We start from the raw sequence: 57671 nt of genomic DNA, 5'->3' as shown, positions 1-57671 counted from the left end.
ATTATCGGTATACATTTCTGCCAACATATCCGCGGCATAGCTTGGTCGCATCTCTGCCAAATATTCCTTCATATGTTCATTATCTTCTTCAATCACGTCGAACATATCAGCTAATTCTTTTGGCGAAAGATACGTATAGATCAATTGACGATCATCTTCAGGGAGTGACTGGTAGAACTGCCCCTGCTCATAAATATGCATCTCCAAGAAATCATTTCTAAATTCTTGAATATTATTTGTCTTCAAATCCTGAGCCAACTGGGCAAATCTTTCCTCTAATTCTTGATTTTCGTCCAAACCAATCTCACCTCACCTTAATCTTTAAAACGTTTGATCACTGCTGCCATGTCTTCTGCTAGTGGCTGCTTAAATTCTAATAATTCTTGAGTAAAAGGATGATAAAAACGTAAATCATAACAATGGAGCGCCTGTCTTTGGATACCCAAATCCATGCGTCCCTCATACATATCATCACCTAACAAAGGACAACCTATTGCAGCAAAATGAACCCTAATTTGATGCGTACGCCCTGTATGAAGTTGAATATCAACTAACGCTGCATCTGAAAAAGCTTGATCAAGCCAATACTCTGTTTCCGCAGCTCGACCTTCTGGGGAAATCGTTCGTTTCAGTAACGAAGTATAGTCCCTCGCAATCGGCAATTCAATGCGTCCATGCGTTTGTAATTCATTCATTTTTCCGCTAACTAATGCTTGATATTTCTTCGTAAATTTCTTTTCTCGAAGTTGCGTATCCAACTTGGCATGAGCAAAACCATGTTTGGCAAATAGCATCAATCCAGATGTATCTCGATCCAATCTGGTTACTACGTGGATCACTTGGTTTTCATACGCTTGTTTTTTGTAATACGCTTTGACCCGATTCGCCATCGTACCATTAGGATGGTATTGTGCCGGAATCGAAGAAACACCCGCTGGTTTATTGACTACCAAAACATGTTCATCTTCGAAAACAATGTCGATTGGTGTCTCATCTAAAAGAACCGTTTCATGCTCTCCTTCAGCGGGAATCACAATGGTTACCTTATCATTGTCTGTCAGAGAAAACAAGACATTTTCGACTTGGTCATTGACTTTGATTTCGCCGCCTTGGAATTTTATTTTTGCTAATAAACCTTTAGATATCCCTTGTTCTTTCAAGAAATATTTTACTTGTTGCGGATGCTCCTTTTGATAAACCCATGTAAACTGCATACTATCCCTCACCAATAAAGGCATCCTTCACGCGATGCCAAAAATGCATATGTCGATAAGAAGCAAAATGGATGCGTTCTTTCGCAATTCGGTAATAAATTGAATGAATGTGTCCCTTTGCCACGTCCAATTGATCAACTGTCACCAAATAATCTTCTGTATTTTCTAACTTGATTTCAACCCACTCATCTTGCCCAATTACAATGGGGGAACCTAACGTCCGAAAAACACGATTATTCAAAGAGGCAATTTCTGTTAATTGAAAGGCATTAATACTAGGATGGATAACTGCTCCACCAATACTTTTATTGTACGCAGTAGAACCAGTCGGCGTTGAAACCGCCAATCCATCACCACGAAAACTTTCAAACAATTCATCTTTGATATACACATCAGCAACCATCGTCCGGTTCGCACGTTTGATTGTTGATTCATTCAATGCAAAAAAATGTTTATCTGGTTGATCATTTGTGTAACTAATTCGCACATCGAGTAACGGATAACTAACACTTTGTTCGCGCGTCGTCAATAAACTATCGACTAACTCTTCTAGTTCGTAATCGCGCCAGTCTGTATAAAAACCAAGATGCCCAGTATGCACACCTAAAAAGCGAACTTCATTCAACCGATGATTAAACCGATGAAAAGCCGAAAGTAACGTTCCATCCCCTCCAACCGAAATCACCAATTCTGGATTTTTTTCATTGATTTTGATACCAGCTTGCGTTAAAAGAGCAACCAACCGTTCGGTAACTTCTAATGTTTTTGCTTCATTATTATGAACAATGGCTACTTTCATTCGTTGCCTCCTTGCTTCTCATCTTCTTTATCCAGCAATGTTCGATAATAAACATCATCTGATTTTCCTCGACCATGAGAAAATAGGCGCTGTGCCTCTTGAATTTCTTCACGAATATTAGACATTTCTTCGTCTAATTGATAGGCAGCTTCTGCGGCACGTTGCAATCGTTCACTCATTTCTTCTGGAAAGACGCCTTGGTATTTATAATTTAGCGAATGTTCAATTGTTGCCCAAAAATTCATCGCTAATGTTCGAATTTGGATTTCAGCTAATATTTTCTTTTCGCCGCTAATCAACTGAACAGGATATTCGATTACTAAATGATAGGAACGATACCCACTCGCTTTTTTATTCGTAATGTAGTCTCTTTCTTGAATTACCTTCATGTCTTTACGGTTACGAATCACTTCCACAACTTGGTGGATATCTTCGACAAACTGGCACATAATACGTAACCCAGCAATATCGGACATTTCTTCTTCTAACCGTCCCATTGGAATATGTCGTAACTGAGATTTTGTTACAATGCTATCGACTGGTTTCACACGACCAGTTACAAATTCAATTGGCACATGTTGATTTTGTTCACGGAATTGTTTACGAATCCCACGTAACTTAACTTTCAATTCTGATACAGTTTGTTCATATGGTGCTAAAAATGTTTCCCAATCTCGTTCCATAACTCATACCTCTACTTTGCACTGACATTCATTGCCTATTTTACCATACAACCAAGAGTTTCCGTAATCGTTCACCCTTTCATTGACCAGAAAAGAAAATTTAGGCAAAATAAAGAAAAAGGGGCGAATAACATGGCAGAAAATTTAGAGATTGAATTCAAAACAATGCTTTCTCAATCAGAATATCAACAATTGATTACCCATTATCAATTGACAGCAACCGATTTTAAAACGCAAACAAACAGTTACTTTGACACACCTGATTTTCAATTAAAAGCAAAAAATTGTGGACTACGCATCCGAAGATATGAGGACTTGGCAGAATACACATTAAAAACGCCAACAACATCTGGACTTTTAGAAACAACTGATACACTAACCAAAGCTTGTGCTGACGACATCCTCCAATCAAATGTGCTACCAATCACAGGTCACGTCTTTGAAAAGTTAATTGATCTTGGCATTCACTCCTCTCAACTCATCAAAACTGGAGAGTTAACGACTAAACGTGCAGAGTTTCACATAAAGGAAGGCCTCTTAGCTATCGATCAAAGTTGGGCACAGAATTTACATGACTATGAATTAGAGCTCGAAGTACAGGACACGACTACTACAAGCGCTGATTTTTTGCAGTTTCTAAGTTCTTTCAACCTTCCTTATCGTCCGGCGAAAAATAAAATCCATCGAATGATTGAGGCAAAAAATTAGATTTCTTTCATTTTCACAAGGCGCATGAGTTCATTTTTTGCGCCTTTTCTGTTAAGTTATAGTCTGTGGATGAAAGTATTCACTAATTATATAGAATCTATTTTTGGGGGAGATTCATATGATCGAAATTTATCTTTTCGTGAACCCTTTGGGGAAATACTGTTTTAATATGGAACGGCAGCTGTTACAGTTCATCGAAGAAGAATATGGGACGACAAATCTAAAAAACAAAAAAGTTCAATTTCGTTTTTTACCTTTAGTTAACTTGCAGACAATCGGGGATGTCATGCAAACACGAGGCATTGATCGTCAAGATTTAGAAGAACGTAACAATTTATTTTCAACAATCTACTCTGCATCACTTGATTGTAAAGCTGCACAGTTTCAAGGAAAGAAAAAAGGACGTCAATTTTTGATTAAATTGCAAGAAGCTGTAGGCTGTAAAGATATTCCTTATTCACAAGCTTTATCTGAGGAACTTTTTGCGTCTATTGGTGGAGATTTAGCAATGTTCAAAGAAGACCGTCAATCTGAATTTGTAAAAGAAGCTTTTTTCTCTGATCAGAAAATCGCTCGAGAGATGGGGATTACCAAACATCCTTCCGCGGTTGTTTATAACTACGCATATGATTGTGATTTCGGCGTTTTAGTCGAAGGGACAAATACTGTTCACCGTATTCAAGAACTTTGTAAAGTAACTGATGAATCCTATCAAATTTTTACTGGTCAACAATTACATACAACTGGTTCAAAATTTACAACTGGCGCAAGCCACTTATCTTTACTTTCAAATTAACTTTTATTCAAAACAAATAAGATCTATTTAACATCCAAGACAGATTGAATATTCTGTTTTGGATGTTTTTTATTTCACTAAAAATAAAGAGCCTCGACAAAAGTCGAGACTCTTTATTCAGCTTTATAAACTCTTTCCTATTTCTGCACACGAAAAATTCGTTTTCTCATTTGAAACATTTCTTTACCCTCTTGATTTTTATAACTCATCAATCAATGCTTCTAATTCATCCAAACGTTTTTCAAACATCGCCATTGCATCTTCAATATAAGCTGCTTGCGTCATATCAACACCTGCTTTTTTCATTACTTCCACTGGATAATCGCTGTTTCCTGCTTTCAAATAAGCTAGGTAGTTACCTAACGCATCTGGTTCTTTCGCCCAGATTTTCTTCGCTAATGCAGACGCTGCAGAAAATCCTGTCGCATATTGGAAAACATAGTAATTATAATAGAAATGTGGAATCCGTGACCATTCATATTTGATTTCTGGATCTTCTTCTACTGCTGGTCCGTAATATTTTGCATTTAATTTTCCATAACTTTCACTTAAATATTCACTTGTTAATGGCACACCTTTTGCGTCTTCAACATACATAAAATGTTCAAATTCAGCAAATTGTGTTTGACGGAAAATTGTTCCTTTGAAACCATCCAAATAATGATTTAACACGTATGCACGCACACGAGGATCTGTTTCTGTTTCCAACAAATACTCAGTCAAAATATTTTCATTTGTTGTCGAAGCAATCTCTGCCAAGAAAATTGAATAATCTCCATAAACATAAGGTTGGTTTGAACGAGTAAAGAAACTATGCACGCTATGACCCATTTCATGAACTAAGGTAAATAATTGATCTAATGTATCATGCCAATTCAACAAAATGTATGGTTTCGTATCATAGCTTCCTGAAGAATACGCTCCGCTGCGTTTCCCTTTGTTTTCAACCACATCGATCCAACGATCAGCAAATGCTTCTTCAACAACTGCCATGTACTCTTCACCCATTGGCTGTAAAGCTTCTAAGGCTTTTGCTCTTGCATCCTCATAAGAAAACTTGATCGGCGCTTCCCCTAATACCGGAGTATACAAATCATACATGTGTAGTTCTTCAACATTTAATAAACGTTTACGCAATTCCATATAACGATGTAATAATGGCAAATGCTTATTCACTACTTCAACCAATGTATCATATACACTTTCAGGCACATGGTTGTTGCTTAAAGAAGCTTCACGAGCAGAATGATAATGACGTGCTTTCGCTTTAAAATTGTACCCTTTGATGTGTGCACTCAAAGTCGAAGCAAAAGTATTTCTAAATTGTTCATATACTTCATATAGTCCTTTAAATGCCGCTTCACGTACAGAACGGTCTGTACTTTCTAACAACTGACCATAGACCCCATGAGAAAGTTGGATTTTTTCGCCATTTTCTCCTGTGATAGTTGGAAAAACTAAATCAGCATTGTTCAATACGGAAAATGTACTACTTGATGCACCAAAAATTTCTCCAGCACCAGCTAAAAGTGCTTCTTGATCAGCCGATAAGACGTGCGCACGATTATCTACCATTTGCTGAACAAAATGGCGATAGATTTCTAATTTTGGCTCTTCTTCAAAGTAACTCCAAATCGTTTCATCTGATAATTGGAGAACTTCTGGTTCCAACCAAGAAACTGATTCACCCACTTTTGCCATTAAGCTACCCGCACGTGAATGCAAAGCTTGATATGTCGTGTTTGCAGTATCTTGATCATTCTTCAAATGAGCGTAAACGTACAACACTTCAATTTTACGATAAACATCTAAAACAAACTCAAGCGCATTCAAAAATGCGGTTGCGCCGTTAGCTAGCGTTCCCTTATACTTTTCTGCCTGTGTCAGTTCCTCAGATAGTTCTTGATATTTTTCGTCAAATTCTTGATCATTTGCAAAAATTTTCGTCAAATCCCAAGTTAAATTTTCAGATAGTTCTTCGCGATTCGGTAATTGGGTTGTTTCACTCATGAAATCGACTCCTTTTTCTTAATCTTTCTTCATCTTATCACAAATTTTCTCAGACAAAAGCTTCTTGCTTAAATTCGTCTAAATATTCTAACAAAAGTTTTTTAACTTTTTAGTTATCCACTTTCTTTTTCCATAGGTCACAACACTCTTCAAAAAATCGCCAATACATTTGTTCTTTCGAAATCAACGGAAACAACCACTCTGGGGCCACGTCTTCAAGCTTTTCACGCCAGCAAAGATAATGAAGCAGTCGTTTTTCCTGTAACGTTTCCTCAAATAGCACTCGATACACAAGCACGTTTGTCCCAAAGAAAAAGAAAAATGCACTTTGCTGATAGATCCATGAGGAAAGATAGAGAAGATGCTTTCCTCTCATATAACAAAACTCTTGAACTTGCAAAAGAGCATCTTGTTTCCGGCGCAATTGCCAATCAAGTTCCTGATAAATTTCTTTTTTAGCTCGACTAGCAACGATTTGTGTGTCACTAACCAACTGATTGGTCAGAATCTTAGTTAAAGAACAAGTATAAAATGACCACTCCATTACCCGATAACTGATTTCCTGAGCGACAGACAACGTCAACTCATGATAAAGATACAACTTTCCTGTGTGTCTATCCACCGCCCAAAAATGAACATGACGTTGCTCGTCATAGCGGCAAGCACCTTTCACTAATTGTGATAATTTGGGGCCTGCTAACAACTTTTTGTTAATCAAACTACTGCTAAGAATCCACCAAACGGTGAACTGCTTACGCTGATAATTCGTTGTCCGTTCAATAAATCGTGAATAAGCTAATGGTGAACATTGGATCTCAAATGCAAAATTTCCGCTAAGTAAATCTGGTCTTTGGGCTAATTCAGACAAATAAGGTTCTATTTCTACTTGTTCAGCGAATTTTTTTAACCATTGATAGAAGACTTCTTTCAGGAATACATGCTCCTCTGATTCTGCTTCGCTAAAAACTTGACATACACTACTTTTCTTATGTGCAAAATGTGCACGAACTTGCTTTCCTTGTTTTAAAATCACCGGCAACCGACAGCCTGGACAAAAATAAATTTCTTGTTTCACAGCTTGACTAGCAATGAATCTTTTTCCATATTGATTGATTGCACACAACATTGTACTCTCCCTTTTTTGTTTCTCAAAAAAAGTTACGCGATTTTCAATGATTTTTTTTTTGCAAAAAAAAGCCATTGTTGATATGCAATCAACAATGGCTTTTCCAATGACAATATTTAGTTGAAATAAAATCTAGTGCGTTCAATCGCATTTCGTTCCATTAAACATTTTCCATGCTCACTCAACGCGTCTGCAGTTCGATCACTCTTCTTAGAAAATTCAAGAATTCTCGCAATTTGATTTTCTACATCTGCTTGGTTAAGATTTTCGAGCCAAAAATGTACCGATAAATAATACTTTTCGTCAAACAAATATAAATCTGTCCAAGCAGACTCTAATCGCACATCTTGAGCCAACTGAATCATTTGTTCAAAATCATCAAACACAAAAATCGCACGACTCTCATCTGCTTTTACAGGCTCATCTTCCGCATCTTTGGGTTCATCATAATCATCCATCATTTGTTGGCGCAAGAACTCACTAACATCATCTGAGTCAATCGGACCATCGTGTGCTTGAATCATTTCTTCATCAGGCAAATTCTTACTAATAAATAATTCTAGCCCATCACCCTTTGGCAAAACTTGGAAAGTCACAGCTTCGCTTCCACGAAATTCTTCTTCGATATCGACTTCTTCTAAAATACTATAGAAGAAATTCTCTATCTCCTTGTGATTACCCAACAAATCTAAAAAAGAAACACCTCGTTCTTCTAAATCTTCATGACCAATCAATACGCGGATGGTATTTTCATTGATATGTTCCATTTCCATTTCGCAACACCTCACTTTGCCGCAACGGTTAATATAGCTTCATTGTAGCGAAAACCAGTTAAATGTAAAGAAAAACCTTACTTTACCAATAGAAAGTTAAAAAATTTTTCTTTATTGAAACAGCTACTGAAACAATCACCCTACGCTATTTTTTATAATTGTGTAATGATTTCTTATCTAATCACAAATAAATAACCATAATCCTTGAACTAAAAATATCAGCCAAATTTTTTATTATAACAAAAAACTTGGAAGACCATCTACAGACAGTCTTCCAAGTTTGATAATCTTTTATAATCCAGCCATTAACTGGGCCTGACGTAACTCTAATTGGCGAACATCGCGTGGTAAGAAACGGCGAATTTCATCTTCATTGAAGCCAACTTGCAAACGTTTGTCGTCAATCATAATTGGACGACGAAGCAATCCAGGGTTTTTTTGAACTAAGTCTAGTAGCTCTGGCAATGGTAGCTCATCTAAATCCATATTCAACTTTTGAAATACCTTTGATCGCGTTGAAATAATTTCTTCTGTACCATCTTCTGTCATTTGCAAAATAGCTTTTAATTCAGCGCTATTCAACGGTTCAGAGAAAATATTACGCTCAACAAATGGGATTTGATGCTCTTGCAGCCACGCACGAGCCTTTCTACAGGATGTACAACTTGGGGAAGTATATAGTGTTAACAACGTGCACCACTCCTTTTCGTGAAAATCATCACATTTTTGTAACAGAAGACTCATTTCATCTTCTATCTGTTTCTATTATACCTAATCGTAAATTAAATAGCTACCTTTTTTTTTATATTTTTTTTCAAAAATGAATGTTATCTAAGGTTTTTTTACAGTTAAAGCAAGGCTTTTCATTTTGACACACATTTGAAAATGAGAAAACTCCAATCATTTTGCAATTTTTTTGCAAAATTAAACAGCCTGAAAAACTGTACTATTTTAAAATCACTAAAGCAAAAAGAAATCGGATACATTAGATTAAATATGTTTTTTATTCCTACGAAATCAATTAAGCCTATTCAGCAGTCGATAAAAAAAGTTTAACATAACGCCTATTTCATCTGTACTAAATAACAACACTGTTAACATAAAAAACAAGTAATTAAAATTATTCTAAATTAAAAACAAAGATAGTGTTATTTAAAGTTTCCTGCAAAATTTTGCTACTGTATCAAAATTTGATTTCTAAACAATTTCTTTAGATTTAAAAGAAAAATTATCTCTCAAAAAAATCTCAAAAAAGCTTAATTGATTGTTCTAGTCATCTTTTTCTTTTTTTATATCATTTTTGGTGAAAAAAACTGAAATTTAAAAACGTTGCTACAACAACAACTAGAAAATACAGTAATAAAAACCTTTATTATCAACGTTTATCGAGATTTTTTTCTGATACAATGATGAAGGATTTGTGAAAAAACAAATGAAAATCGAAAGGCGTGTAAGATTTGATTAAAGCTGTTGTATTTGATGTTGACGATACAATGTATGACCAACAACAACCATTTAAAAATGCGGTGAATAAAGTGGTTCCGCTGGTTTCAGATGAAGATATGCATCCATTATATATTCGTTTCCGTCATCATAGTGATGAAAACTTCCCAAAAGTGATGGCTGGGGAATGGACATTAGAATATATGCGGGCACATCGGATTAGCCAGTCGCTAAAAGATTTAGACTATCCACATATTACTGAAGAAGATGGTTTGTTTTTCCAAAAAGTATATGAAGACGAACTAAACAATATTTGTCTACATGATGAGGTTCGCAAAACACTCGACTTTCTAAAAGAAAAACACGTACCTATGGGTATTATCACGAACGGTCCAACAGATCACCAATCAAAAAAATTAAGCCAACTACAATTAGCAAATTGGATTCCAACTAAAAATATGATTGTTTCTCAAGCAACTGGTTTTCAAAAACCTGAAAAAGAAATTTTCCAATTAGCAGCCGCAACATTTTCAATGGAACCAGCAGAAACACTCTACGTTGGTGACAACTATGACAATGACGTTCTTGGCGCGCATCGTGCAGATTGGCATTCTCTTTGGTTTAATCATCGTGGAAGGACGATTGATACAACACCTGTTTCAGACATCGAAATTAGTTCATTCGATCAATTACTTGAGACAATGGAATCTGTCTTTGCTTAATCAAGTTAAAAATACTCAGGACAAGTAGTTTGTCCTGAGTATTTTTGTTAGCAAAAAATTAGGCAAATTTTTTCTCAAAAAACGGATTAAATCCGCACTTTTTTTGAGTCCTACTCTTCCAATTCACCCACACTTAAAATCATGCGAATATCGTCTTCCGTTAGCTTCGTCAATTGTTCTTCGTTTCCTTGAATTACTTTTTGGAACAATTCTCGTTTTTCTTTTTGTAAAGAGTTCATTCGTTCTTCAATCGTTCCTTCAGCAATCATTCGCCAAACTTCCACCACGTTTTTCTGACCAATGCGGTGTGCCCGTCCGGCTGCTTGTTCTTCGATTGCGGGGTTCCACCACAAATCGTACAAGATAACGGTGTCTGCTCCTGTCAGATTTAGTCCGGTCCCACCAGCTTTCAATGAAATCAAAAAGACATCTCGCTCGCCGTCATTGAAAGCATCAACCATTGTTAAACGATCTTGTGGTTTTGTACTTCCACGTAAATAGAAAGTTGTCATTCCTAGCTCTGCCAGCTCTTCTTCCAAGATGCTCAACATCCCAGTAAATTGAGAGAAGAGTAATACACGTCGGTTGTTTTCTTTGGCAGCTACTAACATATCTTTCACTTGTTCTAATTTTCCTGACCCACCTTGATAATCATCAATAAACAAGCGTGGATCACAACAAATTTGGCGTAAGCGTGTTAAGCCAGCTAAAATTCCAATCCGATTTTTCTTAAATGCTTCTGCATCCATTGAAGCTACTTCTTCACGCATTTGGCGCAAATAAGCAAGATAAACCGTTTTTTGTTCTTCTGTTAAAGCAGAATATAAATTCATTTCCGTTTTTTCTGGCAAATCTTGAAGCACCGTTTGCTTATCTCTTCTCAAGACAAACGGACGAATCATTTGTGCAATCTCTTCTGTCGAAAGTTCTCTGAATTTCGTTCGATTTGGAAAGAAACCAGGCATGATTGTCGCAAATAATGACCATAGTTCTTCTAAATTATTTTCAATTGGTGTTCCGCTCAGTGCAAATCGTTGTGGAACTTGTAGTTCTCTCAAGGCTTGCGCCGTTTTCGTACTACTATTTTTTACCATTTGTGCCTCATCTAAAACCAAATATTGAATCGACATTTCTTGATAATCAGCAACGTCTTGTCGCAAACTTGCATAAGAAGTTACGCGAATATCAACGTCATTTTTAAGAAGTGTTTCCCGCTCTTTTTTATTTCCATTTATCACTTGAACACTTAAAGAAGGCGCAAATTTTCTGATTTCTGCTTGCCAATTATAAATCAGACTTGCAGGAGCAACAATCAGTGCAGATAACCCATTCTTTTCTTCTTTTTCTGAAAGTAAAAAAGCGATTGTTTGTAGCGTCTTACCTAACCCCATCTCATCAGCTAAAATTCCACCAAATTGATAATGACCGAGCATTTTTAACCACTGGAACCCTTGTCTTTGATAATCGCGCAATTTCGCATTCAGTCCCTCAGGTAACGCCACTTCATAGTTTTCTGGTTGGATCAGATCTTGTACCATTTTTTTGAAAGAATCGCTAAAGGTTGTTCGACTTCCTGATAATTGGCTTTGAACAATCAGGCCTTGATTTTTAGGTACATGGATTGTTCCTGCTTCCGAACGAATTGATTCTCTTAACTGACGCAAAACCTCACTTGTTTGTTGAAATTCTTCTGAGTCAAAAGATAAAACTTGTCCATTTTCCAACGTGTAGAACGCATCATTGCGCAACAAACTTTGTAGCACATGATCGATCTCTTTTTCCTGGATTCCTGTGACATCAAACCGGATATCTAACCATGAACCTGTTTCAGTCACTTCGATTTGCGGTTGGTGCTTTTGAGCATCTAAATACAATTCACGTAATTTTTTTCCAATTCGTACTTCACCGAACTGGCGAAAAACAGCTAATTCTGTTCTGAAAAATGCGTATAATTCTTCCCCCGCAGGCAACACCCGCTCATAACCTGTTTCATTTTCTTGATAGTGATACATCTTGAATAAGTCAATCACTCGTTGTTCTTGTGCTTGATCTCGTAAAATTTCACGAGATGAGTCTGATTGTACTTCATGCTTCTCATCAGTTGAATAAATGACATCTTCATAAATAAAATCAATTCGCGCTTGAATTTTCCCTTTGGATTTCCGGAAGAAAAACACGAATTCAACAGGAATATCTGCAACTTCCGATTCCACCTCTTCTGTCACTTCCACTTCTGCAATTTGGGTTAACAGAGGCAACAGTTCTTTAAAAAGTGAAGAAAGTTGTTGTTTTTCAAATCTGACTTGAGGTGTTTCAAAACGCTTCATTAGTTGTTGCCAGGTAAGATAGATGGTTTGCTGTTGTTTCGTTAAGGAATAGAACGTTCCTTGCATCATTCCCCATTGATAGTGAGTAAAAAATAAATCAAATGTATTTTCAGCACGTAATAGATACGCATCTTCTTCTTTAACTACTTTAAAATGCAGTGGCTTTTCTTGATCTGAAAATTCAATTCCCTGATACGTTTGTTGATCAATTATCACTTGTAAACGGGTTGTTTGATTCATCTGCTCCAACAAATATTTTGCTTGCTCTACGGGTAACATCAAATATCGCTTATCTAATTTTCCTTTGACTTGTAGACCGCTGACACCCAGTAGTTGTTGTGTTTGTGCCGTTCCAGCGAATAAGCTCAAAATCGTTTGATCTTCTCCTTGAAACGCGCGTTTATTCAATTCAAATTGATATTGTTTATTTACGGTGTAAGCTTCATTTTCGGTATAAGCTTGCAAAAAATCATAAATATTTTTGACAATATAGGTTTTCTTAGGTGCTTTTAAGTAGCCGATTCTCAAAGAAACTGCTAGTAGTGATAATTCTGGATGGTATTGATTTGTTTCAATCGCTTCAACTTGATACTCAACAATTAACGGCTGGATTGCACGCGTTGTTTGTTTCGTTTGTAAACGCGCAAACCCTTTGCTTAAAATCTCACCTTCACTAACTGTTCGAACTGGTTCAAGCATTGGCTGGTCTTTTCTCATCACTCGGGAAACATTTTTCGAACGTAGATATAATTCAACAGCCACCGTATGCTTACAATAATGATGCTCTTCCCAATAAGGACATTGGCAATAATCAACTTCCTTTGCTGTGCCATCTAAATCGACCATGTACAATTCGCTACCTAATACTTCAGCATGCCATACGGTATTTTCTTGATCAGGAACAACCGATAACACTCGACCTTCTTGCAAGTATTTGCGTCCGCGTTCAATCACTTTTTCCGGAATACTCCATTTCATCGTTATCAATCTCCCTTTATCCAAGATGATAGCGAACGGTACTTTGTCCACTACCTTTTGCATCAATTCTTATTTGTTGTAACACTCGTTCTTTTAGTTCTCTGACGTGACTGATGATTCCTATCATCCTTCCTTCGCTTTCAATCGTTTCCAAAGCTTCCATTGCCATTTCTAGTGCTTCCTCATCTAATGAGCCAAAACCTTCATCGATAAATAACGCCTCAACAGTAATTCCGCCTGACTGTGCCTGAATGACTTCGGCTAACGCTAATGCTAACGAGAGAGCAGCAATGAAACTTTCTCCTCCAGACAAGGTGTGCGCACTTCGCGTCATCCCAGCTTCGTCATCATACACGTTGATTTCCAATCCAGTTTTGCCACGATAGCTCCCAACTGAATCGGCTAACTCAAACTGATACCGATTTTTCGTTAGACGTTGTAAATGAGTATTGGCAACTTGGAGTACTTCTTGTAAGTACACTTGAAGTACATATCTTTCTAAACTGATTTTTTTCACGTTTTCCCCATTGATTGTTTGCGAAAGCTGTTGTAGCTGTGCCAACTCATCCAGTTGCTTTTGACTTGTTTGATAAAGTGCTGCAAATTCCGTCACAATCGCTTGATTATTTTCTTGTTGCTCTTGGATTTTATAAAGTGCCGTTTGCTGTTCTTCAATTACTTGCTTTCCTTGCGCAATCTGTTCAGCTAAATGGGTATCCTCTGGCACTTCAACTGACAAATCCACCGACTCTAGTTGTGCTAGTTTCGCCTTCGTAATCAATTGGTCTTCTTGATATGTTGCGACAATCGTTTTGTACTCCTCATATTCAACTTGTTGCTGAGCAAAAGACACTCCTTCATCTGCTGAATTAAAATACTCTTGTTCGGCTAACAAATCCTGAATTTTTGCTTCTGTTTTCATTTGTTTGACAGCCAATTTTGCTAATTGTTCTGTTACTTGACTAAGTTGCGCTTTCGTTAACTCAATGGATTGATTGAGTTTATCTCCGACTGCTTTTTCTTGAGCTAATTGTTTACTTTGCTCTTCTATCTGTTGAGCCAGCTGCTGGACAACTTCTTCCAGTGTATCAATTTCAACTGTTGCTAATTGTTTCTTCAATGTTTCCATTTGACCAATACTGTGCTGGTGTTTCGCCAATAAATCTGTCTGAATTTTTTGTTGTTCTTCAACTGCTTGGCGATTTTTTTCAAGTTTTACTTGCAGGGCTACTTGCTCAATCTTGGCTTTTGCCAACGTTTGCTCTTCTTGAATTATTTTTTGTTCAATTTTACTGAACAAATCTGATATTTGTTCACTGGTAACCGTTATGTTTGATGCATCCTCGGCCAAAGGAAAATCTTGTAATGATTCACTCAATACTTGTTCACAAGTTGTTACTTTTATCAATGAATCAGCTAACTCTTTTTCTTCTTTTGCCAATTGTTGTTCAAGTTTAGCTACGTACGCTTCATTTTGACCATGACGTTGGTTTAACGATTCTGCATAGGCTTCCGCATCTGCTAGCTCTTTTTCTAGCTGTTGTACAGCTTGTTGTTCAGGTACTTCATGACTGGTATTTTCTAGAGGATGTTCTACTGAACCGCAGACAGGACAAGGTTCCCCTGGCAAAAGTAATAATTGCAATCGAGCAATCTGCTGTTTCGCCCACTGACTTTTAAGTTGGGCAATCTTCACTTGATGTTTTTTTCGTTTCTCTTGAATTTCTGTGGCTTCACTACTTAACTGAGCGAGTTGTTTCTGGCTCTTTGTTTTTTGTTGGTCAAGTTTTTGTGTCACTTGTTGTGCACTTTCCCACTCTCTTTTTTGTTGCTGCAAGTTTGCGAATGCAAGCTGTTGCTTTGCTAGTTCTTCTTGTGTTGCTAGTAGTTGCGTTATTTCTTGTTGGCGTATATTCAATACCCCTTGTTGCTGTTGAAAGTCCTTTAACTGTTGTGTAGCGACGGCTAGTTCTTCATCGATCAACCGAAGTGATTTGCCTTGTTCGGTGTATTCTTTGACACGAGGAAGCAATGTTTTCTTTTCTTGATAGTCATCATTTAACCGTTCAATTGCTTTTTGCAAGTTTTGCCGTTCTTCGACTTTTTCTTTCCACTGCGTGAGTTCTTCTTGTAACTCGTCCAACAGCTCTTTCTGCTTTAATTCATCTTCAAGAAGCAATTTCCGTTCATTTTCGTATTCTTTGTTATGTGATACAGGATCAAGCAAACGTTGTCCAAACTCATAATAACGAATCCATTGTTTTTTTTCTGTTATTTCGTCTTGCATTTCAAGCAAATTCCCCATTTTTTCGAGTAACGTTTGCTTTTCTGCTCTTTGTTTTTGTACCGATTGGATTTGGTAATACTCTTTTTCTAGCTTTCCTTGAACAACTTGCTCTTTTTTCAACTGTTGTTGAACGAGTTGGATTTTCTCTGCTAACACTTGCTGTTCTTTTGTCCAACACTGCATCACTTCTTCAAAGCTCAGATCAGAAAAATCTCGTTCTTCTAGAGAAACAAAACGTTTTTGTAAAAGCAATAATTCTTGTTCTAAGTAATCAAGCGTTTTTTGTTGTTTCTTGGCTTTTTCTTTTAAAATTTCATTGAACTGTTGGAAAATCTGCGTACCAAATAAATTACGGAGTACTACTTCCTTTTCGCTACTAGATGAAATCAAAAAATTACGAAATTCCCCTTGCGGCAATAGTACGATTTGTGAAAATTGCTTAGCATCTAAGTGCAAGAGTTCTTTAATCAGCTCGTCGACTTCCCCGCGTTTCGTTAATTGACGCACTTCTTTTCCTGATTCGTTAAAAATTGTTAAGGAAACTTTCGCTGATTGCTTACGATTTCCGTCGCCTTTTAACTTAGCCAGCACTTGCTCAGGTTTGCGCGTGACTTCATAAGTTAGCTTCTGATGTTCAAACGAAAAAGTGACACTGGTTTCTTCTGCCGGTGTCGCAAATAATGAACGCATCTCTTTTCCCGAGCGCAGTCGCCCTGAAGTTTCTCCAAACAAAGCATAGGTCATCCCATCAAAGATTGTCGTCTTGCCTGCACCTGTTTTACCGCTAATCAAAAATAGTGGTGCTTCAGTCAAAAGCGAAAAATCAATGGTTTCATCAATAAAGGGACCAAAGTTTTTTAATCGTAATTTTTGTGGTTTCATCACTGATCATTCCATTTCCATTAGTTCTTGTAGAGTTTCTGTGAGCCACTTTTCTTGATGATCTGTCAGTGGTTCATCCGTTATTTCTTTAAAGAAAGTTGTCGCCATTGATTTCGGATCTTTCATTTCTACCGACTGTTTTGTCGTTATTGTATCCAGACGGCCGTTTACTCGTTCCACGCCTAAGATTCTTGGATATATTTTCCGCAACTGATTCATCATATTGGGGATGATTGTTCGGTCTGTTAAGTAGATTTGTGTGTAATTTTCCCGATTAACTGTTTGGTAAAAAGCTGGGCTCAATAGTTCTTTAAAATTTGCTTGTAGCTCTTGAATATCATGAAGAGGTGTCAATTCACGGAAAGTCAATTGTAGACGATCATTCAAATCAACTATCCAGACACCTTTTTTCTGATTGATTTCTGATAAAGAAAACTTCAACGGTGAGCCACTGTAGCGTGCATTTTCTTGGTGTAAAGCCGCTTGATTATGCAAATGACCCAATGCAACATAGTCAAAATCTTTCAGCAAGTCGCCAGACACTGCATCTAAACCACCGACTTCAATCTTTGTTTCTGAATCAGATTTTGAGCTTCCCGTTACAAAAAAGTGACTGACTAATACTTGTTTTTTATTTGGTTCAAATAGCGTCTGCATTTTTTCAACGACTAAAGTCATTGCTTGTTGAATCGTACGAATTTCATCGTCTTCAAAATATAAACGAGCAGCAATTGGTTCAAAGTAAGGTAACAAAAAGAACTGTGTGTCACCAAACGTAATCGGTTGAAACGCTTCAGCAAACTGAGTGCGCAAGAAAAAATCAGATTGACTAAACCAAGGTGTCCCTGTCGACAATCGAATGCTACTATCGTGATTGCCAGAAATTGCGAAAATCGGAAATTTTTCTTCTAAATTCCAATCAATCATCAACTGATTAAACAACTCGACTGCTTCCGTCGCTGGCACGCTTCGATCATACAAATCACCTGCGATGATGATTGCATCAACTTGTTCCTCTTTTGCTACATTCAAAATATCTGAAATAACTTGCTTTTGTTCTTCAAGCAAATCATAGCCTTGTAATTTTTTTCCAATATGCCAATCGGCTGTGTGCAAGAAACGCATATACTCACCTCAAAAAAATGTCCTTCTAATGATTATAACACTTCCCAGAAGGTCGTAACAGAAATGTTTCACATCTCCTATATCCATAAAAAAACAGAGACGAAACAAAAAACTACGAAAAAATCAAAATTGATTTTCTCGTAGCTTCTCATTTATTTTATTTCATATTTAAAATCAGGATTTACTTCTTTGTCTAATTGATCAAACGCACCTTGTGTTCGACGTTCGACTTCTTCCAAACCTTCCTTATCCATTTTCTTAATGTCAGATAAGTCAATTGGTTCTCCAAACCGAACCGTTACACGTTTGCGCTTAAACAGATCCCCCAATGTCAATGGTCCTTGGTAAACAGCCGGAACGATTTTCACTTTTGCCATTTTAGCAATCAACGCCATCCCACCTTTCAACTCTGTCGCATGGCGCGTACCACTTGGAAACATGATTAGACCCAAGTCTGTTGATTTCAATATTTTTACAGGTGTTTTGATTGCGCTTGGTCCTGGTTTATCGCGTTTGACCGGAAAAGCATTCGCATGTGTCAAAATAAATCGTAAAATCGAATTTTTGAACAACTCTTCTTTTGCCATAAAGCTAAATTTCTTTGGTGCTGCCCCAACAGCCAGGTACAATGGATCCCACCAAGTGCGATGTGGCGCAACTAATATGTAATTCTCGTCTTTAGGCAACAATTCTTTATTTTCATAATGGGCATTGCCGTTGACTATCGCTAAGACAACTCGAACAACCCCGCGCATAAATCGATAAAACATAGACTCTTCCTTTCTCTTTGCTGAACATAGATAGTATGCCTAAAAAAATCTTCCTTGGCAAGCAAACTTGGTTCTTTTTAACAAACATAGTATAATACAAACGATTATTTTATTCACTTTGGAGGGAAACCCATGCTTCACGAAGACGAACGAATTGACCAATTATACGCAGAAGATATTAAAATTATCCAAAGTGCGCAAGTTTTTTCCTTTTCACTTGATGCTGTTTTACTCGCAAATTTTGCGCGTGTGCCGAAAAGAGGACAAATCGTCGACCTATGTGCTGGAAACGGTGCAGTCGGTTTATTTTTAAGTAGAAAAACGAATGCACAGATTGATTTGATTGAACTACAGCCTCGCTTAGCCGATATGGCGAAAAGAAGCGTTGTGCTTAACCATTTAGAAGACCAAGTCACTGTTCATACCACCGATTTAAAAAATAGTTTAGCAGTTGTTCGTCATAATTCTTGTGATCTTGTTGTCTGTAATCCACCCTACTTCAAAGGATTGCCCACAAACAAAAAAAATCCAAATGAACACTTAGCCATTGCGAGACATGAGATTTATACAACACTCAATGACGTTATCCAAATCTCTAGTAAACTTTTAAAGACAAACGGGCGCTTTGCAATGGTTCATCGACCTGAACGCTTTTTAGAAATTTTAGATGTCATGCGTGAACACCAAATCATTCCAAAACGCATTCGCTTTGTCTACCCAAAAGCTGGAAAAGATGCCAATATTTTATTGATTGAAGGTATCAAAGAAGGAAAATTAGACGGGTTTAAGGTTTCTTCACCACTTATCACTTATGATGAAGATGGTCAGTATACGCCAGAATTACGTGGTATGCTTTATGGAGACTAAGCATTATTTTTATGTTCTCGCTTGTAAGGACGACACTTTTTATGGTGGATATACAACCAACCTTGAGCGAAGACTTGCCGAGCATAACAACGGGACAGGCGCCAAGTACACTCGCTTACGTAAGCGTCGCCCTTTACAAATGATTCATGCAGAATGTTTTGAAACTAGAAGTGCAGCAACCAAAGCAGAGTCTGCCTTTAAAAAATTAACTCGAAAACAAAAAGAACTTTATTTAGACACGCATCTTTCCGTTGATCTTCCCTAAGGTGTAATGGGAAACACTTATTCTTATTCCTATTTAGAACAAAAAAAGACTTGAGATGAACCTTCATCTCAAGTCTTTTTCTTATTGTGCTGTATCTAAATCTTCTGATGTATTTGCCATCGAGGATGAAGTTGCGCCATTAGTTAAATCTTCACTGTCCTGATTCGTTGCCTCGTCAGTTACTTCTGAATCTTTCGTTAACTCACTGCTTGAACTTTTACCACCTAATAACGCTTGGCTAACAAAGTGCGCATAATGGATCATTCCTTCAGGGTTTGGATGAACTTGATCGTCGTAGAACCATTCATCGTGATCTTTGCTGTAGTCATACCAATCAATCAGGGTCATATTATCATATTTTTTCGCCATTTTAGCTAGCATATCATTTACATCATTTTGCCAGCGTTTAGTTGGTACTCGAACATTTACCCAGTAAACTTTGCGATCACCTATCGTGTCCATCACACTATCAAATTGCGTTTCTGAAAATGCACCATTAGTTCCTAAACCAACCAACACGGTATCTTTCAAGAGCTCTTGTTTTTTCAGTTCTTCAAGATAAGGTTCGCTCGTATAAAGCTGGCGTCCGACGTCACCGTCCACAACTACTTTAGGATAAATTTCTTTTAAGTCCGTGGCTGCATCAAGCATAACCGAATCGCCAAAAGCTGTCAGTTCCAGTTTTTGTGCTTTCTTTCCTTGTGCCTTAGTCAAATCATATTTATCCAAAACACTCTGATCAAGTGTTCCAGAAGCTTTGCCATTTTCTTCTTTACTTTTTTCTGCTAATTTTTTATTCGCAGCAATTTTTTCTTGTAACTGTTGTTGATCCGCTGTCACAGCATTCTTTGGCGCAATCGTAAAGCCAACTAATGCAATGATGACAACTAGTAAACCTGGAACTAGCCACGGCTTTTCAAGACTAAGAATTGGTTTTTGGAACCAGCCCTTAACAACTGAAAATGTTTTGCTATAATCAAAACGTGCCAATGGTCGTTCAATATAGCGATAAGACAATTCACTAATCAACAGAATCAAAGTTACTTCAATTAACGTGTGCATCAAGACGTGGTCGCCAATATTAGAAACTTTTGCCTCATAAAAAATCATCACAGGAAATTGGTAAAGATAGATGCCATAACTTCGCTTACCAACCCAAGTAAAGATTGGGTTCGTTAACCACCTATTCCAGCTTGCGCCAGGATGAGCTGTCACCGCAACTAACACCACACACAACAAGCTAACTAACAACATCCCACCGTAATAAACAAAGTCCATATGGTCATTGAAGAAAAAGAATGCTGAAACCAATAAGACAAACGAAATCAATCCAGCGATATTCAATGTCTTCTTCGCTTGTTTAGGTATCTCTTTTTTCAATCGTGTGCTTGGCCAAACAAAAGCCAACGCACAGCCGAGCCAAATCGAAAATAGTCGTGTATCTGTTCCATAATAAACACGAGTTGGATCTGCGCCAGGTGAATACAAAATCATCATCAGGATAGCTGAAATTCCCGACATTCCCAATACGGTGTAAAAAATCCATTTTTTCTTTCGAACTAAAGTCATCAGTAAGACAAAGATAATTGGCCAAAACAGATAATTTTGTCCTTCAACTGCCAAAGACCAAATGTGAGTAAACGGTGATTCGTTGGCAAACCGATCAAAATAAGATAGCCCATTATTGATTTGCCACCAGTTATTCACATAAAACAAACTACTGATAACCGTGCCTCGCAAGTTATTTAACAAACCTCGCTGAAACAAAGTAATATACGCTGAAGCAGTAACTAATAAAAAGACTAAGCCCGGATAAAGTCGCTTCATCCTTCGAACATAAAACTGCCAAATATTTATTTTTCCATTTTGTTCCCATTCTTGTCGCAATAAATCGGTAATCAAATAACCAGATACCACAAAAAATATCGGTACGCCCAAATAACCACCTGTCATTACTCTTGGTAACAAATGATAGAGAATAACGCCCATTACGGCTAAAGAACGAATACCATCAAAGCCTGTGATATAGCGACTTTTTTTCAATCTTTTTTGTTTTTCCATTCAATCTTCCAACTTTTCATAAACTTTTTTCATTTGTAATATACGTTCATTATAAGAAAATAGCAAGACTTATTTAAACTTCTTGCCATCTTTTCTATCATCCCATAAAATTTGGCAAAAGAACAATGATTTCATCGACTTTAAGAAATTTTCAAAAGAAATAACGTAGCAACTTTTTTCACTTCCAGTCAAAAGTTAACGAGATAAGTTATTTTTTTGAAGTCATCAATAAGCAGATACAAAAAGAGGATAAAACGAACAGTCGTTTTATCCTCTTATTTTTTATTTTCTGATTAGACGCCATCTTCATAAAAACGTCCTAGAATTTGAACATTCTCTGCAATACTTACGAAAGCATCCGGGTCAGAGGCTTTCATTGCTTCTCTTAATAGCGGAAGTTCGTAACGTGTCACGATTGTCATCAAGACTGTTTGTTTGTCATGTTTGTACGCACCTTCTGCTTCATTGATAATCGTGATTCCTCGACGCATACATTTTTGGATTTCATTCACGACTTTTTCAGGATGTTTCGTCACAATCATAACCTGCATTTTCTTCTGCTTCGTGTAAAAAACATCTGTCACTTTCCCACTAACAAAAATCGACAACGTGCTATAAAACATATATTGCCAACCAAACAGAATTCCAGCAACAAACACAATCAATGCATTGAAATAAATCGAAATAGAACCAATGGATTTACCAGTTTTCTTTCGTATTGTGATACTGACAATATCTAATCCACCAGAAGACAGACCATTTCTAAGTACTAAACCAATCCCAGCACCCATCACTGCTCCACCAAATAATGCACAGATGATTGGATCTGTTGATAACACGGTTTCAGGTACGATGTGAATAAATAGCGAGGTCAAAGTAACCGTGATAAACGTGAAAATTGTAAATTTTTTACCGATTTTAAACCAGGCTAGGAAAAATAATGGAATGTTCAATAGATAAAGAGTTGTTGACACTGGTACTTCAAAACCAATCAACGTTTTGGATAAGGTTGTTAAAATTTGCGCCAGACCAGTAATTCCACTTGAATAAATATGACCTGGTTGATAAAAAAGATTTAACGCAATAGATGCAATTAATGCATAAACAATAGATACCGAAAGTTTGGTCGTATAGTCGTGATAGGCCCAATTTTCGAACGTTTTTTTCATGAAAAAGCCTCGCTTTACATAATTATGGCTCTATTATAAGGTTTTTTCTTATAAAAAAAAAGAGAAGATGGCAAAAGCTTAACACTTTTACCGTCTTCTCAGAATCATTTACAATTTAACTGATTTTTATTCTTCAATTTCAGTGACATCAATACTTAATTCTGCCAATTGAAGTGGAGAAACTAAGCTTGGTGCTTCACTCATGACATCAGCTGCTTTTCCGTTTTTAGGGAAAGCAATCACTTCACGAATATTTTCTTCACCTGCAAGTAGCATAGCAAAACGATCTAATCCTAAAGCAATTCCGCCATGTGGAGGGAAGCCGTAGTCCAACGCAGTTAATAAGAAACCAAATTGTTCTTCCATTTGTTCTTTCGTGAATCCAAGTGTTTCAAGAACTTTTTCTTGTAACTCACGAGTGTGAATCCGAATTGATCCACCACCAAGTTCATAACCATTTAAGACAATGTCGTAAGCTTCAGCATAAACTTTCGCTGGGTCTGTACCCAACAAGTCAACATCTTTGGCTTTTGGCATCGTAAATGGATGGTGCGCAGACACATAGCGACCTTCTTCTTCTGAGTATTCAAATTGTGGCCAATCAGTTACCCATAAGAAGTTGAATTTTGCTTCATCAATCAATCCCAATTCTTTGGCTAAGCGTGTACGAAGCGCACCTAATGACGCTGCGACAACTTCTACCTTATCTGCACAGAATAACAGTAAATCGCCAACTTGTGCATCCGTTGCTTGAATGATGTCTTCTCCCGCTTCACCCATGAATTTTGCGATTGGTCCTTTTAACCCATCTTCTTCCACTTTTAACCATGCAAGTCCTTTTGCTCCAAATTGACCAACATATTGACCTAAATGATCTAAATCTTTTCGAGAATAATTGCCAGCAGCACCTTTCGCATTCAATGCTTTCACTGCCCCACCGTTCTCTAAAGCCATTTGGAAGACTTTGAATTCGATTGATTTCACCGTTTCACTCAAGTCAATCAATTCCATTTCAAAACGTGTATCTGGTTTGTCACTACCGTAACGGCTCATCGCATCATCATAAGTCATTCTTGGGAATGGTAATGTTACCTCTAATCCACGAACGTCTTTCATAACTTTAGCAATCAAACCTTCAGTATAAGTTTGAATTTCTTCAGAAGTTAAAAATGTTGTTTCAATATCGACTTGGGTAAATTCCGGTTGGCGGTCGCCACGTAAGTCTTCATCTCGGAAGCAACGGACGATTTGGTAGTAACGATCAAATCCTGCATTCATCAATAACTGCTTAAATAATTGTGGTGATTGAGGCAACGCATAGAAATGACCTGCATGAACACGAGAAGGAACTAAATAGTCACGCGCGCCTTCAGGTGTTGATTTACCTAAATAAGGTGTTTCAATGTCTAGAAAATCATTGTCATCCAAATAACGACGAATAGCTTTAGTTGTTTCGTGACGCATTTTGATATTCTTTGTCATTTTTGGACGACGTAAATCTAAATAGCGATATTTCAAGCGAACTTCATCGCTGATTGTTTGGTCATCTTCAATTGAAAACGGAGGTGTTTTCGCTTGGTTTAAAATCGTAATTTCATTGGCAATAATTTCGACTTCACCTGTCGCCATTTTCGGATTGACTGCATTTTCGCCACGACGTTTGACGATACCAGTAACTTCAATCACATATTCACTTCGGCATTTATCAGCTACTGACCAAGCATCTTTTGAAATTTCTGGGTTGAAGACTACTTGTACAATTCCTTCACGGTCACGTAAGTCAATAAAAATCAATCCGCCTAAATCACGACGCTTTTGTACCCACCCTTTCAGTGTAACTGTTTGATCTAATTGTTCTTGGGAAACAAGTCCACAATAAATTGTCCTTTTTGCCATCGTTCTCTCTCCTTCTTACTCAAATAATGTCGTTGTCATTTCATCATACACTTCATCAAATCGTTGATAGATTTCTTGTAATGAAAAGCTTTTTTCTTTACGATCTGCCATTGACTTCACATTAATTGTTTGGTTATTTAATTCATCTTCCCCAAGCACTAGCACTAATTTGGCATTTGCTTTATCCGCTGTCTTGAACTGAGCTTTCGCTTTACGATTCATAACATCACGATCTGCAGAGAAGCCAAAGTTACGAATTGCTTGAACAACTTTTAGTGCTTCAAGATTTGTGGCTTCACCAATTCCAACTACGTAAGCATCTAATTCATTTAAGGCTGGAATAACTACTTCTTCTGCCTCCATAGTTAACAAGATACGTTCGATTCCCATTGCAAAACCAAATGCTGGTGTTTCTGGTCCACCAAGTTCTTCTACCAAGCGATCATAACGACCACCCGCACAAATCGTCGCTTGGGCACCCATTTTTGGCGCATCACTCATAATTTCAAAGATAGTATGTGTATAGTAATCTAGACCACGAACCATATTGCTATCAATCTCATAAGGAATTTCTAGTGCATCTAACATCGTTGTTACTGTTTCAAAATGTTTCTTAGCTGATTCACTTAAATAATCTAAAATCGAAGGTGCATCCACAACAAATTTTCGGTCTCGTTTATCTTTACTGTCAAGGACACGTAAAGGATTTTGGTGTAAACGGCGTTTTGAATCTTCACTTAATTCATTTTCAACTGGTTCTAAGTAGTCAATCAACGCTTGGCGATAAGCTTGGCGTGTTTCTTGATCTCCTAAAGAATTGATAACCAAGCGAATTTGTGTGATACCCAACTGTTTAAAGAAGTCTAGCGCCATTGCCATACTTTCAACGTCTGTTGCTGGATTATCTGAACCAAATGCCTCAACACCAATTTGGTGAAATTGACGCAAACGGCCTTTTTGTGGACGTTCATAGCGGAACATTGGCCCCATATAAAAAGTTTTGTAAGGTTTAGCAAACTCTGGTCCAAATAATTTGTGTTCTACAAACGAACGAACGATTGGCGCTGTTCCTTCTGGACGTAAAGTTACATGACGATCACCTTTGTCATAAAAATCATACATTTCTTTTGAAACGATATCTGTCGTATCTCCTACACTACGTGAGATAACTTCATAATGTTCAAAAATCGGCGTGCGCATTTCATTGTATTGATAATCTCTAAATAATAAGCGTGCTGTCTCTTCAATAAATTGCCATTTTTCTGATTCACCGGGTAAAATATCATTCGTTCCTTTTGGTCTTTGGAAGTTCATACATCTCTCTCCTTTTCTTTTATGTAACTAAGTGAAAATAAAAAAATTCACCCCTGTTCACAATGAACAAGGGTGAATGAAAGTCATACACGGTACCACCTAATTTTGAAAGATTTCTCTTTCCTCTCACGAATAACGCTCGTACGCGGGACGGCTTTGCACGCGTCCATCTCCAGAGTGTCTTTTCGGTAACCAACTCTTGAATCATTTTCAGCCTCGATGATTCTCTCTTTCTAAAAGTATCGGTAACTTACTCGCTCTTTCAGTGATTTTCTATATTACCTACAACTTACTAAAAACACATCTTAAAGTCAAGAATATTTGCCCTAAAAGTTGGACTATGCTCATTTCATTTTTCAAAAGACGATTTAGTTTTGCATTTTTTTTGTTTGTTTTAAACTAAAAGCAAAGGGAGGAATGCAACATGGCAGAAGTAAGAATCGGACATTCACAAGTATATGCAGAACAACTTGGTTTAGGAGCAAATGCCGTTGGCGGTCACAATTTATTTCCTCATTTAGAAGATGAAGTTGGGAAACAAATCATTCGAACAGCACTCGATAATGGAATCAACCTTCTTGATACGGCTTATGCCTATGGTTTTGGACGTTCTGAAGAACTAATTGGTGAAGTTTTAAAAGAAAAAGAATATGATCGTTCACGCGTAATCATTGCAACTAAGGCGGCTCATGACCCCAACAATTCTGGGAAATTCAATAATACACCCGAATTTTTGACACAGGCTGTTGAAGAGGCATTGAAAAGACTACAAACAAATTATATTGATATTTTTTATATTCATTTTCCAGATGAAACAACGCCAAAAAATGAAGCAATTGCTGCTTTGCATCAATTAAAAGAAGCAGGGAAAATTCGAGCAATCGGCGTTTCAAACTTTTCTTTAGCACAACTAAAAGAAGCGAATCAAGAAGGGTATGTGGATATCATCGAAGACCATTACAGCTTGATTCAACGAAAAGCAGAGACCGAACTTTTTCCTTACATCAAACAACATAAAATTAGTTTTGTTCCTTATTTCCCATTAGCTTCAGGTTTGTTGACTGGTAAATATCAGATTGGACAACCACTTTCATTTTCCAAAGGTGACCTTCGATTAAAACAGCCAAATTTTCAGGGCGAACGCTTTGAAAAAATCATTCGTACGGTTGAGCAGCTAAGACCACTTGCAGCGAACTATCAAACGAACATCGCTCAATTAGTCTTAGCTTGGTATATGAAAAATCCGGTTATCTCTTTCGTAATCCCGGGTGCAAAGAAACCAGAACAAGTTGCAATCAATGCTCAAGCTTTAGACATTCATTTGACAAATGAAGACTATCAAAAGATAGATCAATTATTTGCCGAATTTTAATTAGGACAATCTTATTTCTTTTTTCTTCACTAGCTAAGAGACTGGGATAAACCTAAAAAAACCAGTCGTTTTGAACACATTTCCAATTAAAGAAAGCCTAAAACCAACGTTTTCAAAAACGAATTTTAGGCTTTTTTTCTATTTAGACTTCCTTTTCTACCAGCACCTTTTTTGTATTCAACACTGACAAAATATGCCTTATTTCCCGTCGTACTTACCATCTTTGCTAAACAAAAAATAAACTACTGTTCCGAACCCGACTAGTGCAATAATGCTTCCGACAATTGGAACCCAATTAGCATATTCGCCTGCTAACATAAGTATTGCCCCGCCAATAAATAAAAAACCACCAGCTAATAAATTTTTCATCATTACTCCTCCTCTTTTTCATATTTCTCCATCAATATAACACGGAATCACAAAAAAATTGTCCTCACTGTATCGCAAAACTCAGGTCCAAGTTCCTGTGTAAGAAATTCGTGCAGAAAGTAAGTTTGGCGCAGCGATTGATTTCTATGTTGAAAAAGTAAATCCTCTTAACTGGACTTGATGTAACCCGATTGATTGCGAAACTTTACAACGTCCGGCTTTTTTTCATTCGATGTTCCAATAAGTTTCAGAAAAATACATTCACTCCTAACTTTATCAACGACTTTGGGTTGTACAAGAGTATTGTCCAACCCAAAGTACAAATGAAAAACAAAAATCGACATAGCATCTACCTGCCATGTCGATTTTCACCTAAACTATTTTCGTAGTTAAGGGAACCGTTATCTCTGGTTTTTTATTTGTTTTGGGAGTCGATTAAAATGGTTACGGGGCCGTCATTCACTAAAGACACATCCATATCTTCACCAAACTTCCCAGTTGAAACTGGAATACCACGTTGTTTCAAACCAGTATTAAATGCTTCGTACAATGGAATAGCTGTTTCTGGACGAGCAGCAGCAATAAAACTTGGTCGATTCCCTTTTTTAGTATCTGCAAATAACGTAAATTGTGAAATGCTTAGTATTTGACCACCAATATCTTCAATACTTGTGTTCATTTTTCCTTGTTCATCTTCAAAAATACGCATTTGTGCGATTTTTTTGACCAAATACTCCACATCGTTTTGAGTATCTGTTTCATGAATACCTAATAAAATTAATAGCCCTTGATTGATTTTACCAATTTCTTGACCATTAATCGTAACTGCCGCACGACTCACTCGTTGAATGACTGCTCGCATCAAATTCTCCCTCTCTTCACGTTTATCCGTTCATTCGACGTACACTATAGACATCTGGAACAGACTTGATTTTATCTACAATACTTTTTAAGTGTGTTAAGTTCTGAATCCCTACAGTTAAATGGATTGTTGCCATCTTATCTTTGTTTGTGCGAGCTTCCACACTATTAAGATTTTTTGTCATCGAATTAACTGTTTGTAAAACATCATTTAACAGTCCTGAACGATTGTATCCATAAATTTCTAGGTCAGCATCGTATTCTTTTTTTGAATTTGAAGTGTCTTCCCATTCTACCTCGATTAACCGTTCAGCAACATTTGGTTTATCTGGCTGAACATTAGGACAATCACGACGATGAATGGAAATTCCTCGACCTTTTGTAATATATCCAACGATATTGTCTCCTGGAACTGGATTACAACACCGACTGATGCGAATAAGCAAGTTTTCGACGCCTTGAATCACCACGCCGCCTTCATGACGAACCTTCATTTTTTCTGGTTCTTTTTTCGGTTGGTTCATCAATTCATTGGCTTCTTGTTTTTGTTGCTCGATTTTTTGTTCACGACGTTCTTTTTCAGTTAATCGATTTGCCATCGTTAACGGACTGATTTCACCATAACCTACAGCAGCATAAATATCATCTTCGTTATTGTAATTAAAACGATCCAATACTTCTTGCAATTTTTCTTTGGTCAAAATATCTTTTGGTAAGAAACCAAGATCAGAAATACATTTGGTAACTGATTCATGGCCTTTGACAATATTCTCTTCGCGATCTTGTGCTTTAAAGAAACGTTTGATTTTATTTTTTGCTTTACTTGTTGCAACAATTTTTAACCAGTCACGGCTTGGACCAAATGAATTAGGCGAAGTTAAGATTTCAATGATATCGCCATTTTTCAATTTGTAATCTAATTGAACCATTTTCCCGTTCACTTTTGCACCAGTTGTCTTATTTCCAATATCGGTATGGATACTGTAAGAGAAATCTAGTGGTCCTGATCCTTTAGGAAGCTCAGTTACATCTCCTTTTGGTGTAAAGACATACACTTTATCGCTGAAAATATCTCCTTTGACACCTTCCATAAAGTCAGATGCATCATAACTTTCGTCTTGCAATTCAATAATTTCATGGAACCAGCTTAATTGTTTCGTCATTCCATCAGGTTCTACTTTATCATTTTTTCCTTCTTTATAAGCCCAGTGTGCTGCTACCCCAAATTCCGCGATTTCATGCATTTCTTGCGTGCGAATTTGAATTTCAACAGGATTTCCCGCTGGACCAATCACTGTCGTATGCAAAGATTGATACATGTTAGCTTTTGGCATAGCAATATAATCTTTAAATCGCCCAGGCATTGGTTTCCATTTCGTATGGATCGCGCCTAAGACTGCATAACAATCTTTGATTGAATCAACGATGACTCGGATAGCCAGTAAATCATAGATTTCACTAAATTGTTTTTTCTGGTCTTTCATTTTTCGATAAATCGAATAGATATGCTTTGGACGGCCATATATTTCTGCATAGATACCTAGTTCTTCTGTTGCCAATCGAATATCTTCCACCGTAGCATTCACGTATTGCTCACGTTCTTCACGTTTTGATCGCATTAAATGAACGATTCGGTAATATTGTTTTGGATTCAGATAACGTAGAGCGGTATCTTCCAATTCCCATTTGATTCGGCTAATCCCCAAACGGTGTGCTAATGGTGCATAGATTTCTAGTGTTTCTTGTGCGATTCGACGTTGTTTGTCTTCACGTAAGTGCTTTAGCGTGCGCATATTATGAAGACGGTCTGCCAATTTCACCATGATTACACGTAAGTCTTGTGCCATTGCTAACAACATTTTACGATGATTCTCTGCCAATTGTTCTTCATGAGATTTATATTTGATTTTTCCCAATTTCGTCACGCCGTCAACCAGCATGGCTACATCATCACCAAATTCTTCTCGCAAATCATCCAAAGTTACTTCTGTATCTTCAACTACATCATGTAAAAATCCTGTTGCTACAGTGTGTGGATCCATTTTTAACTCAGCTAAGATTCCAGCAACTTGGATCGGATGAATAATATAAGGCTCCCCAGATTTTCTAAATTGTCCGTCATGTGCTGCTGTTGCATAGTCACATGCTTTTTGTACGAATGCAACATGATCCGGTCCCATATATTTGCTAACAAGCGCAATAACGCCAGGACCTGTTAAAATTTCTTCTTTTGACATACAAACCGATCCCCCTTTCGTTTCGATAGCAAAACAGGAGAGGTATCTGAAATCACAATTTCTAAATTACAGTTAACTGGTATAAAGAATTCGTTTTTCCACGAATGGTATTAAAAAATAACTCCGAAAAAACAACGCATCATCACACAAAAATCTAAAAATAATTTGTGGTGCCTTTTGTCAATTCCATCGGAGCTAGTTAATTTGTCCCAACCTCTTTTATTTTTTATCGGACTCTTGAACGGTTATTGCTACTATTATACAAATTGTCGTTTATTTTTTCAATTCTATCATGTTCAAATTTATTAAGAAAAGTTCAAATGACTTATGGCAATTCTTGTAAGGCCATTCGCAACTAATTTTTGCTTTTCTTGTGATGTAATCTGGTGCACGTTAATTGTTAATGCTAGCTTAGTCGCCGTATCCGATTTAAAAATTTCCGCTAGACGTAAAGCTTCTCGATAAGGCAAATCTTCTCCTAATGATAAGCGTGTCCACCCTAATGGTTTCATCGCACGCTCAAATTTCACCAGTGTCAGTTCCTTTACTTGACGTGTGTCTAAATAAAAGCTTAATTTCCCATTACTTAAAGCTAGAGAAAACAACGACTCGCGCAATTCTTTTACTCGAACTGGGTGTTCAAAAATATCTGCTAGGTTCACACAAACTTCGAGAAACCCCGCTCCTGCTTGATACGCATGTGCGGCTTCAAACACTTTTTTCTCCACTGTACTTGCTCCCAATGGAAAATCAATTACACTCCCAATTTGGATCGCTGAATCTGCTAAAAGATACTTTACTCGTGCAATTTGAGTAGGCAAAACAACGATTTCCGTTGCGCCTCCTGCAACTAACCGGTACACTGTTTCTTTTAACAAGTCATCACTCATTTGATGATCCAATAATCGTACGCGAATGGATGCTTTATTTTCCATCCTGTTCACCTAGTAATTCCCATTGATAGCTCGCGGCACTCAATAAATATAATGGCGCTGTTTCCGTTCGCAAAATCCTTGGGCCTAAGCCACAAATAACTGCACCTTCTGCCGATAGTTTTTCCACTTCAGCTGTCGTTAATCCACCTTCTGGCCCAAAAATTGCCAAAATACGTTGTCCTGAGCCCGATTTTTGTAAGGCTTGTGCTAAGTTAGCTAATTCTCCTTGCTTAGCTGACTCTTCGTAGGCAACTAACACCTTGTCGTAAGAAGAAATTTGTTGATAAAATTCGCTGGCTGTACTCAACAATTCTACTTGTGGTACTACTTGGCGATGTGCTTGTTCGGCAGCTTCTTGAGCAATTTTTGCTAAACGTTGTTGTCGTTTGTTTCGCTTCTTTTCATCCCATTTAACAACCGACGTTTTTGCCGGAAAGCCAAGAAATGCGTGTGCCCCAAGTTCCGTTCCTTTTTGCACAATCCAGTCTAGTTTTTCACCTTTTGGATAACCGCTTGCAATGGTAATCATACTTGGTAATTCCTTTTGCCCTTGTTCTTTCATTACCTCTTTTAATTCAACTTCATTTTCTGTGATAGCAGTAATTTCAGCGATGATTGCCACTTGGTCGCTAAAAGCTAAGTAAACACGATCTTCTGGCGTCATACGCATAACACGAGTTATATGATGATATGGCTCACCAACTAATACAAAACGGTCTTTTTGCTGGTATGGTTCTTCCAAAAAATAACGTTGCATTTAGTCCACCTCAGGTTTTTTCAAAATAATTGCATACCAATCTTTTTGTTGGAAAATTTGATCAGCTACAAATCCTTGCGCCTCCATAGCATCAATAACCATTTGTTTTTTATCTTCAATAATTCCAGAGACAACCAGAGTGCCTGTTTGCTTTAATAAACGCCAAGCATCAGGAATCATCAATAAAATAATATCAGCTAAAATATTAGCAACAATTACGTCACTCTCAATCTCGATTCCGTTCAATAAATCATTGGCAGCAACATGAACATCTTTTGCAATTTCATTCATGTCCATATTTTCCTTTGCTGAACGAACAGCTACATCGTCAAGATCGTACGCATAAACTTCCTTTGCACCTAAATATTTGGCAGCAATACTTAACACGCCTGAGCCTGTACCAACGTCTAGTACCGTCTCACCACCGCGTAAAACAGATTCCAATGCTTCCAAAGTCAGCAAGGTCGTTGGATGTGTTCCTGTTCCAAAAGCCATACCTGGATCTAATGTAATGATTTTTTCCATTGGATCTTGTGTCGTATAATTTTCCCAGCTCGGAGCAACAGTCAACATTCGCGTAATACGGACAGGATGATAGTACTTTTTCCAAGCCGTTGCCCAGTTACTTTCTTCTACTTCACTAACCGTTACAATATTTTTCCCAATGGCCAGGCCAAATTCAGGCAATTGTGTCACGCGGTCTTTGATAAAAGGTAGAATTTCTGGCAAGAAAATTGTTTCTGGAAAATATGCCATGACTAGCGCACCCTCAGTTAATGAGGTAAAATCAGCTTTATCTAAAATTTCACCATACTGATCTGATTTAAAATTTTCAACATCAAGCGCATCTTCGATAGCCACACCACTTGCTCCTGCTTCCATTAAAATATTGGCAACAGCTTCGACTGCCTCACTCGCTGTTTCTACTTTGACTTCGTTCCATTTCATCGCTATCGACTCCTTAATAACTAGGGTAAGGTAAATAAGTTGTTGTATTTTGTTCCTGTTGTTTCTTTTCAACTAACTGTGCTAGTTGTTGATTATCCCAGTGTAATTCAAAAATTGCATCTTCGTCGTCTGCATCTAAAAAGTCCAACAAATCACTTTGTCCCTGGTCTAGTACATCCTGTAAATAATCAATAATTGCATCTGCAACTGCTTTTTCTAACCCTTTTTTACCTTCATAAGGAATTACTGCTAAGTAGTCTTCTTCGTCAAATGAAGATTTTTGTGGGTTAAATAATAAAATACCATCCTCAAATTCAATAATTTCTTCTTCAGAAACAACACCTTGTGCATCGTCGATTTCTAAATGTGCTTTGTTTTCTGCAAACAAGCGAACAACTATCTCAATCGTATGATTTTTTGTATCCCAATCTAATGCAACATCATAAGCATCAATGTTTTTTTCAATGGACTCATCCAAATAACTCAGTAAATTATTTTTTTTCATCTTCGTTCCTCCATCCCCAATCGTTTTGATCAATCAGGCTCTTTTTTTGTAAAGAAATATATGGATTTCCCGAAACAATGTAGCGTAACGGCATATCCGTCCACTCACCCTTATTCGGAATACCAATTCTTGGCAAAGCAATAATTTGTTTTGGTTCTTTACGTTTCTCAAAATTCAAACGCAGCGTACTTTCACTATCCATAATTGATTGTCCATAAAGTTCTGGACCGATGGCTAAAGCTTTCACTAGCTTACCTGGACCGTTGCTAATGTCTGGCCCCTCTTTTCCTCCACGATTTTGACTCATCTGTTCAATCATAGCTGCTGGCTGAACTGCACGAATCATCACACCTTGGGGGATTCCCTCAGGTTGAGTAATGATATTCAAAATCCGATTTGTATGCATCGTATAGAGATAGATTGTTCCTGCTTTTTGATACATCGCCCGCACCCTTGGCGTATCTCGCATGCCATAACTGTGCGCAGCTCGGTCCTCTGGCCCAAGATAAGCTTCAGCATCAACGATGTAACCAGCTAATTTGCCCATCGGTGTTACATGTTCTAAATACATTCCCAATAAATTTTGCGCAATTTCCGGTGTTGTTTTATTTTCAAAAAAAGTTTCGATTTTCTTTTTTTCCGTCATTTTTTTCACCTACTTTATCATACACAATATTTTCGTTAGATGCTATGAAAACAAAACGTTTCCTTTGTGTTCTTTCCCCCAGTTTTTTTGCAAACTATGCTATAATAAACGAACGAAAAATTGAAAGGGAGGTCACTTCATGCAACAACCTTTAGCTTATCGAATGCGCCCTCGCACAATCGATGAAGTCGTTGGACAACAGCAACTAGTCGGTGAAGGAAAAATCATTCGCCGAATGGTTGACGCGCGAATGTTGTCATCAATGATTTTATATGGACCACCTGGAACTGGAAAGACCAGTATTGCTAGTGCCATTGCTGGTTCAACAAACTATGCTTTTCGTATGCTGAATGCTGCAACTGATTCAAAAAAAGATTTACAAATTGTGGCTGAAGAAGCCAAACTGAGCGGCACAGTCATTCTGTTACTCGATGAAGTCCATCGATTAGATAAGACAAAACAAGATTTTCTTTTGCCTCATCTTGAAAGTGGACGCATTATTTTAATTGGCGCTACGACCGAAAATCCTTATATCACAATTAATCCTGCGATTCGGAGTCGAACACAAATTTTTGAAGTCAAACCTTTAGATGAAACAGATATTCAATCAGCCATTCAAACAGCCTTACTTGATAAAGAACGTGGGCTTGGAGAACTACCGATTCAACTTGATGAGGATGCCTTACTTCATTTATCACGAGCAACAAACGGCGATTTACGAAGTGCTTTGAATGGTCTTGAACTAGCGGCTCGTTCAACCAAACCAATGGAAGATGGACGCATCCACCTCACCTTAGCAATCATTGAAGAATGTGTACAAAGAAAAGCATTGACTCATGATAAAAATGGCGATGCTCATTACGATGTCATCTCGGCTTTTCAAAAGTCGATTCGTGGAAGCGATGTGGATGCAGCACTTCATTACTTGGCACGTTTAGTGGAAGCCGGCGATCTTGCAAGTATTTGTCGACGTCTAATGGTTATTGGCTACGAGGATATCGGCTTAGGAAATCCTGCAGCAGCAGCTCGTACTGTTAATGCTGTTCTTGCAGCAGAACGTTTAGGATTACCCGAAGCACGAATTCCTTTGGCAGATGTCGTAGTTGACCTTTGTCTTTCCCCTAAATCCAATTCTGCTTATACTGCATTAGATGCTGCCATTGCAGATATTCGAGCTGGAAAAGCCGGAGAAGTACCAGACCATTTGCGAGATAGTCATTATCAGGGTGCGAAAGAATTGAAACGTGGACTTGATTACCAATACCCCCACAACTTTGAAAACGCTTGGGTCAATCAACAGTATCTACCAGATAAATTAAAAAATGAAACCTATTATCAGCCAAAAGAAACTGGAAAATATGAACAAGCCTTAAAGCAACAATATGAGCGAATCCAAAATTGGAAAAAGCATTCTTCTTAAAAATAAAACGGTTACTTTTTAAAGAGCGCTCCCGTTGCTCTTTTTAAATTCCTATGCTACTATAGAGATGGGAAATCTGTGATGTTCGAATTGTCCTCTTTGTGTGTTGACCGAACATTTTTATTGATATCTTGGGACCTGTCTTGTGTCACTGCTGGTAACATGCCTTATCATTTGGTAGTTCGAAGCTTCGACCGTGGGACCCACCTGCTAGAATTTGCGGGATCAATACTACAGGACAAACAACGGCATTAACGGAGATTACCCTTTGTTTAAGAATGAAGCAATTTGCTTTTAGCAAATTGCTTTTTCTGTTTTTATTCTGATTTTTTGGAGGACGTTTCATGATTCGTGTGTTGATATCTATTGCAACCATACTATTGGTATTTGTTAGCTATTATTTACTCAAAAAACAATCTATTTTCTTTGCTTTAATTGAACCATCCGAAAAAAACCAAGCCTTTTTACAGTTTTCTGGTGTCGTCTATGCCTTTCTTGGTGCTTTAGGCTTACTCGTAGTCTTTTTTAATCAGAGAATGCTCGCTTTCTTATTCCTAATCGTAGTTATTCTAGCTTCAACTGTCTTCAGTATTTCATTTGCTAAAAAAATATCTGCTACTAAGCAGTAAAATAATTTTCTTTTTTTGCAAAGTGCTTTACAATAAAGATAGTAAAAGAACTGATCTTTGAAGGGAGCGAACACTTATGTTACAACAATATAAAAAAATCATGGTCGCCGTTGATGGCTCTGCCGAAGCTGAGTTAGCTTTTAAAAAAGCGGTCAATGTTGCAAAACGTAATAACGGAGAACTTTTATTAGCACACGTTATTGATACTCGTGCATTTCAGACAGTTTCTTCATTTGATGGAATGCTAGCTGAACAAGCAACAGAAATGGCTAAACAAACACTAGCTGATTATGAAAAGAGCGCAAAAGAAGCTGGTTTAGAAAAAGTTTCAACTGTTGTGGAATATGGTTCACCAAAACCAATCATTGCCAAAGAGATTCCTGATGACAATGATATTGATTTGATTTTATTAGGTGCAACTGGGCTAAACGCTGTAGAACGTTTATTCATCGGTTCAGTTTCTGAATACGTTATTCGTAATGCAAATTGCGATGTCCTTGTGGTACGTACAGATTTAGAAAATCAATTACCAAAAGATGATGACAAGGAATAATCTAACTAAAAAAACCGTCAATCGTCGTGTACGATTGGCGGTTTTTTTCATTTTTAAAATATTTATCACAAGATGAGTTACACAAAGCAAGTCTATTTTGGTTTAAGAATTTTTATCGTAAGTGAACTACTTGATACTAGGATGATTATAGTCGTTATTATCAATAACTAAATCAGCAATTTCTCTTACATGATTTTGGTTAAGATGTCGTTGATAAACCGGAATATAACGCGTACGATATTTATCCATAATCCATTCACCGAATTTAGGCACATCCCTTTCTCTCCCTCGTCGCATAACCTCCTCCATTGACACCTCTAAAAAGATTTTATAATCAATAAATGAAAGTAACTTCTCTCTAAATAAAAGCGAGCCTTCTAAAAGCACAATTGTACGCTCACCAATAGTAATCATCCGATCATTAGCATATGTAGCTGACACCCAATCAAGACCCTTGATTGTCTTGTTAAGAACACCTTCTTGCTTCAAAGGAATCAAAAGTTCATCCAAAAGTTTTTGGCTGTTGAAAGCATGATAAAAGGCATCCACTTCGCTATTTTTTTCTTGAGACCATGTAATCGATGGAAGTGGCTTGTGAAAGTCATCGTAATGAATGACTTGTATATCGTAACCGTTCTTTCTAAGATGAGTGGCTAATTGTGCTGTAAAGTTCGTTTTCCCTGAAGCATAACTAACATCAATTCCTACAACACTTGGCGTCTTTAACTTTTTAATCTTCTCTTCAATCAAATCATAAATTGGATACGATAAGTTCACTCTCTTACTCCTTAGCTACTTCTATTATTTTTAATTTTATAAAACAACATTGCTGGATGGCAGACAGAAACTGATCTGTAGATAGTTAATACCTTTTTTGTCCTTCATTTTCATCTCTAGATTATGTAAAAAGAATGCTAAACTTAAATTAAGTTTAGCATCCCTTCTGTTTCAACATTTTATTATCCGCGTAAACGTTCCACGTCGCGAGCAATCATTAGTTCTTCATCCGTTGGAATAACTAACACTTTCACTTTGGATTCTGGTGTTGAAATTTCAACTTCTTCACCACGAATACTATTCAATTCGGGATCCACTTCACACCCAAACCAAGTCATTCCTTTAATGATCTCACTACGTACGTGTGCATCATTTTCACCGATTCCAGCGGTAAAGACAATTGCATCAACGCCATTCATAGTAGTTACATAACCACCAATGTATTTACGAATACGGTCAACAAAAATATCATAAGCTAAGCGGATATGATCTTTTTCGTAATTTTTCTCTAGATCACGCATGTCACTTGATAATCCTGTTAAGCCTAATAAACCAGATTCTTTGTTTAAAACTGTAATCATTTCATCGATTGTCAAATCTAATTTACCCATTAAGTATGGTAAAACAGCTGGATCTAAATCACCTGAACGAGTCCCCATTGTTACTCCTGCTAGCGGTGTGAATCCCATTGATGTATCTACTGATTTTCCACCATCAACAGCGGTAATAGAAACGCCATTACCCAAATGACAAGTAATGATTTTTAAGTCTTCAATTGGTTTATCTAATAGACTAGCTGCACGTTCTGAAACATATCGATGACTTGTACCATGGAAACCATATTTTCTTACTTTAAAGTCCTCATAGTAAGAAGTTGGTAAACTATACAAGTAGTTATGTTTTGGCATAGTTGCATGGAAAGATGTGTCAAATACTGCAACACTGATGATATCAGGCAAGATTTTTTTGAATGCCTTGATTCCCATCAAGTTTGCTGGGTTGTGTAATGGGGCAAATTCTGCCAATTCTGCAATTCGTTCCATTACTTCGTCAGTCACAACAACAGAGTCACTATAAGTTTCTCCACCATGAACGACACGGTGTCCAACACCTGTGATCTCGTCATAAGAACTCAAGATTGTTAATTCAATCAATTGATCCAATAACATTCTAACAGCTATGTCATGGTCAGCGATATCCAAAATTTGTTCGAACTTTTGATTGTCACCATATTTAATTGTAAAAATAGAGTCGCTTAAACCGATACGCTCAACGATTCCTTTGGCGATAACTGTTTCTTCAGGCATTTGATATAATTGCCATTTTAAACTTGAACTTCCAGCATTGATTGCAATTGTTTTAGACATAGTACTCTCCTTCTATTTTGAATGATTACAGAGCAGATGATTTCCAATCTTCAAATTCTTTAAAGAATTCTGTCACCTTTTCTGGTTCTTTAAGTGAAGCAAGTTTAACAAGCAATACTTCTTTGACTTGTTTCGCTTGCGGACCTTTTTTCTGTAAAATTAAAATACTTTTTTGTGATTCTTTTTTGCGGAATAATTCATCTGGCAACTGAACCATCCCTTGAAGATAGCCTTCTTCTTTAAACCATTTTTTGATCATTTCACTTTGATCAGTTTCTAGGAAGTTACTTGGAATCAAGAACAAACCAAAGCCATCTGGTTTTACATATTTCATTGATTGTTCTAACAATAAATGATGTGCATAACTATGACCTTCATCTGCGCTTGTCAAAAATTCACTCGCTTTTTGGTCGTTTGGATAATAACCAATTGGTAAATCACTAATAGCGACATCCACAGGGTCAACCAATAAATCCTGTAAACCATCTTGATGAAAGTACTGCACGTTTGCTTTTGTCAATTCACTTGTCGACGCAGCCACGGACAACAACGTATCATCAATATCTACACCAAATCCTTCAACTTGATAGTTGGCAATCTTCAAATTTAAAAGAACTGTTAGTAGTAAGTTACCCATTCCAGCCGAAATATCTAAAATTTTGACTGCTTCTTTTTTATTTGTGAACAACTGTTCAATCAAGAAAACAAATAGATAACCAATACTATCTGGTGTTAGCTGATGATTTGCTTGCAGTCGTTCTGTTTGACCACCTTTTAATAAAAGCAATTGTGACAGACGGCGCCACTCTTCTGGTTCAAAAGACAATTTTTGCAACTCTTTATAAAGAGCCTCAATTTGTTGGACAACTTCTGGTGTTGGCACGCCATCAACTACCCGAACTTGATAATCATCATTTAAATTTTCAGCATTCTCGACATAAGCCTCTAAAAAGGAAGTTCCCAATGCATTTTGTAGCAGCTGAATTGCTTCAAGGTTTTGATTAAACCCTTGCTCCATTTTTTCTGGTAACATGGTGCACCTCATTTCTAGATATATTATAACAATTTTTTCACCTGTTTAATTCTATCGGACAATCACAAAAATTTCAATCGTTTTCACAGTTTTTTTGTTTGTGAAACGGCAAACATTCTTTAGCTAAAACAGTGATATAACAGAAAAGAGGACGTTTTCATGATTATCCCTTCATTCTGTACTACTAACTGTATCATTCTGTATCGTTTCTGTAAAATAAAAGTCAAATGTATCAACTGTAATTTGAAATTTCATCTTTTCGTTTTCAATCTCATATTCAACTACTCCTGTAGTATAGATATATTTACCTCTCTGTGTTGTATTTTCAGCTTGTAAAAGTTCTGATAGACAAAGCTCCTTCATTGTTTGTGCTATGTAAAAAAACTTTGTTCGTTGATTAAAATCAATTGTTAATCGATAGCTATCAACCACTGCTGTTAATAAAAAGCCACAAAGCAAAAACAATAATAAAGTAGAAAATAAAATGTTTCCCTTAACCCTGTTTTTCTTTCGTTGGTCATGGCTTCGTCCATTTGCCATACCCTCGTTCTCCGTTTTCAAATTTAACTTCCAGTATGACTTCATTGCCCTTCTCCTCAAAACTAAACTCGCTCACATTCATGAGCATTGGTTGATGTCCGCCAGCAACTTGTCTTTTTCGAATAACTGATTGATATTGTTCAATAATATACGTTTTATTTTCTATCACATAGCAAAATTGTCTGCTTTGTATATCCAGTAATGTGCTACCCGCCACTTCATTTTCAAATTGCGTCAAAAAAATCAACCATTCTTTTTGATCCTTCCTTTGTAAATACTGATCTACCTGGTCTGCGCGTCGAATAATCAAGGTAATTGTTAGTATCACTCCACTAAAAACAAGAAAAGATATCAAACACTCAATCAGAGTAAAGCTTGGATACTTCTGAATTTTTTTCAATTTCCAATACGACCTTCCCCTTAACTTCAATCCCGACTTTTTGAATAGCACCTTGTTCTGCTTGAAAAACAATCTTACTTTTTATTGGTTGTTCTCGAGTAATATATTTTGCTCCCTCATGCAGCCGGTAATTTCGTGCCTCTTCATAAATAATGCGTGCAAGTTGAACTTCTCGATTACTCTTTTGTCCTTGCTCTAACAAAAAGGTCTGATGTGCACTGATGCCATAGACGATGATTAAGGTTAAACCCAATGCTGTCATTGTTTCCAATAATATGTAGCCAGACTTATTCGATTTTTTTCGTATAATGACCACTTCCTAACTGGAATTGATAAGTAATTGTTTGTTTTTTCTTCGGCCAGTAAAACTGATAAGTTTTTAGTGAACTGTTATTTCCCGTTCGACCAGCAAAAGTCACTGTCCCATGACGTTGAATTTTTAAATTTTCTGGTATTTTTAGATATGCCCAATCAAACGTGATGTATTTAGGTACACCAAAGTAAATTTTTTGTTGATCATCGGTTAGATGCATTCGAGTCGCTTGCTGACTGACAATCGCAATCTTTTGCGTTGCATAAATTCGTTTTTCAAACTGACTGAAAAATTGATGCACCACTATGTCTTTTTGCAAATGATCAAACGAAAAAATAGGAACTGCTACGAAGAACAACGTAATTAGAAAAACAACTAATGATTCTACTAAAGTAAACCCTGCGTATTTATTTCTTATTGTAGACATCTGCGTGTTCTTGCTTGATATAGCCCTCTGCAAGTAGCTCATCAATAGTTGGGACTTTTCCATCATTTTGTAAAGCATACAATTCTTTTTGTGTATCAACTAACTGAACCACTGCTGCTTGGCTTTCTTTATCCACATGATTTTTGTATTTTGAAAGATTGGGTACAAATAATAAAATCAACACACTGATAATTAACAAAACTATCAGCATTTCAATCAAAGTAAACGCATTCGCTTTTCTCGATAGATTTACCTTAAATTGCTCGTTCTTACTTACATTTTCTATCCTCATGAAATAACCTCCTCAAGATTTCCATATATTGGTAATAAAACCGCTGCATAAATCATTAATACTAAACAAGCAATCACTAAAAAGAGTACGGGTTGAATCCAACTTAACCATCGATTTAACCGTTCAAAAAAATGTTGTCGTGTGTAATTACTATAAAATAATAATTCTTTACCTAAATTTCCCTTTAACTCTCCTTGCTGAACGATTGTGCTGAACTCTTCGGTTAAAAAAGAGTATTTTTCAAATTGAGTTGCTAATGAAATTCCTTTTTCCAATTCATTTGCCATTTGTAAAGCTAACTGTTGCATCAAGCTTCCTGTTTTTGTCTCTTTTAAACAAAAAACGACTTGTTTCAACTCAAGACCTTCATTAAAAAGTTTCCCTAATTCCAACGAAAAATAAGCAGATTGATACAACGTATAAACTGGACCTAAAATTTTCAACTGACTAAGCCACTGACTCCGCCGCAATGAATTTCCCTTCCGATCAAAAAATCGAATAGCTCCATATAAAAGAATTAGCAACACCAAAATACCTAACACGTACCAGTGAAATGTTTGGATCAACTGAATTCCCCAATGATTTTGGGGAACCATCTCTGAAATTAACAACTGTGGTAAGACAATTTGACGCATACTAAACAAGATGCCAATCAAAAACAACGAAAGCAATGCAGGATAGCTTAATAATTTTTGCAACTCTTTGCGAAATGCACCCATTCGTTGAAATTGGTCGGCTATGCTTTCCAATGTAGTTATTAAATTCCCGTGAACTTCAGCCAATTCCACCTGTACAAGATAAGTTTTATTAAATCCACAGTAAGCTAGTATTTCCGTAAATGATCCACCAGAAATCACTATTTTTTGAGCTTGTTCTAGTAGTTCAACCGGAAATAATTTCAACTTAATTACTAACTGCAATGCTTCTTGCAAACTGAAGCCATTGCTCAGTAAATCAGCAATGATTTGAATAAACTGTTGTTGCTGTTTTTTATTCAATTTCTTCAAATGGATATGACCTCCAGTCGTTTCTTTCTGCCTGAAGATGACTTGTTTGCCAACATTTTTCTTTCACCACTTGAAAGATAGCTTCTTTATCACTTCGCTTAGTTGGTTCTTCCTGTATTTTTTCAAAAAACTGATAACTCCATAACACAGCAGAAGACTGTTCTTTATCTGGTAGTATTTCTTGATAAACAATCCCTTTTAAACAGCCTATTAATGCTTGCTGGTAACCCATCAACTCTTCGATTCTTGGCAGGATCCCTGCTAACTCTCTAGCATGAATCGTGGCAAACACCCGATGGCCAGTCAATGCCGCACGTAAAGTCATTTGGGCAGTTAACGCATCTCTTATCTCTCCAACAATCAATAGATCTGGTCGATGACGCAAAGAAAGTTTTAACAGTTCCTCATAGCTTTGGTGAATTTTCTCATTGACTTGTAGTTGTAAAAATGTCGCTTCTTCCAGCTCTACAGGATCTTCAACCGTAATGATTTGTTCTGCATTTTCTTGGGCTAAACGATACATTAAAGATGTTTTTCCTGATCCGACCGGACCACTAAAGAGATATAATCCTCTTTCCTTAGTATACCGGTGTAATGCTACTAGATCTTCTGTAGAAAAACAGCGAAAATGCTGGTCACTAAGTGGATAAAGCAAACGAATCACCAAGGTTTCTCGGTGCTGATAATCCCCAACAGACGAGAGCCTCAATCGAATTTTCTCATTGACACTTGAATGCTCGCTCCTATAAGTCAGTGCACCAGATTGTACTTTTCTTTTTTCACCAATATCCATTTGCCCTAAGTACTTGAATCTGGAAATCAACTGTTGGCCTATTTCTTTTGAAAAATTCTGCTTTAATGTTCGGTTTTTACCTTTACGTTCAAAAAGTTGATAATCTTCTGCTTTTGGCAAAATGTAAACATCTTCTATTCTTCTTTTGTAGGCATCTGCAATGATTTTATCTGATAATTTTTGAATGTCCATTATCCTCCCCTCCAATAAAAACATACGCTTTTATCAATTTTTTATCGTAGATTTTGATAATTTCATAAAAAATGTTGGCTAAATCCGAATTTGTGTTATACTATTAAAAATTTATCTTAGGAGGCGCCACCTTGGAATCATTACTAAAAAAACATCTTTTAGTTGCGAGCAAACAACAACCAGCAGATTTAGTTATCAAGAATGCCAAAATCGTCAATGTCTTTACCAGAAAAATTATGTCAGGTACTCTTGCTATCAGTGATGGGAAAATCATTGGAATTGGCGAATATGAAGGGAAACAAACTTACGATGCAAATCATCAATACTTAGTTCCAGGTTTTATTGATGGGCATGTTCATATTGAAAGCTCTCTGCTTTGTCCACAAGAATTTGCTAAAATTTCTGTGTTGCATGGTGTGACAACTGTTGTAACAGATCCTCATGAGATTGGAAACGTTGCTGGCAGTACCGGCTTGAAATTCATGCTGGAAGATGCTAAAAAAGCACCGATGAATATTTTTTTCATGCTCCCTTCTTGTGTTCCCGTTACACCTTTTGAAACAAATGGCGCTGTCCTAGATGCCGAAACCTTGGCGACCTTCTTAGAAGCGCCTGAAGTTCTTGGCCTTGCTGAAGTAATGAACTATCAAGCAGTCGCAAATGCTGAAACAGAAATTTTAGACAAACTTCAATTAATGCTTGATCATCACAAAAAAATTGATGGCCACGCAGCTGGAATTACTGGTGATGCGTTGAATGTTTATCCTGTTGCTGGTATTCGGACTGACCACGAAGCCACAACTGCTGAAGAAGCGAGAGAAAGACTTGATTTAGGGATGTACTTGATGATTCGTGAAGGGACTGTTGCAAAAGATTTAGCTGCTCTCTTTCCAGCCATTACCCCAGAAAATTCTCGACGTTGCTTTTTTGTTACTGATGATAAGTTAATTAATGATTTAGTGAGTGAAGGATCGATTGATTATATCGTCCGAAAGGTGATTGAATTAGGGATGGACCCATTGCAAGCAATCCAAATGGCAACACTAAATGCCGCGGAATGTTTCGGTTTATCCACGATTGGCGCTGTTGCGCCAAGTTATCAAGCCGACTTTTTCTTAACAGATAACCTTGAAACATTGCCAATTCGAGAAGTATTTCATAATGGTGAACAACTTGTGACCAATGGAAACTTTATCAGTGAAACAAGTGAACAACCAAAAAATTCTCTGATTGAGCACTTACCAAGCATGGCAGTTGCAGCTCTAACAAAAGATTCTTTAAACCTGCCTTTAAGTTCAAATGAAGCCCATATCATCGAGATTATTCCTAACAGCTTGATTACTAATGATTTACTTGCAGAAGTCACTGTTCAATCTGGGGTCTTTGTTCCTTCTATTGAAAAAGATTACCTGAAAATTGCTGTTATTGAACGACACAAAGAAACTGGAAATATTGGTCTGGGCATCGTCAAAGGTTTCGAACTAAAAGAGGGCGCCTTAGCAACTACGATTTCGCATGATTCTCATAATATTGTTGTCGTCGGAACAAACGATGAGGATATGCTTTTTGCTATAGAACAGCTAATCAAAAAAGGTGGTGGCATGATTGCTGTCAATCATCAACAGGAATTGGCAAGCTTACCACTTAAGATTGGCGGATTGATGTCTCAAAAACCTTTTTTAGAAGTGAATCAAGAATTAACTAGCTTAACAAATGCTGCCCATCAAATTGGTGCTAGTCAGCTCTTCGATCCCTTTTTGACCTTATCATTTTTAACATTATCTGTTATTCCTGAGTTAAAAATCACAGATATGGGACTTTTTTCCTTTTCAAAATTCCAACTTATTCCGCCATGCTAACAAAAAATGTCTGTAGCAGAAATAGTCCGCTTAGTAAATAAAAAAATTACCAGAACTTGTTTCTCAAATTTTTGCGTAATTTAAGTTTACTTGGAAGAAATTACTTCTTGAACATTACAGCTGAATATTATGGCACAACGCACTTAACCCCGAAAAATCACTCATAGCTGACAAAAATAGCGTTCCATATTTTTAGATTGTTGTGAATGATTTTGAAGAGTTGATTTAGGAATATTCCTTATTCGAAAAAAGGAGGTGTGACAAGACTTTTGTCACACCTCCTTTTAATTATTTTGTTTTATCTTTAAATTGCGCTTCCACTCGATAAATCCGTTGGCCACGAGAAGAAAATTTTTCTTCATACTCTGTCATAATATTTCCTTCAAATGTACTCTCATGTAAATCAAGCCAGACTTGTTTGATAATCATACCATACTGTGAAAAACTTGCTAAGGAATACTCAAACAATCCTTGATTATCTGTTTTGAAATGGATTTCACCAGCTGGTCGTAAAATTTGTTCATCCACCGCTAAAAAGGTTTTAAAAGTCAAACGACGTTTTTCATGACGCTTTTTTGGCCATGGATCAGAAAAGTTCAAATAAATCTGATCGACTTCACTGTCCGCAAAATACTCTGTCAGTGCTGAGCCATCAACATGAAGTAATTTCAAATTAGGTAGCGGCTCTTCAATCAATTTATCTAATGCCAGAGAAATAACACTGACTTGCATTTCCACGCCAATGTAATTGATTTCTGGATGTGCCTTTGCCATTCCATTGATGAATTGACCTTTTCCCATTCCAATTTCGATATGAATTGGATGATTGTTACCAAAGAGTTCAGCCCATTGACCTTTCCATTCAGTTGGATCACTAATAACAAACTCTGGGTGTGCCGCTAATAATTCTGTTGCACCAGGACGATTTCTAACACGCATAATTCATAATTCCTTTCTCAAATAAAAAAGGTTGGCCAAATCTCCAAAGAGTTTGGGCTCAACCTCAGCCACTAAAAATTCGTTTTAATTGTAAAATTTCTTCATTCATTCGTCGGTCATCTCCTCGAAGGCAATACCGAGTAATTTCTTGTAATAAATTCATCACCGCGTACCAGTGAAGTTTCTCGAGAACTTCATTCGTTGGGCGAATACCATAACTAATCAACCATTGATTCCAATTTGAAAGTGGAACATAATTTCCTAAAATCGTTCCAATATCAACTGCTGGGTCAGCGAACATGATTGAATCCCAATCAACTAAATATAAATAATTTTTACAGACTAGCCAATTACGATGGTTCACATCTCCATGAACAACAGCAAAATCTTTTTTATCTGTATGAGGAACCTGTTGACTCAAAAATTGATGCACAAGTTGGATAAACTGATTTTTTTTTAGTATTTCTGGGAGTTCTTGGTTGTATTTCTTCAACATCGTCTCAGGTGTGACAACGCGACCACCTATTCGATTCAACATTGTTTTTAATGATTCAGAATGATGTAAATGGTATAAAACATCAATAACATCGTTTCTTTGCCCAATTTCTGCGGTAGTCAATAAGCGACCATCTAACCACTCTTGAGCTGTTAATGTATCTCCGTTCCCTGTTCTTTTAGTCCAAACAAGTTTTGGAGTAATTCCTTCTCGAGATAACGCAGCAAGCATGGGGGTCGTATTACGCTTGATGAAGACCTTATCCTCATCACGCATGCCTATGTATGTTTTTCCTGTATCACCTTTGATGGGCCGTAACCGCCACTCTTGGTCTAACTGAAACTCCATCATGCTTTCTCCCATCCTCTTAAACTCTTTCATTTGCAGTAATTATTATTCTAGTCGCCCAGACACATAACGTCAAGCACATATACGTTCTTTTTCAGCATTTTTTCATTCAAAAAACCAACTTTTCTAAAAAAGAAAAATAGGGGCTAAGACAAAATTAGCTTAAATAGAAAAAACGCCTAAAATTCGTTTTTGAAAACGTTGATTTTAGGCGTTTTTTAAATTAAAAGATGCGTTAAAAATGACTGGATTTTTAGTTTTGTCTCAGTCTCATTTCGTCTTGGACAGTTCTTACTCTGCCAGTTTTTTCAGACGTGTAGGAACGTACATTTTTACGAACAGAAAAACAAAGATCAGATAAACCAAAATAGGAATCCAGCGTTCTATTCCAGACAAAACAAACGCTGCAATTACTCCAAAAATAAGAGCTGCTAAAACTAATATTCCCAACAATAATTGCTGAATAGCTGTTTTTTTCTGCGCCTCTTTTACAGGATACAATTGAACTAACACCATATAGCGAAATTGACTATACAATGGTAGCAATTGGAAACCAATCAAGTACAAGAATAATGCGCCAATAATCAGACTAAATGTTAAATCTGTTACCCCTACGATCAGTAAACTGCCAATCAATAGTAATCTCAAATATAGTCCACTAAAATCTGAACCACGGGCAAATCGTCTAGCATACAAGTAAAGATATGTTTTACTTTGATCCCCTTTAATTTTCTTCAATAGCGGATCTAGGTAACGACGTCGTTTTACCTTTGCTGAAATTTCTGGTACATCGGTAAATAAATTGATAAATTGATAAATTTGATGAAGGCGGCTTTCTTCCATTTGAATCATTTTTTCCCAATCAAGCTGTACTTCATTTTTTCGCCATAAATACCAATAATAAATACCTGCTTGTATCAAGGAACCAGCTAAACCTAACCAAATGGATGCATAAAAAGTAAGTAATAAAATGGCAAAAGCTGAAACATACCATCCCATTTTAAACCAACGTAACACTTGACTAGAAAATCGAAAAAGTTCTGCCCGTTTCACTTGTAGATGACCCGTTTTTAGGCTGATAAGTAAGACCAAATAGATTAGGTACATTGAAAATGGCTGACCGGTACTCACTACTATTAACGGCATTGCAAATCCACTAGCTAAAAATAAAACAACTGATGGAAATACACAAGAATAGCGAAACGCTTCACTTAAGTACGCTCGCATTGCTTTTTCTTTCGGCAATAAAAAAACAATATCTGCTGCCTCTGCAAAAGTAGCAATTTTTCCTACCGCCAAGCTAAGCAGCCAAAAAATTGAAACAATCAGTCCACCAAATACAAAAGAAGGAGTTAAATTCTTTAGCCAACTGGAATAATAAAAGCCAATTCCTCCCACCAAAAAAAGACAAACTAACACAAAATGATCATTGAAAACATAGCGCATATACTTTAGCATTTTTTTTTGGTGTCTAGCTAAACGTTTTCGAAAAAAATCATTCATGCTTCTTGCTCCTTCGTTAATGCGACATAAATCTCATCCAGTGATGAATCCGGAAGATTGAATGCTTGCCTTAGCTCTTGTAGTGTCCCTTGCGCTCGAACTTCACCATTATGTAAAACAATAAAGCGATCACAGTATTTTTCAGCAGTTGCCAAAATATGCGTTGACATCAAAATCGCAGAACCACTTTGTTTCATTTCAACCATCAATTCTAACAACGCATTGATTGCTAAAGGATCAAGTCCTAAAAAAGGTTCATCAATGATATATAGCGATGGTTCAATCAAAAAAGCACATAAAATCATGACTTTTTGCTTCATTCCTTTTGAAAAATTAGCAGGAAACCAGTCTAAACGTTTTTCCAAGCGAAACGTCTCTAATAATTTTTCTGCTCGTTTCAGCGCTACTTCCAGTGGAATATCATAAGCCATAGCAGTCACTTCAATATGTTCACGTAAAGTTAATTCTTCATATAATGAAGGTGTTTCTGGAATATAGCCAATTTGTTTCCGATAATTTTCACTATCACTTTTTAATGTTAGATCATCAATTTCAATTTTTCCTTTAGTTGCTTCTAACAACCCAATGATATGTTTGATCGTTGTACTTTTACCAGCACCATTTAAGCCAATCAAGCCAACCATTTCACCTGAATGTACTTCAAAACTTATATCTTTTAAAACAGGAAGATGTCCATATCCCCCCGTCACATGTTCAATCGTTAAACTCATTTCTTTTCCTCCAATGATCTTGTTTACTCGCTCTTTTATTATACCATGAAGAAAATGGCGACAATTTGTTTTTTTCCTTACAACCATCGGAACTTATGGTAAAGTTAACTTAGCCAAAATATTCTTAGCAGAAAGGATGTCTCGAATGGAAAACTGTATTTTTTGCAAAATTATCAACCAAGAAATTCCTAGCTATAAAATTTATGAGGATGACAAAGTGTATGCGTTTTTGGACTTATCACAAGCTACAAAGGGCCACACCTTAGTCGTACCCAAACGCCACGTTTCTGATATTTTTGATTACGACCAAGAACTAGCTGGTGCTGTCTTTTCACGTGTGCCGAAAATTGCTCGTGGTCTAGAAAAGGCATTTCCTGATATGAAAGGTTTAAATATTTTGAATAACAATCGCGAGTTGGCATACCAGTCAGTATTTCACTCGCATATCCATCTGGTACCACGCTACGCAAAAACAGATGATTTTTCAATTCATTTTGGTAATCATCAAGCAGATTACTCAGCAAGTGAATTGACAGCTATTCAGGAAATCATTGAAGCGCAGGTGAACGACATTGATTAAAAACTTTCTTAAAGGTCTCGTATTTGGTTCAGCTGTAGGTGCTGTAGGTGGACTTCTTTTTGCCCCAAGAAGTGGCAATGATACCCGCCAAAAATTAATTGACGAGTTAGATGAAGCTGCTGATTTAACGATGGATTTAAATAATAGTCTCAGCCACTTTAAAGAGGCATTGATTGAAACAAAAGAAACGGCATCTACCCTTATTCCAGAGTTTCAAGACTCTATTCAAAAAGATGTACTGGAATTTAAATTTCAAGCAGAACCAAGAATTGCTCAAATCCAAGAACAAGTAGAAAAAATTTCTGCAAACTTACCTGAACTTCCTGAAGAAAATCTTCATTAATTGAGTCAAAATACAACGATTATGCATTCTAAACTGTTTTTTTGTTATACTCTCGTAATGAATGTGATTAAAACATGAATTTTCTTTGAAACTATTCACTAGAAGCTTTTTTTTAGGAATTAGAATATGGTATAGTTGTAGATGTGAACAACTAAATATAAAAAAACAGGAGTGCAAAACTAAAATGAAAAGAAAAAAAATAATTTTAGCAGCGACTAGTGCCTTAGCTGTCCTAACGCTAGCTGCTTGTTCTGATGGTACAAACAAAGATATCGCTACAATGAAAGGTGGAACAATCACTGTTTCTGACTTTTATGACGAAGCAAAATTGGAATCATCTAACCAAACTTTAGTTCAACGAATGATTATTTACAAAGTATTCAATAACAAATATGGCGACAAAGTAACTGATAAAAAAGTTGATGCTGAATACAAAAAACAAGCAGAATCATTAGGTGATGGTTTTGAATCTCAATTGAAAGCTGCTGGTTACACAGAAGATTCTTACAAAGATTATATCCGTAACAACCTAGCTCTTGAAGCTGGCCTGAAAGCACATGTTGATATCACTAAAGATGACTTAAAAACTGCTTGGGAATCTTTCCATCCAGAAGTTGAAGCACAAATCATCAAACTTTCAAGTGAAGATGATGCAAAAAGTGTCAAAGAAAAAGCTGACAAAGGTGATGATTTCACTAAATTAGCAAAAGAAAACTCAACTGATACAACAACTAAAGATGACGGTGGCAAAATCAAATTTGATTCTGAAACAACAACTGTCCCTAACGAAGTGAAAGAAGCTGCTTTTAAATTAAAAGATGGAGAAATTTCTGACGTGATTTCTGCAACAAATGCTTCCACTTATGCAACTGATTACTACGTTGTAAAAATGGTTAAAACTTCTTCTAAAGGCGACGACATGGATAAATACAAAGATGAATTAAAAGAAATCGCCACTCAAACAAAATTGAACGATAGCGCATTTACAACAAAAGTTATCGGTGAAGTATTAAAAGAAGCTAATGTGAAAATCAAAGACGATGCTTTCGAAAGTGTCTTGAGCGCATTCACAACATCTTCTTCAGGTTCAGAAGCAACATCTGATTCTGAAAAATCAACAGACTCTTCATCTACAGAAAAATCAACTGAAGCAACTGATAGCTCAGAAACAGCAACTACAGACTCTTCAAAATAAATTTTGTAATTAAAAAAGAAGTAAAGCAGACTCGTGAAATTGAGTCGCTTTACTTCTTTTTTTATTGTTTAAACAAACTAGTTAAATCTCTTTTGGTACATAGAAACTGCGGTTATCCATACCAAAAATTCGATCTGTATATTTTCCAGGTTCCGTTTGACGAATAGAAGTCAACATCATTTGCATTGACGCATCAATATTATCAATTTGATGTAAAATTTCAGCTTCCATGATTCTTGGTCGCACAGGTGAACCATATTCCAATAACCCATGATGTGCTAGCACCATGTGTCTTAGCACTAAAACATCTTCATCTTCTTCACTGATTTTCAATGCAATACAAGCTTTAGTAATTTCTTCATCTACAAGGACTAAATGCCCTACCAAATTACCAGCTAACGTGTATTCTGTTGACATTGGACCAGATAACTCAATGACTTTACCCAAGTCATGTAAAATAATCCCAGCATATAGTAATGCGCGATTGATTTCTGGATATTCATCTGCAATTGCTTTTCCTAAGTGAAGCATCGTTAATGTATGATAAGCTAGACCACTAGCAAACGCATGATGATTTCTTTTTGCTGCTGGAAACTCAAAAAATTGTTTTTGATATTTATTTAATAAATACCGTACGATACGATTCCAGTGTGCATTCGTAATTTCAAACAATAATTGATTGATTTCTTCTTCCATTACTTCTTTTTTTATTGGCGCCCGTTCCATATAAAGACTAGGGTCACTAGGTTCATCAATTTTTGTTAAACGCATATGGATAATTTTCACTTGAGGATTTCCTTGATACATTTCTCTTTTACCACTCAAAAATACCACAGTTCCCGCAGTAAATTTGCTGATTTCTTCCTCAGAAGCATCCCAATATTTTCCATCAATCGTTCCAGAAGTATCTTGGAAAGTAAACGCAATAAATTTTTTACCGTTTTTTGCCATTCTTACATCAGCATTTTTTATTAAGACGAACAATTCAAACTGTTCATCAATGACTAATTCACGAATTTTTTTCATCTTATGCTCCTTCTAACCTTTTCACGGATTGTTGTAACTCTTGATAATAGCTTAACATTTCTTTGTCAGAAGAAAAACAAATTATCTGATACTTTTTACCAAACTCTGCTAAAAGTTTTGCTAAGTAATACTTTCTGTGCGAATCATAATGTAGCCATCCATCGTCAATAATTACTGGACAAAGTGCTCGATTTGCTTCCAAAGAAAGATAAGCAAACCGCATTGCCATGATTAATTGATCTTTGGTACCTGTAGACAGTTCATAAATAGGAAACTCTGTCTTTCCATCTGTGAGCGTCAGCAAGTCTTCTTTTAATAAAATCCTTTGATACTTGCCGTCAGTTAGTAATCCAAAATAATAAGTAGCCTCTTTTAACAACTGTGGCAATTGTCGCTCACTCATTTCAGTCGATAGATCGCCTAAAAAAGTGCCGGCAACTTCATATGCTCCCCACTGCACCATCAAGTGTTCTAATTCTGCCTTTTGACGGCTTTCTTCTTGATACAGTTCATCAAGTGTACCATCTTTTTGTAATTCCTCAACTTGAATGCTCAAGCGTTGTTGTTGTTCACTTGCAGCTTTTTCTTCTAGTTGTCGTTGTCGTTGCAATTGGTCTAAACGAATGATTTCTTGTTCTAAAAATACGCGTGTCATTTTTTCAGGAAATAATGGTGTTACTATTTTACTTAACTCAGCAAGTCTTTCTTTTTTTTGAATCGTTTCGTGGGCTTTTTGCAGAAATAGTGGCACCTCAGATGGATAAGCAAGCTGTGCCTCATTAAGTTGTTGCGTATACTCTTGTAGCCACGCTTTTTGTTTCTTCTTCAATTGATTAATTTCTTGCGTGAGTAAGGTATTTTGCTGGTAGCTACGAGCAAATTTCATTTGTTCCATTTCTTGAACAAATTGTGCCAGTAGGTCCATTTTTTCAGAAATGAGTTTATCTTGAACTGGTAGCCATTCTTGAACAACATCAAATTTTTGCTCTAGGAATAGTAACTTCTCTTGAATCTCTCTTTCTCTTTTTTGCTTTCGTTCATAAATAGCACAAAGACGTTGATAATCCGTAACTTCTTGACCATACTCCTTCATCAGCTCCACTGTATTCAATTGCTTTAGGGACCATTGAGTAGCCAAATACTGTACTTGTTGATCAAGCTGTTGTTGCATTCGTTGATTTTGTTTCCTATTTTCTTCAACTTCTGCGATTTGTGCAGAAGCGACATCCAATTGCCCCAGTTTTTCTTGCCACATTCCTTTGACTTCTAATGAATTACTTTTGCTATCTTTTTCTTTGTTAAGAAAGTAGCTTCCTACAAGCCCTGCTCCACCAAGTAATGAGATTATTTTCCAAGGGAAAGGCAATAACAAGCCTAGGACGATGAAAACTCCACCAGCAACCATATAAGGAATACTATTCCGCTTTTTTTTCTCCATCTGCTGGTTCTGTAAAAGAAAAGGGTACCGCGCTTCTAACTGGCTAATTTCTGCATCAATCAATTCCTGTTGTTCTTTTGCAATTTGTAGTCGAATTGTCAATTGTTGGTCTTCTTCTTTAAATTGTCTATTTTGTGAAAACAGTGTCTTCCATTCGGGGCTTTGCTGAAATTCTACTGGCTGATTTTGTCTTTGCCAACCCCAGCGCTGTTCTAAAATCTTTAACTCTGCTTCTGTTTCTCGTGTTTCTACCTGAAGTCTTTGCCATTCATTGACTAACTGCTCAACTTGAGTCTGTTCCTTTAAAAGAGCTTTTAATTCTGTTTCTTGTTCTAAGAAAAAATAGTATCGTGCTGATTGCTGATCCATGCCGCTATGTTTTTCTAACGTTGATTCTAGTTCTTCCAAACGTTCACTCATTTGTTGATACCTGCTAGAAAACTCTTGCAAATCTGTCAGCAACTGTTCACTTGGTAATTCATTAAGTGTATTTTCTTGTAATTCTTGCCATTCTTCATAAAGTGAAAAATTGATTTTTTGCTGATTTAGTTGCAATAATTTTTCATTGTTCTTTGATAATTCTTGTCTCAACTTATCTTGCTTTTTTTTTGCAGCCTGCTCTTGCATTACAAGTTGGCTAAAAAAATCTTCTTGTGCTTGTTTCTGATAAATTTTTTCTTGTAAACTTTTCCAACTATTTAATTTTTGATTAATAAGTAATTTTTGACCTTTTTTCTTATATAAATTTTGAGCTTGATTATAATACTCTTGTCGCTTTTGAAAAACTTGTGAACTTCCAGTAATACCTAGTGAAATCAGCATATCATGTAGTTCTTTTTCTCTAAGATGATCCAATTCTGATAACTGTTCTTGTTGAAAAGTGAAAACTTGCTGAAATAATTCTCTAGTCAATGGTGAAATCAGCTGTCCTAGGAGTATTTCACTTCCTGTTTGTTCACCAAAAACAACTTTTGCCTTTCCACGATTCTGTTGTTTATAGCGCTCGACCATAAATTCACCATGAACAGGATGTTCGAACCAGACACGACCACCATAAGCCGCTCCATCTTTTGGTGTATAGTCTTTCTTTTTTCTCCCTTTTGATGGAAAGCCAAAGAGGATTGCTTGAATAAACTGATAAACAGTTGATTTTCCTGCTTCGTTTTCGCCATAAATCAACTGATTACCTGAAGAAAAATCAAAACTCTTTTGGCGCCATTTTCCAAAAGCATTAATTTCAATCCGTAAAATTTTCATTCATTATCCTCCTTGAATTGAAAATCCTGATTGATTAATTCTTGTGCAGCAAGTAATGTCTCACTCTGATAATCAGGTAACTCATTCAATAATTTTGTTGCTTCTGGATGGCTATACAATTCACTCAAAATTTGTTTAAAATCTTGAGGAATTTGATAACTTTCAAATAATTGATACTTCAATTTTTTTGAAACAGTTACGGTTATTTGTTTCTGAACAGTATCCTTCATAAGAACAATACGCCATATAAATAAATTTGATGTATACTTTCTTAATTCTTCAATTAAATATTCTAATACTTCACCAGAATCAATTCGCTCCACAATATCCATTCCCAAATGTTCATAGTTAACAATCTCTAGCTCAATTAGATGAAATTTATTGTTAGAAATTTCCAGTTGTCGTTGAACCATGGGAAAAATCTCGTTAGTTGTTCGAACTTGCTCAAAAGAAATTTTTTGACGATGCCAATATACTTCAGCTACTTCTATAGGCGTTGTTTGATATTCACTTCGCTTCAATTCTACTAATGAAACAGACGTTGAAGTTTGTTCCTTTCTCGTGTGTCCTTGAGGTGCGCCAGAATATACGATTCTTCCATGATTGCTAACGATAGTTGGAACATGGATATGACCTAACGCCCAATAATCATAATTTTTTTCTTGCATTTGACTGGAACTAAATGGAGCATAGTTACCATGATCTTTTGTGCCCAATTCCCCGTGATACATTCCAACATGATAATCGACATTTGCTCGAGAGGGAAACTCTAGTACTTTTTCTTGTTGTATCCATGGATGACAATAGCTAAAAGCACTGATAGCAACTTTTTCACCCGAATTTAGTTTCAGCACTTTTGTTTTTACTTCTTCATCTACAAACAAATGAACATTTTCAGGAAATTCAAACCAATATCTTTCTTTCTGATAATAATCATGATTCCCAAAAATCATATATACAGGAATATTTATTCGGTTTAAACGTTCCATTTGTTCAAAAAAGTGTTTTTGTGTTTTAAGTGAAGGTTTGTTTTGATGAAAAGTATCTCCAGCAAACAGAACAAAGTCAACTTCATGGAACACTGCTTGATCTACAATATTTGCTAGAACAATCTGATTTGCCTGTATTAATTTTTCTTGAACACGTTTATCGAATGGAATGGGTCCTTCAAAAGATCTATCTATATGTAAATCAGCCGCGTGGATAAATTTCACTATCAAATTCCCTCCTTTTTTCTTTTATCATAACATTTTTATGTGTTTTTTTCACCCAAATACGAAAGTTTGTTCGCTTTTTTAATATAGAAATTTTATGAGAATACAAAAAAACAGATGAGCTTAATCACTCATCTGTTTTTTACCGTTGCGT

At 36.6% G+C, this 57671-nt stretch carries 54 protein-coding genes and 1 other RNA gene (1 of these 55 running past the window's edge); 14 read left to right on the top strand and 41 right to left on the bottom strand.

All coding sequences use genetic code 11. The features are described 5' to 3' along the window. The 4 genes in view from mgtE to yjbM are tightly spaced (at most 17 nt apart) and all read right to left on the bottom strand, a layout consistent with a single transcriptional unit that may run on beyond the window. Nucleotides 1-297: the 5' end (the start) of a magnesium transporter gene (mgtE, locus tag RV17_RS07800; RefSeq protein ID WP_071868928.1), read on the bottom strand. It extends 1065 nt beyond the left edge of the window; only the first 297 of its 1362 coding nucleotides appear in the window; its start codon is at nt 295-297; its stop codon lies beyond the left edge, outside the window. A 17-nt stretch (nt 298-314) separates the two neighbouring features. Then, the gene (locus RV17_RS07795) at nt 315-1214 is read right to left on the bottom strand and encodes an RluA family pseudouridine synthase (protein ID WP_067483005.1); all 900 of its coding nucleotides are present in this window, start codon (nt 1212-1214) and stop codon (nt 315-317) included. A gap of 1 nt (nt 1215) precedes the next feature. After that, on the bottom strand, nt 1216-2013 hold the full coding sequence (locus RV17_RS07790) for an NAD kinase (RefSeq protein WP_071868927.1): 798 nt from the start codon (nt 2011-2013) through the stop codon (nt 1216-1218). Continuing rightward, a complete protein-coding gene (gene yjbM, locus RV17_RS07785) occupies nt 2010-2696 on the bottom strand; it encodes a GTP diphosphokinase (RefSeq protein WP_067483009.1) in 687 nt (228 codons plus the stop codon). Before yjbM ends, RV17_RS07790 begins: the two co-directional genes overlap by 4 nt. 132 nt (nt 2697-2828) lie before the next feature. Here yjbM and RV17_RS07780 point away from each other — a divergent pair, with 132 nt between their 5' ends. Both RV17_RS07780 and RV17_RS07775 read left to right on the top strand, forming a co-directional pair. Continuing rightward, nucleotides 2829-3404 carry a CYTH domain-containing protein gene (locus RV17_RS07780; RefSeq protein WP_071868926.1) on the top strand — a complete coding sequence of 192 codons (576 nt, stop codon included), beginning with the start codon at nt 2829-2831 and terminating at the stop codon, nt 3402-3404. Nucleotides 3405-3522: 118 nt separating this feature from the next. Beyond that, nucleotides 3523-4200, top strand: coding sequence for a ClpXP adapter SpxH family protein (locus RV17_RS07775; protein WP_071868925.1), 678 nt, complete (start codon nt 3523-3525; stop codon nt 4198-4200). A 198-nt stretch (nt 4201-4398) separates the two neighbouring features. Here the strand turns inward: RV17_RS07775 and pepF are convergent, their stop codons facing one another. The 4 genes from pepF to spxA all read right to left on the bottom strand — a co-directional run bounded on the left by pepF (nt 4399) and on the right by spxA (nt 8799). Continuing rightward, complete coding sequence (pepF, locus tag RV17_RS07770; RefSeq protein ID WP_071868924.1) at nt 4399-6210, bottom strand: oligoendopeptidase F; 1812 nt, start codon at nt 6208-6210, stop codon at nt 4399-4401. Nucleotides 6211-6319: 109 nt separating this feature from the next. Further along, nucleotides 6320-7336: a competence protein CoiA gene (locus tag RV17_RS07765; protein ID WP_071868923.1), complete on the bottom strand. Its 1017-nt coding sequence runs from the start codon at nt 7334-7336 to the stop codon at nt 6320-6322. A 116-nt stretch (nt 7337-7452) separates the two neighbouring features. After that, complete coding sequence (locus tag RV17_RS07760; protein WP_071868922.1) at nt 7453-8109, bottom strand: adaptor protein MecA; 657 nt, start codon at nt 8107-8109, stop codon at nt 7453-7455. 291 nt (nt 8110-8400) lie between these two features. Beyond that, nucleotides 8401-8799: a transcriptional regulator SpxA gene (spxA, locus tag RV17_RS07755; protein WP_067483021.1), complete on the bottom strand. Its 399-nt coding sequence runs from the start codon at nt 8797-8799 to the stop codon at nt 8401-8403. A 767-nt stretch (nt 8800-9566) separates the two neighbouring features. Between spxA and RV17_RS07750 the strand changes: the two genes are divergently transcribed. Next, nucleotides 9567-10274: an HAD family hydrolase gene (locus RV17_RS07750; RefSeq protein WP_067483023.1), complete on the top strand. Its 708-nt coding sequence runs from the start codon at nt 9567-9569 to the stop codon at nt 10272-10274. 110 nt (nt 10275-10384) lie between these two features. On the opposite strand, the gene RV17_RS07745 is transcribed toward RV17_RS07750, so the two are convergent. The 4 genes from RV17_RS07745 to RV17_RS07730 all read right to left on the bottom strand — a co-directional run bounded on the left by RV17_RS07745 (nt 10385) and on the right by RV17_RS07730 (nt 18643). Then, the gene (locus tag RV17_RS07745) at nt 10385-13579 is read right to left on the bottom strand and encodes a DEAD/DEAH box helicase (protein ID WP_071868921.1); all 3195 of its coding nucleotides are present in this window, start codon (nt 13577-13579) and stop codon (nt 10385-10387) included. Nucleotides 13580-13595: 16 nt separating this feature from the next. Further along, complete coding sequence (locus RV17_RS07740; protein ID WP_071868920.1) at nt 13596-16748, bottom strand: AAA family ATPase; 3153 nt, start codon at nt 16746-16748, stop codon at nt 13596-13598. Nucleotides 16749-16754: 6 nt separating this feature from the next. Then, complete coding sequence (locus RV17_RS07735; RefSeq protein WP_067483029.1) at nt 16755-17873, bottom strand: exonuclease SbcCD subunit D; 1119 nt, start codon at nt 17871-17873, stop codon at nt 16755-16757. Between the two features lie 152 nt (nt 17874-18025). Next, nucleotides 18026-18643 carry a lysophospholipid acyltransferase family protein gene (locus RV17_RS07730; protein WP_067483031.1) on the bottom strand — a complete coding sequence of 206 codons (618 nt, stop codon included), beginning with the start codon at nt 18641-18643 and terminating at the stop codon, nt 18026-18028. 132 nt (nt 18644-18775) lie between these two features. Between RV17_RS07730 and RV17_RS07725 the strand changes: the two genes are divergently transcribed. Continuing rightward, nucleotides 18776-19510, top strand: a complete 735-nt coding sequence (locus RV17_RS07725) for a tRNA1(Val) (adenine(37)-N6)-methyltransferase (protein ID WP_071868919.1) — start codon at nt 18776-18778, stop codon at nt 19508-19510. Further along, a complete protein-coding gene (locus tag RV17_RS07720; RefSeq protein ID WP_067483035.1) occupies nt 19500-19775 on the top strand; it encodes a GIY-YIG nuclease family protein in 276 nt (91 codons plus the stop codon). The genes RV17_RS07725 and RV17_RS07720 overlap by 11 nt, the downstream gene beginning before the upstream one ends. A gap of 81 nt (nt 19776-19856) precedes the next feature. Here RV17_RS07720 and RV17_RS07715 read toward each other — a convergent pair whose 3' ends face one another. The 4 genes from RV17_RS07715 to hisS form a co-directional block, all read right to left on the bottom strand. Continuing rightward, nucleotides 19857-21836 (bottom strand): acyltransferase family protein, encoded by a 1980-nt coding sequence (locus RV17_RS07715; protein ID WP_071868918.1) that lies wholly within the window; start codon nt 21834-21836, stop codon nt 19857-19859. Between the two features lie 293 nt (nt 21837-22129). Continuing rightward, entirely contained in the window at nt 22130-23005 is an 876-nt protein-coding gene (locus RV17_RS07710) for a YitT family protein (protein ID WP_067483039.1), read from the bottom strand. Between the two features lie 126 nt (nt 23006-23131). Beyond that, nucleotides 23132-24901, bottom strand: a complete 1770-nt coding sequence (gene aspS, locus RV17_RS07705; protein WP_071868917.1) for an aspartate--tRNA ligase — start codon at nt 24899-24901, stop codon at nt 23132-23134. A 15-nt stretch (nt 24902-24916) separates the two neighbouring features. Next, entirely contained in the window at nt 24917-26215 is a 1299-nt protein-coding gene (hisS, locus tag RV17_RS07700) for a histidine--tRNA ligase (RefSeq protein ID WP_071868916.1), read from the bottom strand. 424 nt (nt 26216-26639) lie between these two features. Here hisS and RV17_RS07690 point away from each other — a divergent pair, with 424 nt between their 5' ends. Further along, nucleotides 26640-27587 (top strand): aldo/keto reductase, encoded by a 948-nt coding sequence (locus RV17_RS07690; RefSeq protein ID WP_071868914.1) that lies wholly within the window; start codon nt 26640-26642, stop codon nt 27585-27587. Between the two features lie 198 nt (nt 27588-27785). On the opposite strand, the gene RV17_RS13455 is transcribed toward RV17_RS07690, so the two are convergent. The 8 genes from RV17_RS13455 to RV17_RS07655 all read right to left on the bottom strand — a co-directional run bounded on the left by RV17_RS13455 (nt 27786) and on the right by RV17_RS07655 (nt 34845). Beyond that, complete coding sequence (locus RV17_RS13455; RefSeq protein ID WP_169819333.1) at nt 27786-27956, bottom strand: hypothetical protein; 171 nt, start codon at nt 27954-27956, stop codon at nt 27786-27788. A gap of 415 nt (nt 27957-28371) precedes the next feature. After that, nucleotides 28372-28818, bottom strand: a complete 447-nt coding sequence (gene dtd, locus RV17_RS07685) for a D-aminoacyl-tRNA deacylase (RefSeq protein WP_067483047.1) — start codon at nt 28816-28818, stop codon at nt 28372-28374. A 22-nt stretch (nt 28819-28840) separates the two neighbouring features. Further along, entirely contained in the window at nt 28841-31054 is a 2214-nt protein-coding gene (locus tag RV17_RS07680) for a RelA/SpoT family protein (RefSeq protein ID WP_067483049.1), read from the bottom strand. Between the two features lie 305 nt (nt 31055-31359). Beyond that, the gene (locus tag RV17_RS07675; RefSeq protein ID WP_071868913.1) at nt 31360-31989 is read right to left on the bottom strand and encodes a hypothetical protein; all 630 of its coding nucleotides are present in this window, start codon (nt 31987-31989) and stop codon (nt 31360-31362) included. Then, nucleotides 31979-32746, bottom strand: a complete 768-nt coding sequence (locus RV17_RS07670; protein WP_071868912.1) for a 16S rRNA (uracil(1498)-N(3))-methyltransferase — start codon at nt 32744-32746, stop codon at nt 31979-31981. Before RV17_RS07670 ends, RV17_RS07675 begins: the two co-directional genes overlap by 11 nt. After that, nucleotides 32747-33694: a 50S ribosomal protein L11 methyltransferase gene (gene prmA, locus RV17_RS07665; protein WP_071868911.1), complete on the bottom strand. Its 948-nt coding sequence runs from the start codon at nt 33692-33694 to the stop codon at nt 32747-32749. Between the two features lie 13 nt (nt 33695-33707). Then, a complete protein-coding gene (locus RV17_RS07660) occupies nt 33708-34199 on the bottom strand; it encodes a DUF3013 family protein (RefSeq protein WP_071868910.1) in 492 nt (163 codons plus the stop codon). After that, a complete protein-coding gene (locus tag RV17_RS07655; RefSeq protein WP_071868909.1) occupies nt 34186-34845 on the bottom strand; it encodes a DNA-3-methyladenine glycosylase in 660 nt (219 codons plus the stop codon). The genes RV17_RS07660 and RV17_RS07655 overlap by 14 nt, the downstream gene beginning before the upstream one ends. Nucleotides 34846-34984: 139 nt before the next feature. Between RV17_RS07655 and RV17_RS07650 the strand changes: the two genes are divergently transcribed. The 4 genes from RV17_RS07650 (at nt 34985) to RV17_RS07635 (ending at nt 37447) form a co-directional block, all read left to right on the top strand. Then, nucleotides 34985-36265, top strand: coding sequence for a replication-associated recombination protein A (locus tag RV17_RS07650; RefSeq protein ID WP_071868908.1), 1281 nt, complete (start codon nt 34985-34987; stop codon nt 36263-36265). A gap of 70 nt (nt 36266-36335) precedes the next feature. Then, a non-coding RNA gene (gene ssrS, locus RV17_RS07645) (6S RNA) lies at nt 36336-36530 on the top strand. 79 nt (nt 36531-36609) lie between these two features. Next, on the top strand, nt 36610-36894 hold the full coding sequence (locus tag RV17_RS07640; RefSeq protein WP_067483063.1) for a hypothetical protein: 285 nt from the start codon (nt 36610-36612) through the stop codon (nt 36892-36894). 76 nt (nt 36895-36970) lie between these two features. Beyond that, nucleotides 36971-37447, top strand: a complete 477-nt coding sequence (locus RV17_RS07635; RefSeq protein ID WP_067483065.1) for a universal stress protein — start codon at nt 36971-36973, stop codon at nt 37445-37447. Nucleotides 37448-37573: 126 nt separating this feature from the next. On the opposite strand, the gene RV17_RS07630 is transcribed toward RV17_RS07635, so the two are convergent. The 10 genes from RV17_RS07630 to comGA form a co-directional block, all read right to left on the bottom strand. Beyond that, nucleotides 37574-38224 carry a uridine kinase family protein gene (locus RV17_RS07630; protein WP_071868907.1) on the bottom strand — a complete coding sequence of 217 codons (651 nt, stop codon included), beginning with the start codon at nt 38222-38224 and terminating at the stop codon, nt 37574-37576. Nucleotides 38225-38406: 182 nt separating this feature from the next. Then, a complete protein-coding gene (locus RV17_RS07625; RefSeq protein WP_067483069.1) occupies nt 38407-39591 on the bottom strand; it encodes an acetate/propionate family kinase in 1185 nt (394 codons plus the stop codon). 25 nt (nt 39592-39616) lie between these two features. Then, nucleotides 39617-40624: a class I SAM-dependent methyltransferase gene (locus tag RV17_RS07620; RefSeq protein WP_067483071.1), complete on the bottom strand. Its 1008-nt coding sequence runs from the start codon at nt 40622-40624 to the stop codon at nt 39617-39619. A gap of 171 nt (nt 40625-40795) precedes the next feature. Beyond that, nucleotides 40796-41164: a competence type IV pilus minor pilin ComGG gene (comGG, locus tag RV17_RS07615; protein ID WP_067483073.1), complete on the bottom strand. Its 369-nt coding sequence runs from the start codon at nt 41162-41164 to the stop codon at nt 40796-40798. After that, nucleotides 41142-41492 (bottom strand): competence type IV pilus minor pilin ComGF, encoded by a 351-nt coding sequence (comGF, locus tag RV17_RS07610; RefSeq protein WP_258173288.1) that lies wholly within the window; start codon nt 41490-41492, stop codon nt 41142-41144. Before comGF ends, comGG begins: the two co-directional genes overlap by 23 nt. Before the next feature lie 31 nt (nt 41493-41523). Further along, nucleotides 41524-41826 carry a hypothetical protein gene (locus tag RV17_RS07605; RefSeq protein WP_067483077.1) on the bottom strand — a complete coding sequence of 101 codons (303 nt, stop codon included), beginning with the start codon at nt 41824-41826 and terminating at the stop codon, nt 41524-41526. 25 nt (nt 41827-41851) lie between these two features. After that, nucleotides 41852-42304 (bottom strand): competence type IV pilus minor pilin ComGD, encoded by a 453-nt coding sequence (gene comGD, locus RV17_RS07600; RefSeq protein ID WP_075491251.1) that lies wholly within the window; start codon nt 42302-42304, stop codon nt 41852-41854. Beyond that, on the bottom strand, nt 42285-42596 hold the full coding sequence (comGC, locus tag RV17_RS07595; RefSeq protein ID WP_071868905.1) for a competence type IV pilus major pilin ComGC: 312 nt from the start codon (nt 42594-42596) through the stop codon (nt 42285-42287). Before comGC ends, comGD begins: the two co-directional genes overlap by 20 nt. Continuing rightward, a complete protein-coding gene (comGB, locus tag RV17_RS07590; protein WP_071868904.1) occupies nt 42593-43642 on the bottom strand; it encodes a competence type IV pilus assembly protein ComGB in 1050 nt (349 codons plus the stop codon). The genes comGC and comGB overlap by 4 nt, the downstream gene beginning before the upstream one ends. Beyond that, nucleotides 43587-44588: a competence type IV pilus ATPase ComGA gene (gene comGA / locus RV17_RS07585; protein ID WP_071868903.1), complete on the bottom strand. Its 1002-nt coding sequence runs from the start codon at nt 44586-44588 to the stop codon at nt 43587-43589. Before comGA ends, comGB begins: the two co-directional genes overlap by 56 nt. A 131-nt stretch (nt 44589-44719) precedes the next feature. Between comGA and ade the strand changes: the two genes are divergently transcribed. Then, entirely contained in the window at nt 44720-46447 is a 1728-nt protein-coding gene (gene ade, locus RV17_RS07580) for an adenine deaminase (protein WP_071868902.1), read from the top strand. 288 nt (nt 46448-46735) lie between these two features. Here ade and trmB read toward each other — a convergent pair whose 3' ends face one another. From trmB to RV17_RS07560, 4 genes are all read right to left on the bottom strand, one after another. Next, nucleotides 46736-47386, bottom strand: a complete 651-nt coding sequence (gene trmB, locus RV17_RS07575; protein WP_067483086.1) for a tRNA (guanosine(46)-N7)-methyltransferase TrmB — start codon at nt 47384-47386, stop codon at nt 46736-46738. 64 nt (nt 47387-47450) lie between these two features. Further along, entirely contained in the window at nt 47451-48233 is a 783-nt protein-coding gene (locus RV17_RS07570) for a phosphotransferase family protein (protein WP_172843754.1), read from the bottom strand. A 288-nt stretch (nt 48234-48521) separates the two neighbouring features. Further along, nucleotides 48522-49733, bottom strand: a complete 1212-nt coding sequence (locus tag RV17_RS07565) for an ABC transporter permease (RefSeq protein ID WP_067483088.1) — start codon at nt 49731-49733, stop codon at nt 48522-48524. Further along, on the bottom strand, nt 49730-50464 hold the full coding sequence (locus tag RV17_RS07560; protein WP_071868901.1) for an ABC transporter ATP-binding protein: 735 nt from the start codon (nt 50462-50464) through the stop codon (nt 49730-49732). Before RV17_RS07560 ends, RV17_RS07565 begins: the two co-directional genes overlap by 4 nt. A 145-nt stretch (nt 50465-50609) precedes the next feature. Here RV17_RS07560 and RV17_RS07555 point away from each other — a divergent pair, with 145 nt between their 5' ends. The 3 genes from RV17_RS07555 to RV17_RS07545 all read left to right on the top strand — a co-directional run bounded on the left by RV17_RS07555 (nt 50610) and on the right by RV17_RS07545 (nt 52582). Further along, nucleotides 50610-51044, top strand: coding sequence for an HIT family protein (locus tag RV17_RS07555; RefSeq protein WP_067483092.1), 435 nt, complete (start codon nt 50610-50612; stop codon nt 51042-51044). Continuing rightward, the gene (locus RV17_RS07550; RefSeq protein WP_071868900.1) at nt 51037-51387 is read left to right on the top strand and encodes a YtxH domain-containing protein; all 351 of its coding nucleotides are present in this window, start codon (nt 51037-51039) and stop codon (nt 51385-51387) included. The genes RV17_RS07555 and RV17_RS07550 overlap by 8 nt, the downstream gene beginning before the upstream one ends. A gap of 184 nt (nt 51388-51571) precedes the next feature. Next, complete coding sequence (locus tag RV17_RS07545; RefSeq protein ID WP_067483096.1) at nt 51572-52582, top strand: peptidylprolyl isomerase; 1011 nt, start codon at nt 51572-51574, stop codon at nt 52580-52582. An 81-nt stretch (nt 52583-52663) separates the two neighbouring features. Here the strand turns inward: RV17_RS07545 and RV17_RS07540 are convergent, their stop codons facing one another. The 3 genes from RV17_RS07540 to RV17_RS07530 are packed head-to-tail and all read right to left on the bottom strand — an operon-like array spanning nt 52664 to nt 57520. Beyond that, a complete protein-coding gene (locus tag RV17_RS07540) occupies nt 52664-53608 on the bottom strand; it encodes a 3'-5' exoribonuclease YhaM family protein (protein WP_067483098.1) in 945 nt (314 codons plus the stop codon). Nucleotide 53609: 1 nt separating this feature from the next. Beyond that, on the bottom strand, nt 53610-56303 hold the full coding sequence (locus RV17_RS07535) for an ATP-binding protein (protein WP_071868899.1): 2694 nt from the start codon (nt 56301-56303) through the stop codon (nt 53610-53612). Next, nucleotides 56300-57520, bottom strand: coding sequence for a metallophosphoesterase family protein (locus tag RV17_RS07530; RefSeq protein WP_071868950.1), 1221 nt, complete (start codon nt 57518-57520; stop codon nt 56300-56302). The genes RV17_RS07535 and RV17_RS07530 overlap by 4 nt, the downstream gene beginning before the upstream one ends. Between the last annotated feature and the right edge of the window lie 151 nt (nt 57521-57671).

The organism is Enterococcus thailandicus, assembly GCF_001886265.1.
In the GTDB taxonomy this organism is placed as follows: Bacteria; Bacillota; Bacilli; order Lactobacillales; family Enterococcaceae; genus Enterococcus_B; species Enterococcus_B thailandicus.
This window is presented reverse-complemented; position numbering and strand designations above follow the sequence as displayed.

What these genes read in the sequence shown, in the direction of transcription:
- comGC (WP_071868905.1), bottom strand. Translation starts at nt 42,596, where the DNA reads ATGAGGATAGAAAATGTAAGTAAGAACGAGCAATTTAAGGTAAATCTA.
- RV17_RS07620 (WP_067483071.1), bottom strand. Translation starts at nt 40,624, where the DNA reads ATGTTACCAGAAAAAATGGAGCAAGGGTTTAATCAAAACCTTGAAGCA.
- RV17_RS07690 (WP_071868914.1), top strand. Translation starts at nt 26,640, where the DNA reads ATGGCAGAAGTAAGAATCGGACATTCACAAGTATATGCAGAACAACTT.
- RV17_RS07675 (WP_071868913.1), bottom strand. Translation starts at nt 31,989, where the DNA reads ATGGAAAATAAAGCATCCATTCGCGTACGATTATTGGATCATCAAATG.
- pepF (WP_071868924.1), bottom strand. Translation starts at nt 6,210, where the DNA reads ATGAGTGAAACAACCCAATTACCGAATCGCGAAGAACTATCTGAAAAT.
- RV17_RS07715 (WP_071868918.1), bottom strand. Translation starts at nt 21,836, where the DNA reads ATGGAAAAACAAAAAAGATTGAAAAAAAGTCGCTATATCACAGGCTTT.
- RV17_RS07725 (WP_071868919.1), top strand. Translation starts at nt 18,776, where the DNA reads ATGCTTCACGAAGACGAACGAATTGACCAATTATACGCAGAAGATATT.
- RV17_RS07570 (WP_172843754.1), bottom strand. Translation starts at nt 48,233, where the DNA reads ATGATGGAGTTTCAGTTAGACCAAGAGTGGCGGTTACGGCCCATCAAA.
- RV17_RS07660 (WP_071868910.1), bottom strand. Translation starts at nt 34,199, where the DNA reads ATGAAAAAAAATAATTTACTGAGTTATTTGGATGAGTCCATTGAAAAA.
- RV17_RS07555 (WP_067483092.1), top strand. Translation starts at nt 50,610, where the DNA reads ATGGAAAACTGTATTTTTTGCAAAATTATCAACCAAGAAATTCCTAGC.
- RV17_RS07680 (WP_067483049.1), bottom strand. Translation starts at nt 31,054, where the DNA reads ATGTCAAAAGAAGAAATTTTAACAGGTCCTGGCGTTATTGCGCTTGTT.
- RV17_RS07730 (WP_067483031.1), bottom strand. Translation starts at nt 18,643, where the DNA reads ATGTTTTATCGATTTATGCGCGGGGTTGTTCGAGTTGTCTTAGCGATA.
- RV17_RS07625 (WP_067483069.1), bottom strand. Translation starts at nt 39,591, where the DNA reads ATGTCTAAAACAATTGCAATCAATGCTGGAAGTTCAAGTTTAAAATGG.
- RV17_RS07655 (WP_071868909.1), bottom strand. Translation starts at nt 34,845, where the DNA reads ATGACGGAAAAAAAGAAAATCGAAACTTTTTTTGAAAATAAAACAACA.
- RV17_RS07740 (WP_071868920.1), bottom strand. Translation starts at nt 16,748, where the DNA reads ATGAAACCACAAAAATTACGATTAAAAAACTTTGGTCCCTTTATTGAT.
- RV17_RS07780 (WP_071868926.1), top strand. Translation starts at nt 2,829, where the DNA reads ATGGCAGAAAATTTAGAGATTGAATTCAAAACAATGCTTTCTCAATCA.
- RV17_RS07670 (WP_071868912.1), bottom strand. Translation starts at nt 32,746, where the DNA reads ATGCAACGTTATTTTTTGGAAGAACCATACCAGCAAAAAGACCGTTTT.
- RV17_RS07635 (WP_067483065.1), top strand. Translation starts at nt 36,971, where the DNA reads ATGTTACAACAATATAAAAAAATCATGGTCGCCGTTGATGGCTCTGCC.
- RV17_RS07735 (WP_067483029.1), bottom strand. Translation starts at nt 17,873, where the DNA reads ATGCGTTTCTTGCACACAGCCGATTGGCATATTGGAAAAAAATTACAA.
- RV17_RS07790 (WP_071868927.1), bottom strand. Translation starts at nt 2,013, where the DNA reads ATGAAAGTAGCCATTGTTCATAATAATGAAGCAAAAACATTAGAAGTT.
- RV17_RS07760 (WP_071868922.1), bottom strand. Translation starts at nt 8,109, where the DNA reads ATGGAAATGGAACATATCAATGAAAATACCATCCGCGTATTGATTGGT.
- RV17_RS07765 (WP_071868923.1), bottom strand. Translation starts at nt 7,336, where the DNA reads ATGTTGTGTGCAATCAATCAATATGGAAAAAGATTCATTGCTAGTCAA.
- trmB (WP_067483086.1), bottom strand. Translation starts at nt 47,386, where the DNA reads ATGCGTGTTAGAAATCGTCCTGGTGCAACAGAATTATTAGCGGCACAC.
- RV17_RS07535 (WP_071868899.1), bottom strand. Translation starts at nt 56,303, where the DNA reads ATGAAAATTTTACGGATTGAAATTAATGCTTTTGGAAAATGGCGCCAA.
- aspS (WP_071868917.1), bottom strand. Translation starts at nt 24,901, where the DNA reads ATGGCAAAAAGGACAATTTATTGTGGACTTGTTTCCCAAGAACAATTA.
- comGA (WP_071868903.1), bottom strand. Translation starts at nt 44,588, where the DNA reads ATGGACATTCAAAAATTATCAGATAAAATCATTGCAGATGCCTACAAA.
- comGG (WP_067483073.1), bottom strand. Translation starts at nt 41,164, where the DNA reads ATGGCAAATGGACGAAGCCATGACCAACGAAAGAAAAACAGGGTTAAG.
- RV17_RS07545 (WP_067483096.1), top strand. Translation starts at nt 51,572, where the DNA reads ATGAAAAGAAAAAAAATAATTTTAGCAGCGACTAGTGCCTTAGCTGTC.
- dtd (WP_067483047.1), bottom strand. Translation starts at nt 28,818, where the DNA reads ATGCGAGCAGTCATTCAACGAGTGAGTCGTGCGGCAGTTACGATTAAT.
- RV17_RS13455 (WP_169819333.1), bottom strand. Translation starts at nt 27,956, where the DNA reads ATGAAAAATTTATTAGCTGGTGGTTTTTTATTTATTGGCGGGGCAATA.
- RV17_RS07560 (WP_071868901.1), bottom strand. Translation starts at nt 50,464, where the DNA reads ATGAGTTTAACGATTGAACATGTGACGGGGGGATATGGACATCTTCCT.
- prmA (WP_071868911.1), bottom strand. Translation starts at nt 33,694, where the DNA reads ATGAAATGGAACGAAGTCAAAGTAGAAACAGCGAGTGAGGCAGTCGAA.
- hisS (WP_071868916.1), bottom strand. Translation starts at nt 26,215, where the DNA reads ATGAACTTCCAAAGACCAAAAGGAACGAATGATATTTTACCCGGTGAA.
- RV17_RS07775 (WP_071868925.1), top strand. Translation starts at nt 3,523, where the DNA reads ATGATCGAAATTTATCTTTTCGTGAACCCTTTGGGGAAATACTGTTTT.
- RV17_RS07650 (WP_071868908.1), top strand. Translation starts at nt 34,985, where the DNA reads ATGCAACAACCTTTAGCTTATCGAATGCGCCCTCGCACAATCGATGAA.
- comGD (WP_075491251.1), bottom strand. Translation starts at nt 42,304, where the DNA reads ATGTCTACAATAAGAAATAAATACGCAGGGTTTACTTTAGTAGAATCA.
- RV17_RS07565 (WP_067483088.1), bottom strand. Translation starts at nt 49,733, where the DNA reads ATGAATGATTTTTTTCGAAAACGTTTAGCTAGACACCAAAAAAAAATG.
- RV17_RS07795 (WP_067483005.1), bottom strand. Translation starts at nt 1,214, where the DNA reads ATGCAGTTTACATGGGTTTATCAAAAGGAGCATCCGCAACAAGTAAAA.
- RV17_RS07745 (WP_071868921.1), bottom strand. Translation starts at nt 13,579, where the DNA reads ATGAAATGGAGTATTCCGGAAAAAGTGATTGAACGCGGACGCAAATAC.
- RV17_RS07640 (WP_067483063.1), top strand. Translation starts at nt 36,610, where the DNA reads ATGATTCGTGTGTTGATATCTATTGCAACCATACTATTGGTATTTGTT.
- RV17_RS07540 (WP_067483098.1), bottom strand. Translation starts at nt 53,608, where the DNA reads ATGAAAAAAATTCGTGAATTAGTCATTGATGAACAGTTTGAATTGTTC.
- RV17_RS07605 (WP_067483077.1), bottom strand. Translation starts at nt 41,826, where the DNA reads ATGACAGCATTGGGTTTAACCTTAATCATCGTCTATGGCATCAGTGCA.
- yjbM (WP_067483009.1), bottom strand. Translation starts at nt 2,696, where the DNA reads ATGGAACGAGATTGGGAAACATTTTTAGCACCATATGAACAAACTGTA.
- RV17_RS07720 (WP_067483035.1), top strand. Translation starts at nt 19,500, where the DNA reads ATGGAGACTAAGCATTATTTTTATGTTCTCGCTTGTAAGGACGACACT.
- RV17_RS07710 (WP_067483039.1), bottom strand. Translation starts at nt 23,005, where the DNA reads ATGAAAAAAACGTTCGAAAATTGGGCCTATCACGACTATACGACCAAA.